The organism is Planococcus sp. ISL-109, assembly GCF_018613655.1.
Taxonomy (GTDB): Bacteria; Bacillota; Bacilli; order Bacillales_A; family Planococcaceae; genus Planococcus.
In genome coordinates this window covers 57,672-115,342 of the sequence record NZ_JAGGPW010000001.1, presented here as the reverse complement: position 1 = coordinate 115,342, position 57,671 = coordinate 57,672, and the positions used below count along the sequence as shown (strand labels likewise).

Genomic DNA, 57,671 nt, shown 5'->3' with positions numbered 1-57,671 from the left:
AAGCGCACGGCGTCGATGCCGGGGAAGGTGAAGGAGATATTGCGGAACTCGCCAAACAAGTGGCGCATCATCATCAAACGATCGTCGCAGTCACTGGAAGAGTCGACGTGGTGACGGACGGTGAGCAGATGGAATGGGTAACAGCGGGTCACCCGTTAATGGCGTCGGTCACTGGGATGGGCTGCTTGCTCAGTGCGGTATTGGCCGCCTATTTGACAGATCCTGAAGCTGCACGAATCGAGACGATCACACAGGGGTTGCGGTTTTACGGAATTGCCGGTGAGCGTGCCGCACAATCTGCGTCAGCGCCGGGCAGTTTTCAGCTGAATTTTTTGGATGAACTTTCAACCAAACAGGAGGCGGTTCTGTATGAACAGTAAGCAGCAAGTATTGACGATTGCCGGATCGGATTCGGGGGGAGGCGCAGGCATTCAAGCGGACTTGAAAACCTTCCAGGAACTCGGCACATTCGGCTGTTCGGTCGTCACGGCGGTAACTGCGCAAAACACAACCGGCGTGCACGGCATTTACCCGATGGACCAGCAAGCAGTCAGGGAACAGATCGATGCGATCGGCAGTGATTTCGACATCCGCGCGGTCAAGACCGGTATGCTGTTTGATGCACGAATCATTGAAGAAGTAACACAGGGCATCAAACGCCACAATTGGAAAAATCTCGTTGTCGATCCGGTCATGATCGCCAAAGGCGGCGCCTCGCTGCTCCAGCAGGAAGCGGTCGAAGCCATCAAAACTTCACTCGTCCCGCTCGCCACGCTCATCACCCCGAACATCCCGGAAGCGGAAGTGTTGAGCGGCATCCGCATCACAGACGAAGAAAGTCGAAGACAAGCGGCCGAAGCGATTCTTTTGCACGGCGCACAGGCGGTTATCATTAAAGGCGGACATAGCACAGACCCTGACGTTGCGGAAGACTTTTATTTAGATCAGGAAGGAACGGTGCTGCTGTTGCGCTCAGAGCGGCTCGCGACGAAACAGACGCACGGAACGGGCTGTACGTTTTCTGCGGCGCTTACGGCGGAACTCGGCAAAGGCAAACCGGTGGAAGAAGCTTTATTCACCGCCAAGGAATTCATTCAAGCAGCGCTCGCCTATCCGCTCGGTATCGGCAGCGGCCACGGCCCGACGCATCACGCCGCTTACCGGGAAGCGATTGACAAGGAGGTGGTTCACCTTGTTCGACAATCCAGCGATTTATTTTCTAATGGGTACGCACAACGCCGGTACTAAAGAGCCGCTTGCACTGCTCAAGGAAGCACTCGAAGGCGGTATTACGCATTTCCAACTGCGGGAAAAAGGCGAAGGGGCTTTAACCGGAGCAGCACTCGAAGATTTTGCGGCAGCGTGCAAAACTTTATGCACGGATTACCAAGTGCCATTTTTCGTCAACGATGACGTCGACCTCGCGTGTACAGTAGCCGCAGACGGCATCCACATCGGCCAGGAAGATATGGATTGCGGGGCGGTGAGAAAGCGCATCGGCTATTCGATGGCGCTCGGCGTGTCGGTCCATTCGGTCAAACAAGCGAACCAAGCGCTGACTTGCGGTGCGACTTATCTCGGCATGGGGCCGGTGTATGGCACGCGTTCCAAAGCGGATGCAAAACCTGCGGCAGGCGTCAACGAAATCCGCAAAGTGAAAGCACAATATCCGCATGTGCCGATTATCGGAATCGGCGGGATCGAACCGCACAATGCGGAAGCTGTCTGGCAAGCCGGAGCATCGGGCATCGCCGTCATTTCATCCATCGCTCAGGCGGAAGACGTCATGGGGCAAATCCAGCGCTTCCAAGGCTCGATTCCGGGGAGGCGAGTCGGATGAATACGAAAAAGCTGGTCTTAATGGCGATGTTCGTCGCACTCGCCGTCGCTGGGTCCGCCTTTATATGGTTTCCTGCTGGCATCGCCCGCGCCTATCCCGTGCAGCACGCGATCAATGTCATCGCAGCAGTCGCGTTCGGCCCGGGACCTGCCGTCGTCATCGCCATGCTGACCGGAGCGGTGCGCGTATTGACCGGCACTGGCTCCTTGCTGGCGTTTCCCGGAGGCATGATCGGAGCGCTGCTCGCCGGCTTGTTTTACCAATACAGTGTTCGGCTCGGGTTCGCCGCAGCGGGTGAAATCATCGGCACCGGCATAGTCGCCTCGCTTGTCGCAGTGCCATACGCGCGCATCTTGATGGGGACGGAAGTCGGCGCCTTGTTCTTCATGCCGCCGTTTCTCGTCTCGAGCATCAGCGGCGCAATCCTGGGTGTCGTGTTGATGTACCGCTTGGAGAAAACGAAAGCCGGAGAGCTATTGACTTGATGGGTTTAAAGACTGGCTATTAGAGCCAGTCTTTTTTTGGGGAGGAAACCATTTCTCGGAACAGGATTTTGCTTGAACTAAGAAAACTATTATAGTATTATTAGTTTTCTAGAGGAGGTTCGAATGTGAAAACCAGAATCATGCAGGCATTTATCGAAGAAACCCGCAATAACGGCATCAAGTTTACGATGGATGATCTGTCGAAACGGCTCGGTATCAGCAAGCGCACCTTATATGAAAACTTTTCCTCCAAACTGGAGATACTCGAATCCATCATCGACCTGACTTTCTTGGAGCATGAAGAACGCTCGCGCGCAATCAGAGAAGATGAAACCTTGAGCCTGGAAGAGAAAATCCATCAAACGATATTGATTATCCCCAACCACAGTGAATTTTACGATTTGCGTGTTTTGGAGCAGTTGAAACGCTATTACCCGGAGCAATGGGAGCGGGTCGACCGGGAGTTGAATCAATGGGATGAGTTAAAGCAATTGCTTGAAGAAGGCATGAAATCCGGCCTTATCAAAGAGCAAAACATCGATTTATTAGTCAAGATGATTTTGAACGTCGTCAATATTTCACTGGATCAACAGTTTTTTTCCGAACAAAGCATTTCTGTTAAAGAGGCTGTCGAATTGATGAGTGACTTATTGATGCACGGTTTCATGAAAAAAGGTTAGAGAGGTGCTGGCTGTCGCAGGCCAGTATTTTTTGGACCGTTAGAAAACTAAAAAAACAAAAAAAGTTTTCGGTAGTTTTGGACCGAGGAGGAGCATCAATCATGAAAGAACAGCACACCGTGCACCGGCTTGACACGGATCCGGTCAGCAAATCGTTTATCCGTTATTTAGTGCCGTCGACCATCGGCATGTTGCTGATGGCAGTCAATATTGTCGCCGACGGGATTATGGTCGGCAATCGGCTCGGGCCGGTCGCGCTGGGCGGTGTCGGCATTGCCGTACCTGTTTACACACTGTTTGTCGCAATGTCGCTGTGGATCGGAGTCGGTGGAGCTACCCGCTTTTCCGCGCTTATGGGAGCCAAGCGGGCGGATGAGGCGCGCATCGTATTCTCGCATGCCATCGTGTCGATTTTCGCGGTCACGCTCCTCATCGGGTTGCTGGCATTTCCGTTCCGGACAGAGCTTGCCTATTTGCTCGGCGCGAATGCCGAGACTTATCCATACGTCGCGGATTATTTGTACTTGATGCTATTGTTCGGTTTTGTCTTTACGCTGGAGAATGCCCTCAGCATTATGGTCCGCAATGACGGCAGCCCGAATTTGGCGATGGTGTCGCTTGTCACGACTTCCTTGCTGAATATCGCGCTGAACTATATTTTTCTATTCATTTTGGACTTCGGCGTCATGGGTGCTGCGGCTGCGACTTTAATCGCAGCGTTTATCGGGATGCTGGTCCTCTGCACGCATTTCTTCAAAAAAAGCAATAATTTGCGGTTCGTGCGTTTTAAGTTGAACCGCAAGCTGATGCTATTGATCTTAGTGATCGGCTTCCCGAGCTTTCTAGCAGAAGTCGGCATGTCGGTGTTCACCATCTCGCATAATAATGTGTTCGAGCGCTTAGCCGGCACATCCGGAGTTTCTGCATTTGCGATTCTCAATTATGTACACAGTGTCATGCTTCTCATGTTTCTCGGCATGGGCTCGGCGATCCAGCCGTTGGTCAGCTATTATAGCGGAGCGCAAGACCACGCGAAAATCAAAAAGACGCTTCAGTTGGCGATTGGAACAGCTGTTACGGCGGGCGCAGTTTTTTTCTTGATCGGCCAGTTTTTCGCGGCTTCCATTGCGGGTGTTTTCGGTGATTTTCCAGACTCCGTGCTGGACTTGGCAGTTCCGGGCATTCAACTGTTCTTTATCGGATACCTGTTCATGGGCACGAACTTCGTCATGATGACGTATTACCAGTCGACCGGAAATATCCGCATGGCGACATGGATCACCGCTGCACGTGAAATCGTGGTGCTGCTGATTTTGCTGACCATTCTCCCGGTGTTCTTTGGTGTCACGGGGGCATGGCTTGCGATTCCGATCTCGGAATTCATCGTCCTGCTGACCATCATCTATTATCAGCGGAAATGGAGTGCTGAATGAGACAGAAAGCCTCCAAAAGAGCGTCCGGAAGCTATAGCCATTCCAAGCGATCTAATAGTTTAATAAATTTCAGTCCAGTTTTTCCACAAGCCGAAATTAAAAACGAGACCCTGTTTGAGCGATTGCGCCAAACGGGGTCTCGTAGATTTGAACCTTATTTCAGTGCTTTAATAATGAAAGTCGTCGGGAATCTCTGCGCTTTGTACAGCGAATAGTAACGATCCAACAGTTCCGCTTCCACATGTTTCAATTCAGCAGGCACATCGGTTTCCACCACTTGCTCAATCACAAATCCCGCTCTGATCGATGCATTCAAATACATGCTGAACTTGCGCTGCGTAATCGGTCATGCCTTCTTCCTGATAGGACCCTTCCAACAACAACTAGCCTTGGACTAAAGAAGGCGGGCAAAGGGTAAGCAATGATAAGCGATCAACTATGAGTGAATATAAGCTGGCGAAAACGAGAAAAGAGGGGGACGCGATGCCGGAGATTCTCCATGAAACTTTCATTGAAGCCCCGATCGAACACTGTTTTGATTTGGCAAGAAGCATTGATGTGCATATGGTGACATTGGCAAAGACCAACGAACTGGCAATTGACGGGACGACGAGCGGTTTGATGGAACTCGGCGATTGGGTGACATGGGAAGCGACGCATCTCGGCGTCCGCCAGAAGCTCACATCGAAAATCACCGAGATGGACCGGCCGCACCGTTTTAGCGATGAAATGGTCAAAGGCGCTTTCCATTCGTTCACTCACACACATGAGTTCACAGCGGATAGAGGCGGGACAATCATGAAAGAGCGCTTTTCCTACCGATCGCCTTATGGAATCATCGGCAAGCTCGCCGACAAACTGTTTCTCGAACGTTATATGACGCGATTCGTTATGAACCGGGCAAGTGAACTGAAGCGGATTGCAGAAGCGCAAAGCAGTGCGAAATAGTTTGTGTAATCCACTCGAATAGCAAAAGGAATACCCGTCAGCTGAGTTATCAGCTGACGGGTATTCCTTGAAAACGTTAAAACTTAAGGATAGCTAAGCACAAGTTAATTCGCATCTTCACTGATTTTTGGATTGTTGATCCTCGTAAAAGAACTGCTTAAGCTGTGAGGCTCTGGTGCTTTTTCCGCTTTTTGGACGGGCAGTGGAGGAGCTTGCTTTTGTATAAGCCCATCGGCAATCGCGCTGAAGCAGTAAATCAATATCATGAAGACAGCCAGCGGCGGAATAATCATCCAATATTGGTTAGTGGCAAAAACTTCCCGTGAAATGGCGATCATGCCGGACAGCTCGTATATTTCGGGAACCAGGCGCGGGGAGTCGGATTGCGAAAGGGCGCCCCCGACAAAAACAGACAAGATCCCTAAGTGAACGAACATCTGCAGCACTTGGACAATATGCTGCACCCACATTAACGCCAGTTTCGGCCACAGAGCGGGCTGGATATGCTTCGCCAAAATCCAGCTCATCGAACCGCCCATCAAAACAGAGCTGATGACGTATTCTTTTTTCAAAGTTTCATTCATTTCGTTGCCAATGGCACTAGTCGTGACGGGCAGCACCACCAGAGACATGATCAGCACTTGGTAAATCAGCCGCTCTGTTAAGGTGGTGTCCCATTCACCACGGCCGATAAGAACAGGAATCAGCAAAATGAACGTAAGCAAGGTCAGCGGCAAGAAATGCATGCCGTCTGCGATGGAATTGACGGCCTGGCGAATTCTGCGTGTAAAAAAGAAAGTGTAAAGAATGCCGAATAGGTAGCCGAAAAAGATTCGCAGCCCAGCGATGAGCAAGCTCAAAATGATGGTGGATTTCATGCCGACCAATAATTGCTGGGCGATCGAATAGCCGTAAGGATCGGTGCCGAAAACCACTTGAGCAGAAGGCGCATGAGGAGCGCTGCTGTCAATGCCGCCATCTTGACCATAAAGATATTGGGTTTGGGCAATATGGTCTCCCGTCACAGCGGCGTACAGGAGGCTCGTCAGGAGAAGCCCCGCAACAAGCAATGCCGGAAGGAGGATTTTAGGTTTTCGGATAAAACGGGAGCGCAGCATCTGCATCTTATTTATCGAAAACAGTGAACGGATGCTGGACCGAATCTCCTGAAAGTCAAAAAGGCGCAGGTTGAATTTCTCGAACACAGCGTTCCGTTCGATTTCAAATTTTCTAAGCAGTACGAGCTCTATAACCGTGTAGATGAGAAAGAAGGGGATGAAAATGCTTAATAGAATAAAAGTGATTCCCTTCGGACTGAAGTCAGAGCGCAAATAATAGAGAATCCCATTCAGGCCGAACAAATATTCCACAATCAACAAAGTGGAAAGTGTCAGCCAGACGATCGATTTTGATTGATAAAATACGCTTTGCAACACATTAGATGTGCAATGCTTCCAAAGGATATCAAATTGGCTCAAGCCTTTTGAGCGCGCCAATTCGATATAAGAACGCTGCTGTTCTTGTTCATACAACAGGATAAAAAGCTTGAAAAACAACAGTGCAGGCAAGACCGCGAGGCACAAAACAGGCGCCAAGTAAATTCGGTCATCCCCCAGGCTGTAAAAGCTAAGCAGCAAAATGCCGGTTTTTTGGAAAAAGAACAAAACCGCAATTTGGATCAGGAATATGTAGGCGAAATCGGGAAACGATTCAATGATTTTCGCAGTCCGCAATAAGAAACCTTTGATGGCACCGTCCGTTAATAACACGATAAATGATAGGATAAAGGCCAGAATAAAGGCTAATGCTAAAGCCATGAATAAAATAGGCATCGAATACAAATAAGGTCCGCTTAAGAACTCCGAAAAACTGACAGGCCAAGTTTCAAAGCTTAAGGGGTTTTGGTAGTGCAGCGTCCATTCTGCAGGCGTGAAAAAAGCGGCGAACACTTGCTGCAAAGCCGTCAGATAAGAGCGGAAATCCAAAAAAGAAGCGCCGCCGAATAAGGCAGGCGTGGCACTGATCAAGACGATGCCGATCACTCCGTATATAAACTTCATGAAAACCTCCAGCAACCGTTTCATTTCTTCCACCTCTATGAAAAGTAATTAAGAACCGATCAATCAATTCAAAAAATAGTCACGATACACAAAGAACGTAATTCCTACCATTAATAATAAGTATAAAACCGCGCCAATCAATACATAGGACCTGTCGGTGACTGGGGTTGTCTGTTCCATCCGGATGCCGGTAGATCCTTGGATCGACATATCCAAATGGCGGCTTGCCATCCCGCCATTCGATTTGAAAAAGTAGACGAGTACTACCGCGAGCCCGGCGAAGGGAATAGCGATATCCAAAAATCCGAGTGGCAGAAAAAAGGCAGCGATCCAATTGCCGAATGCCAACACGAGAATGGTAATCGAGACAACGAGTATATTGTTCATACGTACCTCCAATTAGTATATTTTGAAAAAAATGTTAATATCCCTAACATATCTATACGGTATAATGAAAATATGGTTTCAAAAAAGCGGAATTTTCTCTCAATGAATGGTTGATATTCATGGTTCTAAGCACTTTGATGCAGGTGCTTAATTAGAGTGAAGGAGTAGGAGAGCGCATGAATCAAACCCATTCAAGAAAAAACGACAATAGGAAAATGTTGCCTTATCTAGTGTTATTGGTATTCACGTCTTTTATAATTGCGCACCTGAACATCTTTCCGGGAGCGGTCAGTTTTGAGCAGGTGCGTGAAGGAATTACCATCACACAAGGAAGCATCGAGAAAAGCACAGTGACGGTGAATGTCGAGGACTACGAAACGAGCGACTGGCTGCGTTTAATCGCCATGGAGACCGACATCAATACGCTGCAACAATACTTGGCATTCATCTCCTTGCTCATTCCGGTGAGCTTATACTTCATTATCGAGCACAAGCGCATCAAGCTGTTCCATCTGAGCGCGAAAGTGAAACTCATAAGCTTCGCATCGGTGTTCTTGCTATTGTATCTAGCGCTGGCCTTTGGATATGTCGAGGTGCTGGAACGGATTGATGAAAATCTGGCGGTCATTCTTGGATAACAGTAGAGGAGAACATTATGATTCATCGAAGAATGTTAAACAAAGAATAGGTTAAAGGGGAGAACAAGATTTGCCGCTGTGGGCTTCTGCCGCCTTTACGCTCATTTTGGGGAGCGTGGCGATTCAAAATATATATGTAGCATTCAAGCCGTTAAAAAATGGCGAAAAGCGGGAGTTGGATGAAGGATTTTCATACGGAGACGGTCCCTTCGCTGTGCTCGGCTTGTTCTTCACCTTTGCATTTTGGTGCAGCGAGAAGTTTTTTCCGGACAGATATCAGCTATTGGCTTTTCGCATGGTGTCCTTATTGATGGCTGCTTCGTTGATTGGGTTAATCTTTTTAGTTTGGTATGCAGATGTTGTGATGGAATTTTTGTTGAGTGAATAACAAAGTCCAATCGAACGCTCTTTGAATTTTTACTGGTTTTGCGGAATATCTAGAGCTGAGATTTTTTAGTTCAACTTATCTTGCATTGATTCATAACAATTATAGGACAAAAAACGGCGGAGTTTTCTACCCGCTGTTTTTTGTCTTTGTTGGCTATTGCATTAGTAAAGAGATATCATGAAACTAACTGATACAAGCCACATGATGAAAGTCTACCTTCATGGGAAACAGTCAGCTATCAAGTTTTACAAAATCAGTATTTGCTGAAAGGGGAGCTGAAATATGGCTTATCAATTAAGAAAAAACTTCAAGCTTTTTTCGTTGAATTCAAATCCGGAATTGGCTCAGGAGATTGCAGATAAACTCGGCTGTGAGCTAGGCAAAAATTCCATTACCCACTTTAGCGATGGGGAAATTCGAATTCATATTGAAGAAAGTGTCCGAGGTGCAGAAGTCTACGTGGTCCAGTCGACATCCCAACCGGGGACTGAACATGTCATGGAACTTTTGATCATGATCGATGCACTGAAGCGGGCATCAGCGGATAGCATCACTGTGGTCATGCCTTATTACGGTTACGCGCGCCAAGACCGGAAAGCGAGTTCCCGCGAACCGATCACGGCTAAATTGGTGGCCAATATGCTCGTGAAAGCGGGGGCTACACACATCATCACAATGGATTTTCATGCTCCACAAGTGCAAGGTTTCTTCAACATACCGGTAGACCAGTTGCGGGGCGGAAAGATTTTATCGGAACACTTCTCCAATAAGAAATTGGAGGACGCCATCGTGGTGGCGCCGGACAATGGAGGGCTGGGAAGAGCCCGTAAGCTGGCAGACCATTTGGACGTGCCGATCGGCTTTATCGATAAACGCCGCATGCAGCCGGGCGAGCCCGATTCGATGAATATTGTCGGCGATATCCAAGGCAAGAATGTCATCATCATTGTGGATATCATCGATACCGCAGCTACGGTTTCTTTAGCTGCCAATCTCCTCGTGGAAAATGGTGCGAAAGGTGTTTATGCCTGCTGTACACATGCGGTCCTATCGGGCGATTCAATTCAAAGAATCGAAGAATCCGCCATTACGGAACTGGTAGTCACCAATACCATCCATATACCTGAGAATAAACGCATTCCGAAAATCACCATTCTTTCCGTCGCTCCTTTGTTGGCTGAAGCGATCGAACACGTCCACAACGAAAAATCGGTAAGCCCGTTATTTGAATAAAAGTCGATGGTCAGTGGAAGAAGAGCAGCATTGAAACTGAACGGATCGGCTGAAAGAACCATTCTAATATTGTTGATCACTGTAATTTAGTGAGAACTATTTAATTAGATCTGTGAATGAAATATCTGTTGTATTGAACCCCAAATGGGAACGCTGTTTCAAAGCAGCCTTCATTTGGGGTTCGATTCGTTTATAAAACAAATAGTTTTTTTCTGCGTCATTTGAACCAAATGAATTTGAAGGAAAGGTGAAATTATATATAAAAAATTTACAATATTAGTGATTTTTGTATACATACTCTCTACACGTTATATAATGGACTGAAGTATATTCAAATACATATGATTGGTGGTTAATAATAATGGTAAGAAGGTCCAGCTTAATGAAGAAAGTAATTATGTTCACTGTGTTTTTAATGATGTTCCAATTAGTTTCTGGAATGGTGCCGGTGTTTGCTGAAGGAGATTCGACGCCTCCAGTTGTAAAGAGTGTGAATATCAGTCCTAAGGAAGCGTCTGTAGGAGAAACAATTACATTTAGTGCGGATATTGAGGATGATATATCTGGGGTGAGAAGTGTTTATATGGCTTTTTCTTCGCCATCAAATAGCAGAGATTTAAGTCTTACTCTGAGATATAACGATGAAACTGGATTGTATGAAGCAACGCACAGGGTTGCAGAGGCTGATGAAGGAGGACTATGGAAGTTTATATATATAGGTGCCTTTGACCAAGTCGACAACTATGAGAGTTACCGAGCATATGATTTTGAAAACAATTTAGATTTTCGTATTCATAATGAGAAAGGAGATTCTACACCTCCAGTAGTAAAAAGCGTAGATATCAGTCCTAAGGAAGCGTCTGTAGGAGAAACAATTACATTTAGTGCGGATATTGAGGATGATATATCTGGGGTGAGAAGTGTTTATATGGCTTTTTCTTCGCCATCAAATAGCAGAGACTTAAGTCTTACTCTGAGATATAACGATGAAACTGGATTGTATGAAGCAACGCACAGGGTTGGAGAGGCTGATGAAAGGGGACTATGGAAGTTTACATATATAGGTGCCTTTGACCAAGTCGACAACTATGAGAGTTACCGAGCATATGATTTTGAAAATAATTTAGATTTTATAATTCAATCAGGAGAAAGCGACTTAGAAAATACATCAATCAACGATCCTGCACTTCCGTACGCAGTCGTTACTAAAAACGAAGCATGGATAAACAAAACCATCGATAAGGATCTCTACATCGGTCCGAACTCGACAATCACCATAGCCGATGACGTGACCATCACAGGAAACGTATACGTCTACGGAACACTAATTACACATGGTGGCCTGAGTATTGGCGGCACTTTGAATGCTAAAACTGTAACGTATGGTTCGACTTCTTATGCGGCTCCTGGAGCAGTAAGAATTGTCGGTTGGTCGAACTCGATCCGCTCGACCAAAGTTTCGAACCAAGCGTACCCTGTTCCGTTCAATATCTATAGTGAAGGTTTAACAAACGAAACGGATACTGCAGTGATAGAGGGGAAAACCTTGCCGTTCCTGGATGTGACGATGCAAGGAAATCCAGTTTCGCTCGAAGCGGATGGATCTTTTAAAGCAACAGCAGAACAAGTTACGTCTGACGGTATTCAGTTCAACCTGAGAGATGTTTTTGGGAATAATATGAAAAAAGAGCTTGCGGTGACAGATGTTGTGCCGCCAGCAGCAGTTCAGAATTTCACTGTTTCAAAAACAACTCCTACTGAAATCCAAGTTTCATGGGATGCGAATTCCGAGCAAGATTTAAAAGGCTACGAAGTATATCTGAATGGTGAATTAGCGGACACACTACCTGCTGAGACTCTTGAATATACTTTTAGTAAGCTTCAAGAAGGTACTGCATACGAAGTGGCGATAGCGGCAGCTGATTTCAGCGATAATGTCAGTAAAGTTATTGAAACAACCGGTACTACCTCACTTTCAAAGCCGACCGTAAATCCAGTTAGTGACAAAGCAACTTCTGTCACTGGACAAGCTTTTCCTGGAACAACGGTATCAGTTGAAAAAGGAGACTCAGAAATTGGTTCAAGTTCTGTAAATTCAAATGGTGAATTCAACATCGAAATTCCAGCTCAAAAAGCGGGAACGGAACTGTACGTATTTGCAAAGAATAAATCAGGAATTATCAGCGATAGAACTAAAATTACTGTTGAGGACAAAACGCCACCGGCTACCCCAACAATAAAAGAAGTAACGGATAAATCAACAGCTGTAAAAGGGTCTGCAGAGGCAGAATCATTTGTCTCAGTGAAAGCTCAAGGAACCGAACTGGGCAAGGCTAAAGCAAATAAGGATGGAAATTTCGAAGTAAGTATTGCCAAACAAAAAGCGGGAACCAAGTTAAGCGTCACTGCGACAGACGCAGCTGGAAATATCAGTACAGCTGTAGAAACCACGGTCTCGGACGTGACCGCTCCTGAAATCCCGACAGTTAATCAAGTGACACATAAATCAACTGAAATTACGGGCTCTGCAGAAGCGTTCGGAGAAGTTTCAGTGATGAAGGACTCCGAGATTCTTGCGAGCGGAACAGCAACTGCTAATGGAAGCTACCTGATAGCTATTGATCCTCAAGCAGTCGAAACTAAACTTGAAGTATTTGTAACAGACCAAGCAGGAAATCAGAGTGTTAAAGCAAGTGTTCTAGTTGAAAAAGCACTGCCGGAAGAAACGGTTCGAATCTCGGGTGCCAGCCGTTATGACACGGCCGTTGCAATTTCCAAAAAAGGCTGGAAAACGGCTGATACGGTTGTGCTGGCGACTGCAAGCGACTTTCCGGATGCATTAGCGGGCGGTCCACTGGCGTTCCAAGAAGATGCGCCTATCCTTTTAACACGGACAGCTAGCTTAACCAAGGAAACTAAAGCAGAGATTGAGCGTCTCGGTGCCGAAAAAGTGATTATCCTCGGCAGCAAGGGAGCCGTCTCATTGGAAGTGGAAGCGGAACTTAAGCAAATGAAAGTGGTAATCGAACGGATCGGCGGTAAGAACCGTTTTGATACAGCAGCATTGATCGCGGACCGTTTGGATTCTGCAGAGGCAGTTGTTGCGTACGGATTCAACTTCCCTGATGTGCTTTCTGTTTCGTCCTATGCAGCAAAAAATGGCATTCCGATTTTATTGACTCGTGCCGATCGACTGCCGGCTGAAACGGCTGCTGCGCTCAAGTCGACGTCGAAAACTCATGTAATCGGAAGCATAGGTGCGGTTGGTGAAGCGGTATTTAATGCTCTTCCGAACCCAGTGCGCTATGGCGGCAAGAGCCGTTACGAGACAGGCTTTGAAGTGAACAGTAAACTGCAGATGGGTAATGAAAAAGCCTTTATCGCAACGGGCACAAACTTCCCGGATGCATTAGCCGGATCGGTCTTGGCGGCGAAAAATAATGCGCCAATCCTTTTGGTTAAAGGTGACACTATTCCAGAAGCAACAGCTGAACAATTGGATATGTATGAATCATATGTAATCTTCGGAGGAACTGGGGCAGTCGGTGAGACCGTGCGTGAACAACTGAATAAACAATTGAATAATTAGAAGAAGTACAAAACAGCAGACAACCCTGAGGGAGTCTGCTGTTTTTTCTATGGCTATAATTTGATAGAATTCTCCTTGGCATAGATGAATTGTACTCGAAGATTTCTACTTTTTAAAAGCACATCGTTTTTCAAGAAAAATATGTTAGAGTTAAAATGTGGGAATTAATGGTAGGGCGCGAATATTCAAGTGACAGCGGGTTTTACAAGCCTTTAACTGGGTGTTCATGATTTTTCCGATTGCCATAATCTTAATTTCAGTGTTGGCTTTCGTAGGATTATAAAAATATGAAACGCTTTCCTTATTTTACAAGTATATAGAATAAGCAGCAATATAATCAATCACGTGAAAAGGGTGGAGAGATTATGAAAAGATTTCTATACTATTTCGTCTGGACTTTAGCCATAGCACTCATCGTGTATTTAGGCTTGCAGCTCCAGCAAGTGTTGGACGACAGAACACAGATGACATTCAATCCAATTCCTTTTTGGATTTACGTGACTATTTTTCCGGTTGTCATCGGCTTATTATTGCGTACGCCTAAGTTCATGCTCGAAAGAAAAGAGCGCAAAATCAGCGGGTTCGATTGGAGTATGTTTCTGGCGGTCGGCATACCTGCATTCATCGTGTTAGCCTTATCCATCTTGCCTTTTTTGCCAATCGATACGGCATTTCCTGCATTCTACAGCCAAATTAGCCTGACGCTGTTCAGCAGCACAACGGCGCAAACCATCGCCGGACTCGTTTTCGGCTATATCTTATTGGATAGCTTTAAAAGTGAAGAGGCGGGGTTCCAGAAAACAACGACTGATTTTTTTGATGCCGTGATGAAATTCACTCCAAAAGGGTGATCGCATGAAATACGGAAAAACCGCAATGATATGTGTACACACAGCATTGCGGTCTTTTTCATTTTCAGCTCTTCAGGAAATCCTTGTCCAAAAAGCGCGGGTTCGGGTAATCGTAGAACCCTTTGCCGTTCTGTACGCCGTGGCGCCCTTTGTCGAGAAATTCCGTTTTCAAATATTCCGCGACTTTCGCAGCTTCTGCGTCGCCGGCGTTAGCTCTGGCGACAGACAAATGATACGGCGTGTTGATGCCGATGACATCGAGTATGGCGAAAGGACCCTTCGGCGCGCCAGTTGCGATCATCCACGTTTTGTCGACCGTTTCCGGGTCGGCGATGCCGTTGACGACCAAATACTGTGCGGAGTTCAAAAACGGCACGAGCAGTGAATTTAAAATATAGCCCGGCTGTTCTTTTTGGAGCGGAAGTGCGACCATGCCGATCGCTTCGGCGAATGCGACGACCTTATTGAAGACGGTCTCATTTGTTCCGCCGTGGCCCATGATTTCGGCGGTGTTGCTGCGCCAGATTTCATTGGCGAAATGCAGCGCCAGGAACTTCTCCGGGCGTCCGGTATGTTCAGCGAAAGTGCTCGGCAGCATTGTCGATGTATTCGTCGCAAAGACGGTCGATTCCGGTGCGACTTTCGCCAAGTTTGAGTAAAACTCTTTCTTGATGTCCAATACTTCAGGTACCGCTTCGATCATAAAGTCCGCTTTTTTCACAGCAGCTTCCAAATCCGTATGGAAGGACAGGCGGTCATATGCCGCATCTACTTCGGCATCGGTCGCCTTCAAGTCTTTCTTGAAATTCACTTTTAACACTTCGAAACGTTCTTTCGCACGAATCAATACTTCATCATTGAGGTCGTAGACTGCGACCTCGAATCCGTGAAACGCTGATTGAAACGCAATCTGGCTCCCCAATACGCCGCTTCCTGCAACTGTGATGTTCTTGAAATCCATTTCTTCCAGCTCCTTTTCAACAAATTGCACGAATGTAGTTCAGTTTGTGAAACAGTTGTGGCAATAACTAAGAAGGGAACTAACATCGTTCTACAAGGTCTTATGTAATTCATAATAGGTAACCACTGTAAGTTTCACAAGTAAACGAGCGTTCTCAAAAGCCAACGCTGTATGAAAATCACGAAGAGTTCAAATGAAAAACTGATCAGGTCACTAACTACGCAGCCTGATCAGAATTGAAATGAAAAATATCTATTCACTTATACACATCTTTGCGATGGCCGACATCAATAATCGTAATCAAGATTTCCTCGTCTTCGATAAGAGCCAATATGCGATAATCTCCCACACGATAACGCCATTTACCTTTGTGATCGGCAACCAGCGCTTTTCCATGGATTCGTGGATTTTCACAATCTGACAGGTTCTTCTCAATCCAGCCGATTAATAGGGCTGCTTGATAGCGATCCATCTTTTTCAATTTTTTCAATGCCGTATCCGAGAAACGAACCGTGTACATCGAATTACAATCCCAGTTCTTTCTTCACATCATCCAGTGAGTGGGTCTTTTCCTCAGCGGCAAGAACGCGGTCGAAATTCTCCAAGTCGATGTCATCTTCAATCTTTTCGATGACGGCATTTCTCATCAAATCGGATACAGATGTCTTTTTCAGTTTGGCGTAATCGCGGATCAGCTGGTGGTCCCGGTCGTCCACTCTCAAGGTAATAGTAGCCATAATGAAGATGCCTCCTTTTGTAATACATTGTAATACGAAAAAGGATTGGGTTCAATAAATCAGTTTCAATTAAAGTCCTATTAATCACAGTATATACGCTTTTTGACTATCCCCTTATTAACGGGCGCTCTTACGACACGAGCTTCAATCCGACCGCAGATCCGAGCACCATCGCGATAAAGATTATGCGCCGCCAGTCTTTCGATTCGTTATAAAACAGCATGCCGATAATCGCACCGCCTGAAGCGCCGATGCCGGTCCAAACCGCGTACGCTGTGCCCATCGGCAAAGTTTCCATCGCAATAGCCAAGAATAAGAAGCTCGCGACAAACCCGCCGATGAGCATGGCGAGCGACTGCCATTTGCGGTCGTGATGCCATTTATTGATCATCGCGACGCCGACCATTTCAAAAATCCCTGCAAACATTAACGCTGTCCATGCCATTACGCTTCGCCCCTTTCCGCAATGTTATCCGGTGTCACTAATTTCAAGCCGACCACGCCAGCGAGCAATAAGCCCACGAGCAGCAGTTTCGCGACACTGATAGGTTCGTCGAAAAAGACGATTTCAGACAACACCGTGCCCGCCGTTCCAAGTCCGACAAACACCGCATACACCGTGCCGACCGGCAATTTGCTTCCGGCGTCGATCAGCAGCGTAAAGCTGATCCCGATCGCAACAGCCGTAATCAACCAGTCACCCAGCGAATCTGAATGCTTTAACCCCACAACCCACGCCACCTCAAACAGCGCAGCGATCAATACTTTTCCCCATTGAAGATTCATCAAAATTCCTCCTATAATATTAAATGAAATAATTGTTAATTGTTGGTGCTACACTAGTAAGCTTGGCAATGAATGAAGCAATATTATTAATACTTCACTGAAGATATGGAGCAAAATAGCGGAGACTCCCGCGGGATAGCGAAGTGCCGAAATCCACTCGGGCGGTAAGCCCGAGTTAGTTCGGCGCAAGCCCGCAGGAAAGCGCAGCTATTTTGCGGAATATCTGCCGGTGAAATAAATAATTCGACTGGCTCCCATTCAAAATAAAAAGCCCGGGAGAACTGTAAAAACAGTTTCTCCCAGGCTTTTGTCCCTCCGTGTCACAGCCAAAGCTGTGTGTTTTCTCTCGGACCAGGCCAGCAACGCTGCGGAACCCTAGAAAACCTTTTTTGCAATTCAATTACCTCTAGTTATATAAGAAACGGACGTTCACTTCAAGCAATAAGGGTTCGGAGGCTATGGACGCCTCTTGTCCATGACATCCGCCACTGCGTACGAAGCCGGATGATCCTCAGTTCGCAGCCCGTCAATGACGTTCTGGTAATCCTGCGCCGAGCGGTTTTGGCTCAATTTGTACGCAGCTTGAATCTCGGTGATCTTCAGCTTGAAGCCGACAATGCCTTTGATTTCCTTTTCCAGCATCTCAGCAGGTAAAGTATCCCACAACACCGGCTTGACGCGGTGCTGCTCATACGTCTCGAGCAGCGACACCAAATCCTGCCTCAACTCGTCTTCCGTCTGCAGACGTGCTGTACCGTAAACATGCGCCGCCTGGTAATTCCATGTCGGCACGTTTTCCTGTTCGTACCACGAAGAGGAGATGTAGGCATGCGGCCCTTGGAAAGTCACGAGAATTTCATCCGTTTCCTCCAATGTGCGCCACTGCGGATTGCCGTAAGCGAAATGTCCAGTCAGGAAATAATCATCCTGCTCTTTTTTCAGCTGCAGGGGAAGATGCGTCGCAATCGGCCGGCCTTTTCGCGTCGTGATGAGCGTGCCGAACGCATTCGCTTGAATAAACTCACGGATTTCTTCCGGATCTTTCACTTGATAATATTTCGGAATATACATGCTGCACCGCCTTAATAAAATAATATAATTTATAAATTATAGAAGAAAGAGTTAGTACTATTTTACAATCCATTTATTAGATGTGGAGCAAAACTGCGGAGACGCCTGCGGGAAAGCGAGACAGCTGAGACCCTGGACTGAGCGTAGCGAAGGAAGCGGCTCAGCGCTCGCCCGCGGCAAGCGCAGCAGTTTTGCGGAACATCATAGTAGGAAATAAACTCTAGCTATTCTAAAGAGTTTTCGTCAAAATCAAATCGGTTTGTTCGTCGTCGCCCATAAAGAACGAATGGCTGCCGGTTTTGACGAATCCTTTTTTCTCATAAAACGCTCTGGCATTGTCGTTATGCTCCCACACGCCGAGCCAGATTTTTTCTTTCCCTAACTCTTCCGCCATCTCGAACGCTTTGGCCATCAACACCTTGCCGACGCCGTTTTTCTGGAAGCGCTTCTGAATATAAATGCGCTCCAACTCCAGCGACTTGTCGTCCACCGGCTCAGTTTGCGCAGCGTCCGTGTTCAGTTTCAAATAGCCCGCCACTTCACCATCGACGAGTGCGAAATAGAAGTAGGAGTTCGGGTTCGCCAGTTCTTTTGCCAGCTTCGGTGCGTTATAGGCGGCATCTAGATATGCAGCCATGTTCTCAGGGCTGTTATGCTCATCGAAGGTTTCTTTGTAGGTGAGAATGCTGATGTCTTGCAGTTGTTGGACGTCGCTGGCAGTGCATTGTTTGATTGTTACCATATAGATTTGCTCCTTTAATGATTAATAATCGCGCTTATTGCCTTTTTTGACGGACTCCCAATCAGTTTCGATATTCTTGCGGATGCGGTGCAGATAGTCCAGGACAATCGCCGCTTCTTCGTCGGAAAATCCGTCGAGCGCCACATTGTTGGAATAGTCATTTTCCCGGATGATGATAGGGTAGACCCTTTCCGCTTTTTCGGTCGGATAAATCCGTTTGATTTTCTTGTTGTCGGGGTCACTATGCTTTTCGATAAAGCCGTTGTGCTCGAGCTTTTGGATCGCCCGGGTGGCAGTGGAACGGTCGACTTTGATGAGGTCGAGCAATTGCTCCTGAATGATGCCGGGGTTTTCGCAAATGCGGACAACATACAAATACTGCCCCTTCGTCAGCTCGAGCTCCTTGAATTCGATATTGCTGATGGAATCGAGGGCACGGGCAATCATGCCGATTTCTCGAAGAATTTCTGTCATGGGATGACTCCTTTTTATGTTGTAAATGCAACAAAAATCATTTATATTGAGTGTACAGAATCTTATCGGAACTTGCAATAAGGGGAGTGAAAAAATGAAATATCTTTTCTACGTGTTGGGGCTAGTGCTGTTATCACTCGGAATTGCCTTAACGATTCTCTCCAATCTCGGCACCTCGCCGTTTGATGCCTTATTGGTCGGGCTTGCATTCAATGTCGGGCTGACGGTTGGCAGCTGGGAAGTCATCGTTGCCGCCATCCTGATCGGCTTCAACGCACTCCTCAAGAGACAAAGGCCTGAAATACTGGGCATCATGACGGCCGTCATCTTAGGCATCAGCATCGACTTTTGGCTCTATTTCTTAAGCAGCAGCGTCACACCTATCGAATATTACAGCCAAATGCTGTTCTTCGGCGCCGGGCTTCTCACGATGGGCATCGGCACCGCGGTTTACCTGCACACCAATTTCGCGCCGATTCCGGTCGACCGCTTGACGCTGATTATAAAGGAACTGACCAAAACCAATTTGTTCGTCTCGAGAACGATTATTTATCTGGTGTTTTTGATGCTAGCGATATTGTTCAGCGGCCCGATCGGTATCGGAACAGTGTTGACGGTTTGTCTCGGTGGGCTCATTTTGAATGCATGTATGCCGGTGACTGCGAGAACATTGGACCGTGTGTTGCTTCCGAAAAGTACAGTTATGCACTGATATGTATCATGGGTGAATGTGGAAAAAGCAGCGTATTGCGAGACTACCATTAGAAGACTGGAAATTTGTAATGCTCCTTTATTTTTATCTTTAACATCAATTAAACTGGAGACGATCGGGGATGGGCAGCAGATGAAGGAATACCTGAAAGAAAATAAAGCGTACCATCTATCATTCTTAGCCGGAGCCGTTATCGCTTTAATAGCGGCAGGGATTTTTGCGGACGGTGCAGGATACAGCTTGGTCCCTTGGGTGCTCGGCGCATTTTTTGTCGGTGAAATTGTGAGGTTCATCGCTTGGCGGGTGGAACAAAAAGAGGATTGATAAATGTTCAGGGGGAGAAGCCGAATGAAAAAGCTCAACTTATTGTTTATAATGCTCGTGGTGTTAAGCGGTTGTATAGGTGAAGAAAAGCATCAGTATTCAGGAAACAGCGAAAGCTGGAGCATGACGTACGAAGTGGTCGCAGCAAAAAGCGGCAGCCAGCAAGTAGAGGGCGCGATCAATTACACTGGAGCGGGTTCGGCACCGGAAATGATCAATTATTCGATCGGCACAATATTAAAAAGCCAATCCGCTACAGGTATGCCGGCGAAAGATGGTGTTGTGACACTCGACAGTGGTAGATGTTTGGACTGCGGGATAATTCAAGAGCACTCGCCTATACAAGTCGAAATCACATGGGACGGGCAAACCGAGACATTCAGTTTAATGGAAGAATAATCATAAGTAGAAATTAGGCGCCACTATAGACTTTGAGGCTTGCTGAAGAAATACTTTCGGTCAAGCAAAAGAACGAATCCTCCGGCCAACGAAAACAGCCCCAGTATCCACAAATAACCAGTAGTGGTATATAAGACCGGGAAAATCCAGAAAAACAAGTTCATCTGGGCATGCAATAAGAGGACCCCTAAAATACTGCCATTGGTATGTTTGAACACCCAGGTATAGACAAAATTCGCTGTCATGATAGTTAAAATAAACGACCAGATCGGCGTTACATAAAACATGCCGGTTTTTTCATAAGGGACAAGAAATTGAGGAAGATGCCAGATGGCCCAAACAAACCCTAAGATCAAGGTAGACACAAAGGGGGAATATTTGGCTAGTAAGCGCGGCAAGGCATAACCCCGCCAGCCAAATTCTTCTTGTAAAGGACCACTAGTTAACAAAACGGCGAAGAAGATAAAAGGTAAAAACCAATACAAACCTTGTGCTTCAGAAGACGGAATAACTTGATCGATGAAAATGCTAATCAGGTATGCAATAAATATTAGCAATGGAAAAAGTAAAAGGATGATGGCCCACCATTTCTTCCCGAAGGTGTAATCCAGTCCTTTCTTTAACAAAGTTTTAATCCCCTGTTTCCCATTCTCTTTATAGACCAGAAACAGAGCGGCAACCAAAGGGCCCCAAGCCCCCAAAAAGCCGAGATTGGTCCAGATGACATCAGGAAGCACTCCCCTTTTACCGAGACCATCTGGAATCCAAAATAGCCATGTAAAACCCAATGTGATTAAAAAGAATTGTACAAGTTTCGAATGAGCAGAATCGATTGCTCTTTTCATCAGGTTCACCTCTCCTTTTTTTCTACGGAATAAAGCCGGAAAGTGAGGAAGAAATAAGAAATCTAAACGCCATATGAAATCGGAAGTTTCTTTTTTTTTTTTGAGCATTGCATCTCGTGGAAACTATGTAAATTTTCTATATCGTACCATTTTCGTCACTAGTGCTCTACTTTTCTATTATAAGTTGAACTAATAAATTTCCACTGTAGATATGGAGCAAAACCACTCCGAGAAAAGCTTTGCTCAACTCTCACTGCGTTCGAGCATCGCAAATAAATGCGCTCAGCTAAGCTTCGCTCATTCATTCCCTGCGGGGTCTCGGCTGACTGTCGCTGAAAAGAGCGCTGCTCGATTCTCGCTAGCTCAAACCTCGCAAGAAAACCGTTGCTCCCTTGGGAGTCTCCGTAGTTTTGCTCCATATCTGTTTGTTCGCAAATTGTTAGTGTTCAAGTAGTAGTGGTAATTCACTGATATTTCTTTGGTTCAACATATATAATAACGAGCGGTAAAAAAACAAGGCAGCTAGCGAAAATCCGCTAGCTGCCTTGTTCATGTCTAATACACTTCAACTTGCCCCATCATGCCGTTGTCTTCATGTTCGAGAATATGGCAATGGAAAACGAAGATGCCTTCTTCAGGGAACGTCACGAGCAATTTCACCCGTTCATCGGGTTCGACCAGCACGCTGTCTTTCAAGCCTTGCTCGTTCGGCTCCGTCTCTTTGCCGTCACGCGAAATGATTTTGAATTGGGTGCCGTGAATATGGAAGGGGTGGATCATGCCGCCCATCATATCCGGCCTATTATACACTTCCCATACTTCCGTGACGCCTCGTTCCTGGCGCAGATCGATGCGGTCCATATCGAATTTCTTGCCGTTGATCGTCACCATGTCCGCCATGCCGAATAGCTCGATTTCCTTGGTGACAGGCATCGCTTTTTCCTGTTCGCTCAGGAACGGCTCATCAACTGTCCGCATCTCAGTCGAACCGGCAGGGGAATCATCGAGAACTACATCAAACGGCAGCAATTCCGCGCCTTCGTCATTGAGGATGGCTAAAGACTCCTCATCAGTCATCGTTGAAAAATCGATAACAATTTCCGCGCGCTCCGAAGCGGCTAATGTCAGCGTATCGGTTTCAACAGCCTCATCCAATAAGCTGCCGTCCGAAGCGATTTGTGTGAAGGAGGCGCCGTTGCTCAAGCGGAATGTATAGTTTCTGGCATTGGCGCCGTTCAACAGCCGGAAGCGCATGACAGATTTGGTGACGGTCAGTTTCGGATTGATGGTTCCGTTGACCATGGAAATATCGCCCAGCGTTCCGTCAAAATTCATCAGCCGGTTATAGTTCAATTGCTGGTCTTCATCAAACAGCCGGTCCTGGAAAATGAGCGGGATATCATCGACACCGTAGTCATCAGGAAGCTCCGAATCAGAGCCAGCTGCCTCATCAATGAGCAGCATGCCGGAAAGGCCTTTGAATACTTGCTCAGCCGTCGTGCCGTGGACATGCGGATGATACCACAGTGTAGCGGCAGGCTGGTCGGCTTCTAAAGTGATGATCTGGCTGTCGCCAGGTTGGATTTCTCCGTGCGGGCCGCCATCTATTTCGCCTGGCACTTCAAGACCGTGCCAATGGAATGTAGTCGGCTCATCCAAATCATTGGTGATTTTGACGTCGACGCTTTCGCCTTCTTGCAATCTAACGGTAGGGCCCAACAAATTGCCGTTATAGCCATAAGTGTCAGTCGGAATCCCTGCGAAAAACTGGGTGCTGCCTTCCTGGGCGGTCACTTCATAATCGAAATCTTCGCCTTGCTGCTTTTCCAATACAGGGGGGATCATCAGCTCATTTATGCCTGAAGAGGATTCTAGGGCGGGGATATTCCCCTGATTCATCATGCCGCCCATCCCTCTGTTGTTCATGCCGCCCATGCCCCGGTTATCATTGTCTTCGCCGCGCATGTGATTGTTATTCATCGGTGAATCCTGTGATTGTCGATCGCTTTCCGTGTCGCTGCAGCCTATTAACACCAAGCTTAGAGTGAATGAGGTCAACATGATTTTTTTCATTTTCCATCGCTTCCTTCAAGTACGGTATTTTCGTAAATTCGTGGCCAGGCAGGCTCACCGTTATCTTTTTCGTTAGCACAAGAAGAATTATTCCTCATCCTCCAAGTCTTCAATAAGCCTTTCCATTTCTGCGATTTCTTCGCGTTGCGCTTGGATGATTTTGTCAGCCAGTTCCCGCACGCGCGGATCGGTAATGTTCGCGCGTTCGCTCGTCAAAATGGCGATCGAATGGTGGGGGATCATCGCTTTCATCCAGCCTTCATCTTCAATCAAAATCTGGCTGCGCACGAGCCATAACGACAGTGCGAAAATCAGCGCACTGCTCGCCAGTATGACGACATTCACTTTCTTGTTCTTATACATCGGCCACATGAACAGCAGCATGACAATCGCCATGACCGAACCCATGATCAGTGCCATGTAGAGTCTCGTTTCGCTGAACGTGACGTGGTCAAACTGAAAAACGTTCAAATACATCAGCCAGTACATCAAGAATGTCGACGTACCGATCATGATCCCAAACTTAAGATAATTATTCATCTTCTTCTCTCCTTTGGCAGTTTGTCATTTTAGAGCAATTGCTTGCGTTATGTTACTCGACCGGCGACAACTCATCTTCTGTCACCCATTTGTGGTTCATGACGCGGTCTCCGCCGCCCATCATGTCGAAATCGACCATATAAACGGTCGTCTGTTGTGCGGAATCGACAGTCGCCGTGGCGCCGTCCATGCCTTGCATATGATCAGCGTCAAGCACCACTTCATCTCCGGCTGCGAACGGCTGACCTCCCGCGTCTTCCAGTTCTTCGTGGATGACCCATTTATGGTTGCGTATCGGATCTCCGCCGTCCTCAGGCGTATAGCTGACCGCGTAAACAGTCGTGTCATAAGCACCGGCAATGGTCGCCTCCGCACCCATCATGCCTTGCATATGGTCCGTCTCGATAATGGCTTGGCTTCCGACTTCATAAGTTGGGTTTTGTGCTTCTTGCAAATTATCCGGAACTTCCCCGGAACCGGAGTGGTCCATTCCCATATGGCCATCTTCATCATCCATGAACTCATCCATTTGATCATACATGTCATCTGCATCCTGGCCCATATTGTCTTCCATTTGCTCGTTCATATCATTCGCTGTATCGTTTGCATTACAAGCACCCAACGCAACGGCCGCAACCACCGACAAAGCCGACATCATCAATTTATTCTTCGCCATCTTGAACCCCTCTTTTCTCTGAATTATCTTTAGAACCTTTGAGTGAATAAATTCTATTGCTAATCGCTTTATTAGCTCAATGGAAACTACTGAGCGGCTCAGCGCTCGCCCGCGGCAAGCATAGCTATTTTGCGGAATACCTAGACAAACACTCAAAAAGTCCAGCTTACTTATTAACCTACCCCCAACTAATGCAAATTCTGTGCAGGAAGCGTGACAGTTTTAAAGTAATGCGTTCAAATGAGGTCTTTAATCTGAATTTCAGCGGAAGTGCACAGAAAATCGAAACTTTTCCGATAAACTAGTAAGAAAGCTATCTTTCGTTAAAAAAGCAGGACATGACGAACATCAGCAAGAAGATACAACAGACGAAGTGCAGGCTATACCAATTTGGCCGACGCATTGAAAGAGGGAGCCTATGTTCAACAAACTGGCATTGAAAATCGGATTATTGTTTTTTGTCTTCATCGTCAGCATCGAAGTGTTCTTGTTTGCGACACTGTACGTCACCTACGTCAACGAACGCGTGGACGAAGTGGTGTCGAACTTATTGGCGCGCGGCAATACCCATAGCGAAGTACTCGAAGACAGCTTTGACGCATCGACTTTGTCCCACGTCGCGATGATGGAATCTGCCTCCGACTTTGTCGTCATCATCACCGATGCGGCCGGCAACGAACTGACCCATTCCGATACGATCGAACCGGAAATGCTGGATGTGCTCCAGCACACCGATTACGATGACATCCCGCGCAGCGGCGAGATTCTCGAAGAGCGCTGGAACGAAAAACGCTTTATCGCCACCGACAGCCCGATTACCATTGGAGAAGAGCATATGGGACACGTCTTCATGTTCGCCGAATCCAATCAAATCAAGCAGATGGTCGACCGGCTAAGAAACCAATTCCTCATCAGCGGGCTCATCACACTCGTATTGACCATCATCACCATTTTCTTCCTGACGCGCTTTATCACCTTGCCGCTCATCCACATGAAACGAGCGACCGAGCAAATGAGCACAGGAACGAGCGAAGTGTCACTCAATATCGAACGCAAAGATGAACTTGGCGGGCTGGCGAATGCCATCAACCGGCTGTCCACAGACCTCGACCGATTAAAGCACGAGCGCAACGATTTTCTGGCGAGCATCTCCCACGAGCTGCGCACACCGCTGACGTATATTAAAGGCTACGCCGACATTGCAAGCCGCCCAGGCATTTCAGAGCAACAACAAAAAGAATATTTGGCGATCATCCAGGAAGAAACCATCCATCTGACGAAACTGATCGGGCAATTATTCGAACTCGCACAGCTCGACCATAACCAGTTTTCCATCCGAAAAGAACAGGTGCCGCTCGATTCCTTGTTCCAGTCGGTCATCGGGCTCGTACGTCCGGCGTTCAATGACAAACAAATTGCCATTTCCGTCCGGTGCGAGCCGAACATCACCGCATACATCGATCCGGAACGGTTCCAGCAAGTGCTGCTGAACATACTCGATAATGCCCGCAAGCATTCAAAACAACATACGGCAGTCATCTTGCAAGGCCAACAAGACGAAGAGACGATCACCATCCGCATCACCGACCAAGGCGAAGGCATACCACAAGAAGATCTGCCGTTTGTCTTCGAGCGCTTGTACCGCGTCGACAAATCGCGCTCCCGTCAATCTGGTGGGAGCGGATTGGGCCTGGCGATCGCTAAAGAGATTGTCGAATCGCACGGCGGCCGTATTGCGATTGAAAGTGCGCCGGGTGCGGGGACCACTGTGACGATTACACTGAAAAGGAGGGAAGCTCGTGCACAAAATCCTGTTAGTTGACGACGAACAACGCATGCTCGATCTGCTCGCTTTGTATTTAACGCCGCACAACTACCACTGCGCAAAAGCACAAGGCGCGAAAGAAGCGCTCTATCAGCTCAACCAGAACCCATTTGACCTCGTGCTGCTCGATATTATGATGCCGGACGTCAGCGGCTGGGAACTGTGCACGAAAATCCGCAGCTTTTCCGACGTTCCGATCATTATGTTGACGGCGCGTGAGCAGCAAGAAGACATCGTCAAAGGCTTGAAACTGGGCGCCGACGATTACATCACCAAGCCGTTCAATGAAGCAGAACTGCTCGCACGCATCGAAGCGCTGCTCAGGAGGACGTCGAAAAACCTCATCGAAGTTGACGGGCTGAAGTGGGACGAAGAACGCTTTGAACTGAGCTATCGCAACATCCCGATCAAGCTGACGCCGAAAGAATTCTTCATGGTCGGCCAGCTGTTGAAGCATCCGAAAAAAGTATTCACACGCGAACAATTGATCGAGCTCATTTGGGGATACAACTCGGAAACCGAAGGCCGCACAATCGATTCGCACGTGCGCAATGTTAGAGAAAAAATCCGCCAATCCGGCTTTCCCGTAGACAAACACTTCCTGACGGTGTGGGGGCTCGGCTATAAATGGATAAACGAAGCCGACTAAAAAAAAGAACCCGCCGTCCGTAAGAAATCTGGATGGCGGGTTCTTTGATTTAATAAATCGAAAAGAATTTGAGTTGGTTATAAGAGATATGTAGAAAAACTACGGAGACGCCTGCGGGAAAGCGAGACAGCCGAGACCCCGCAAGTCGCATAGCGACTGAGGAGGCTTGGCGCTCGCCCGCGGCAAGCGCAGTAGTTTTTCGGAATATCGACAGGTGAAAATATATGGATTTCTCGACAATTTCTCGATAATTTTTTTCTATACTGGAAAAAAGTAACACAAAGAATTTGTTAAGAGGTGAGACGCAATGGCAAAGCATGACGAAACGAAAGCCGATCAGCATCATGAGCACGACCATCACGGGGAGTCGCATGCACATGACTCAAGCGCGCAAAAACCAGACGGCCACGACAGCCACCAGCATCACGGCCACGGCCACCACGAAGAGATGGTCCAGGATTTCAAGAAGCGCTTTTTCATCTCCCTGGTCCTGACCATCCCGATCTTGGCGCTGTCGCCGATGATCCAGCATTTCCTGGGAGTTGACTGGCGTTTCGCGAACGACATGTATATTTTGTTCGCGCTGTCGACGATCGTCTTTTTCTACGGCGGTTGGCCGTTTCTCGTAGGCGGCATCAAAGAGTTGAAAGACAAGACGCCGGGCATGATGACCTTGATCGCCTTGGCGATTTCCATCGCGTACGGCTACAGTACCGTCGTCGTGTTCGGCTGGGACGGCAATCAACTGTACTGGGAATTGGCGACCTTGGTCGTCATCATGCTGCTTGGGCATTGGATCGAAATGCGCTCGATCATGGGCGCCTCGAACGCACTCGAGCAACTCGTCAAATTGATGCCGAGCGAAGCGCATAAACTCGCCGAAGACAATCAAGTCTACGACGTGCCGCTATCCGAGATCCGCAACAAAGACTGGGTATTGGTCAAGCCGGGTGAGAAGATTCCAGTAGACGGTGTCATTGTCGAAGGCAGGTCGGCTATTGATGAGTCGATGCTGACGGGTGAATCGATCCCGATTGAAAAAGAAGATGGCGACGCGGTCATCGGCGGGTCGGTCAACAAAGAAGGCTCGCTCGTCGTGGAAGTCGAGAAAACCGGGGAAGATTCGTATTTGTCCCAAGTCATCACGATGGTCAAAGAAGCCCAGGAGTCGAGATCCAAAACGCAGGATTTGACGAACCGCGCGGCGAAATGGCTGTTTTACCTGGCGCTCGTCGCCGGATTCAGCACCTTGATCGTCTGGCTCGCGCTCGGTTATGCGTTCGATATCGCCATCGAGCGCATGGTGACGGTCATGGTCATCACCTGTCCGCATGCGCTCGGGCTTGCGGCACCGCTCGTCGTTGCAGTGTCCACGTCGATTTCGGCGAAGCAAGGCCTATTGATCCGCAACCGCACGAACTTTGAAGGCGCACGCAATCTCAATGCGGTCGTCTTCGACAAGACCGGAACGCTGACCAAGGGTGAGTTCGGTGTCACGGACATCGTCGCAAGCCCCGGCTTCACAGATAATGAAGTGTTGCAGATGGCGGCCGCGATCGAACAAAACTCCGAGCATCCGATTGCGACAGGTATCGTGAAGTCGGCAAAAGAGCAAAACTTGCCGATCGACAAAGTGGAGGATTTCCAGTCGATCACCGGCAAAGGCATCGAGGGGCAAGTGAACGGCCGGAAAATCAATGCCGTCAGCCCAGGCTATGTCAAAGGCGAAAACTTGCCTTTTGACGAAGACATGTTCAACGAGCTTTCCGAACAAGGCAAAACAGTGGTCTTTGTACTGGTCGACGATAAACTGGCCGGCATGATCGCGCTCGCCGATATGGTGCGGGACACGGCGAAACAGGCGGTCGCCGCACTAAAGGCAAAAGGCATCCATTCGATCATGCTGACGGGCGACAACGAGAAAGTCGCCAACTGGGTCGCCGCACAGCTCGGCATCGAGGAAGTGTACGCGGAAGTTCTGCCCGATGATAAGGCCAAACAAATCAACAAAATCAAAGAAAAGGGATGGCGCGTCGCCATGACCGGTGACGGCGTAAACGACGCACCGGCACTTGCAACGGCGGACCTTGGCATCGCGATCGGAGCCGGCACCGACGTTGCGATGGAAACGGCGGATATTGTCCTAGTCAAGAGCAATCCGAATGACGTCGTCGCGCTCATCGATTTGTCGAAAAAGACTTACCGCAAAATGGTCCAAAACTTATGGTGGGCGACCGGCTATAATATTTTCGCGATTCCGTTAGCTGCCGGCGTCTTGGCACCGTGGGGCATCATCATCAGCCCGGCGGTCGGCGCAGTGTTCATGAGCTTGAGCACGATCATCGTTGCAATCAACGCGAAATTGCTGAAAGGGTGAAGCATATAATAGAAGAGAGTTAGTAAGAGCGGCAACTCCATCACGAGTTGCCGCTCTTTTTTTGTGCAAATAAGTGAATAATAATATGAAATATCCGGGGAACAATATATAGTTAGAACTAATGAAGTTATCGTGCATCGATTAATGGCGCTTAACAAGAAAGAGAGGATGAAAAGTGAACAGTTTGCCTAAAAGATTGCTGAGCGTATTAATCGCTGTGCCCATCACGATCGTATTTTTCTTATTTTTGGACACGCTCGGTCCTGTCCTGACAGAAGAATCCGGAGCGGTCGACCTGTCCTCAGAGATCTTCGAATCGACCATGTTGCTCGTCATGTTTGCGACACTAGTATTTGTCTTGATTGGCATACCCGTTTCCTACGGCGTGGATTATGTCGCGAAGAAAATGCACAACCATTCCCATGTCCAATCCTATTTGGTGAAGCTCGTTTTATATACCATGATCGCGGTGTTCATGATTATGCTGACATTCGAACGCGGCAGCGCACTGGATCTTGTGCCAATCAGCGGAATCATCGGCCCGGTATTGATCGGTTATCATGTACTGTTTTTGATCAGGAAAGAGTATCGCGCCAAACAACCTGCGATAAAGAAAGCTATGAGTTGAAAACTTGAACACAACGAACAGAGGACAAAGCGCAAAACGCTTTGTCCTCTGTTTTCCGTTCGATGGCACGCCTGATCCGTCTATTCACGCCATCTGGGCATGAGCCAGTTAGGCGGCTTCCTCAATCACCGGCTCCGTCACTTCATACTGCGGCTTGTCGTTGTCATTGCAACCGACAAGCAAAAATACCGCCGCCACGAGCACCACAATGAGCTTGCTGACCATCAGAACCCCTCCTCATAAATGTATGTACGACAACAAGTCGGAGAAGCTAAGTTTGGGATGTAATCCAACAAGCTAATTCAAGTAAAGCGGCTATTAAGATAAATAAAAACGCTATATAACTTGAGCTAAAGAGATATCAGTGAATTACCACTAATACCTGACCGATGATGATGTGCAGACTAAGAACCAGGGTATGGAGCAAAACTGCGGAGACTCCCGCGGGAAAGCGAGACAGCCGAGACCCCGCAAGGCGCGAAGCGACTGAGGAGGCTTGGCGCTCGCCCGCAGGAAAGCGCAGCGGTTTTGCGGAATATCTAAAGATGAAGCTTATTAGTTTAACTTGTATATAAAATGATAATTAATTGACTTCATTATAACATATTTGACTAACAAAAAACTGCCATTTTCTACTGATTATTTCGGTAAACTAAGCTAAACTAGTAATAACCACATTTTTCAATATTATCTAATAACTTTAAAACACTTATTAAAGCTCTTTGCAACTAGAAACGAAACGATCAGTCATTTCATTTCAGGGAGAGGAGAAAAACTTATGAAGAAACTGGCATCATTGCTACTGGTGCTTGTGTTAAGCGGCTGCGTTCAAGGGGACCGCTATCAGTTTGCGGGGAGCGGTGATAATTGGGATGTGTTGTATATCGTCGATGTGGCGGGGCAAGACAACCAGCAAGCGACCGGCACAATTGTCTATACAGGAGAAGACGCGGCGCCGGAAACGATCATTTATTCAATCGAATCGGCATCAGGCGGAACGAGCGGGGCGAATGTCTCGACAGATGAGGGCAGCGTGAACATCGGCGGAGGGACATGCAACGGCTGTGCGGTTGTTCAGGGAAATGAAGAACTCGACGTGGAAATCAAATGGGATGGACAAATCGAGACATTCGGATTGACGACAGCAAAATAAAGCTCATCATACTTAGAAAATGCACCCGCACAAAAAGAAAGAACCGCTCGCTCTAGCGGTTCTTTTTCGCATAAGGATTGGTTGTTGCTAGTCACGCCATCTCCCGCACCGCAAAATAATTGTCTTCCGGATCGGCAAAATTAAAGGTCCGGCCGCTCGGCATTTCCGCGATGTCGCCGGCGGTTACGCCTTTGTCCACCAAATCATTCCACGGCGACAAGGAAAACCCTTTATCATCCGATCAGTTGCAGCTTTGATCCACTAGGTATATAAGCATTCACCAGAGGAGGGGGAGCATGAACAGAAAACCAAAATTGGCCCTATATTTTGTTCTCAGTATAGTCACCTACTTTGTCATTTCGTATCTTATTAGGTAATAGCTGAGTATGAAGTAGGGGAATCTAAAAGAACACAAATAAAGCCCTCCAATATAAGCAGTTGTTTAATCACTTCTGCTTATATGCTGGGGGCTTTTTCTGTTTTGGCTGATGGGAATGGAAGTGGCGACTCCAGCGGGAGAGCGTGGCCAGGTGAGACCCCGCAGGCAGCACATGAACGAAGTGGCGCTGAGTTCATGTGTTTGCGACGCATCTGTTTGCAGATGTGGGAGCAGCGGTTTTCTCAACTTGTGCTTTGCACAAGTTGAGTGAGGGTTTGGCGACGAGGAGGCTCACGGACCGCCCGCGGAAAGCGTCCACTGCAATGGACATCAGTTTTCCCCGTGTTAAATCCACAAAAAAAAAGAGCACCCGATTTTTCGGATACTCCATGAATCATCTATTATTTGAAGCGTTTGAAGCTGTGGAATTTCTTGCCCCAGTATGGATCGTTCAAGCTTTTCACTTCAGCACGTGCGCCGCCAGAGTGTACGAACTGGTTGTTCCCGATGTAGATACCGTTGTGGGAAATCCCAGGGCGGTAAGTGTTCGCGAAGAAGACCAAGTCTCCTGGGCGTGGGTTTGTAACTGTTGTGGATTGTGCAAACTGGGAAAGCGTTGTGCGTGAAACGTTTTTGCCTGCTTTTTTGAATGCGTACTGGACGAATCCTGAGCAGTCAAAGCCGGCTGTCGTCGTGCCGCCGAAACGGTACGGAATGCCTTTAAGGGAAAGAGCTTTAGAAACAACTGCTGAAGAAGACACGCTTGATGATGCTTGAACGACTCCAGAACCGCCAGATGATTTAGTCAATAGTGAGCCGTGTACCCAACCGTGTGTACCGGAAGTGCGGACTTTATGCCAAGTGCCGCTGCCGATTTTAGCCGTTCTAGTGACAGTTGCTGCTGCGCCTTTAGGAGCGACTTTGATGACGCCGTGGCTCGTGCCAGCATCTCTGCGGACGTTTGATGCATATTTGAGTTTATAAGCGCTGTTCGAAACCTGGACGATCGCTGGTTCTGAAGCTTCCTGGGCTACTTGCGTATGTGGTTGTGCTTGCACTGCGTTTTGAGCGTCTGTAGCTGAGTTGGCGAATACGAGTGATCCTGCTGCGAATAACGTGAAGAAAACTTTTTTCATTTTGTCAGTACCTCCGATTGGTTTTTAAAAGATTTTATGTTATCCAGATATAAAGAATATCGTTTTTTTGATCTGTCACTTACTATATAGACTGCCAGTAGCAAAAACAATGTCTATCCAATTTCATTTATGTTACAAGAATATTACGAATGAATAACGATTCACCAGGCTAGTCGTAGCAAGGGATTGAGAGATGGTAAAAATTTGTAAATGATGTTTATTTCTTTGAAAAACGGGAACTCGCGCGCATTTATACTAGACAGAATCGTCCAATTATTACAAAGTGAATCAGGATTCACTAAAAAAATAGAACCTTTTTTTACCAATTCGGGACGATCGGTCCTTTAACAGCGCGATTTTAGCTAAAATAATCATATGGTTATTAGAAAAATCAAAAACTATACCGGTAAAGTGTTGATACACAATTGTAACAATCCATTCATTGCTTTATTTTGGCTGCTTGAGGGTATACGGGAATTAATGAGGTTTTACTGGTAATAATGGGTTGTTTTTCTTTGAGGTTTATATAGAAGAAGAGAATGGTTGAGATTGCGCTGCAAGGGGCACGCTTGCCGGGGGGCGGGCGTCGAGCTAATGTGCCGCAAAGTAGGCGCCACATTTGTCTCGCCAGTCCCGCGCGGTCCCCCAGGCGTCGGCCCCTTTCCGCTCCATCTCTAGGTTTCGTGTGGAAAGTAAAAAGCATGGTTCACAAAAACTGTAAACGCTTGGATGTCACATCTTGTTGTTGGTTGTGGAGAAGGGGAGATATAATTGAGATTTCGCTGCAAGGGGACGCTTTCCGGAGGGCTCGCATTGAGCCGCTTCGATCGCTGCGCGCTCTCCAGGGTCTCAATTGTCTCGCTGATCCTCCCGGAGTCGCCCCTTTACGCTTCATCTCTAGTTTTCGTATGAATAATAAAAAGCATGGTTCACAAAAACTGTAAACGCTTGGGTGTCACTTTTTGTTGTTGGTGTTGGAAAGGGGAGACATAATTGAGATTTCGCTGCAAGGGGACGCTTTCCGGAGGGCGGGCGTCGAGCCAATGTGCCGCAAAGTACGCGCCACATTTGTCTCGCCAGTCCCGCGCGGTTCCCCAGGCGTTGGCCCCTTCCGCTCCATCTCTAATTGGTAGAAGAATGAATAAAGAGCGTGTTACATAATCCAAGATGAAGCAATTTATGATGTCCAATTCTAATAATCTAATAAGTTGTTTCAGCTTTCAAAAATCCAAGCTGAGTTTTATATGACTGTTAGCTTTCACAAGTTCGTCTAGCTCACTGCTTGTCTTAATGGAATCAATTTCTCAAAGAAATCAATTGAACTCACTCATTTCACAATGAACAATACTAGCGTCGGCGCGTCCAGGGGCTAGGCTCATCGCGAAAGCCATGCCCAAAGCGCCCAAGCGGTACGACACTAGATAAAATTCATCTGTGCTAAAAAACAACTTTCTCAAATAAATTTCTGTTCTCATCCAAGTGAAATTCAAATCGGCCGAAGCGGAGCAATGCATAGATTTTTTGCTTTACACGGAAGGGGAGATTCAAATGAAGAAAATCCTATCAATCGATGGTGGGGGCATACGGGGGATTTTGCCGGCGATGATGTTGTGTGAATTGGAGCGGCGAACGGGTAAGCCGGTCGCTGAGCAATTCGATATCTTTGTCGGGACGTCGACGGGTGCGATTTTGGCGCTCGGGCTGCTCGTTCCGGACGGCAAACAGCCGCGCTATTCGGCGAACGATATACTCAGGCTCTATGAACGGGAAGCGGAGAGCATGTTCCGCAAATCATTCCTTCATCGTGCGTTCGGACTTGCTGGTCGATTTCTCCATACGCAATACAATCACCGGGAGTTTGAACACGTATTAAAGGTTTATTTCGAAGAGCTCAAGCTGTCCGACCTATTAAAGCCGGCTGTCATACCGAGCTACGACATCCATGGGCGCCATGCGCATTTTTTCAAAAGCACCTGTTCCAAACTCGACGAACGGCCGCCGGACAGTGAGATCCGCCACATCATCCGCGCGGCCACCGCGGCACCTAGCTATTTCGCACCAGCCGCAATGCCGGGTTATCCGAAAGCTGCCTTTATCGACGGCGGTGTATTCGCCAATGACCCGGGCATGTGCGCTTATACCGAAGCACTCGATCTATATGGCGGGGAAACCGAGGACTTCCTGCTCGTGTCGCTCGGCACCGGAGAGGCGCAGCGGGAAATCGATGTCACCGGCCTCCAGGCGTGGTTCCATTACGGCTGGGCGCGCTCACTCCTGAAAGTCATGATGGACGGCAGTTCCGATTCGGTCGACCATCAGCTGAGCCATGCGTTGGCGAGCGAAGGAGAACAGCAGCGCTATTACCGCTTCCAGGAAAAGCTCCCCGCAGACGACTCCGGCATCGAGCAGCTCGACCGCGTCACAGCGGACAATCTCGCACGGCTCCGACAGCTCGGCAAAAAAATGATCGACAGACAAAGCGATGAACTCGACCGGCTATGCCGTTTGTTGTAATTTGATATCAAAGTGTAATGGGATTGTCGTGGTAACGCAGGCAATCGTCGGGTAAGATTAGTGGAGAATCAATAATGGAAAAGAGGTCAACCCAATGGCGCGAAGATACGGCTATATGGACTGGATGCGCGTCTTCGCGATTTTTACGGTCGTCGGCGTCCACGTCGTTTCGAAAATCATCAACAACACGACCACGGGCGATTGGGAATGGCAATATGCAAACGCGATCGACAGCGCACTGCGCTGGTGCGTGCCGATTTTCTTCATGCTGAGCGGTGCGCTTTTACTTACGCGCGACAGCAATGAGCGCATCGGCGAGTTTCTCAGAAAGCGCCTCGGCAAAGTCCTGTTGCCGCTGCTGTTTTGGAGCGCAGTGTATATGGCTTATAATATTTTTCAGCTCGGTGAGGAATACACGATCGGTCAGATGGCCGGATTGTTCCTGTCCGACGATATTTATTTTCATCTTTGGTTTCTCTATATCATCACGGGGCTTTACTTGATGGCGCCGTTTTTACGGCTACTTGTGAAGCATATGGACAAGACAATGTTCCATTATTTCTTAGGGTTCTGGTTTTTGTTCTCGGCCGCAGCACCGATTTTTACGCGGGCTACGGATTATGAAATCGCCTTTGCTGGCCAGATGTTCGCGCCATATATCGGGTATTTCGTGCTCGGTGCGTATTTGGTCATGTTCCCGATTCCGAAGCGCTGGTTGCCGACACTGGGGATTCTGGCAATTATCGGTTATGCGGTAACGGTGTGGGGGACGATCGTGGCGAATACGGGGCTTGAAGCGGGCGATTTTGATGCCTTCTACTACGAGCATTATTACCCGCATGCGATTTTCATTTCGCTGTTTGTGTTCGTGGCGTTCCAGCAGCTCGGCAAGAATTTGAAGTCGACACCGATGATTACGCGCATCAGTACGGCGACGTTTGGGATCTATATTATCCATCCGCTGGTCCAGACCTATTTGAACCGTTTGTTTGATTTTAATGAAACGACGATCAATGTGTGGGTTGGTGTGCCGCTATCGTGGATTGTCATTTTTATCGTGTCGTATGCGGTTATTCGGGTGATGCAGAAGACGCCGTTTGTTCGTCGGTTGGTGCCTTAGGAATAAAGTTTTTTGTGGTGGAGATTGCGCTTCAGGGGGACGCTTGCCGGGGAATCAACCTGAAAACAGCTGCTCAACTGTCTCTGCGTTCGAGCTTCGCAAATGAATAAGCTCAGCTATACTTCGCTTATTCATTCGTCGCCCCCTTCCGCTCTATCTCTAGTTTTATAGCAGGAAGAAAGATGTCATCACCTCTACTGGATAACAAGTAGAAGTGGTGATTTAATTTTTATCTTGCATAGGCATGACCGGTGACGGTGTTATAGAAGAAACTGCTTTTACAGTAATGTTGCTTGTGTAATGAAATAGCATGGGGGTATATATTGTGCCCGTCGGCAATTGAGTAGTAGTCTTCAATGTGTGCTGGGAAAGTTGAATTGTCTGGCAATAGGGGTCGAAGTTGGTTTGAATTCATGATAAAATGGATTTATGTGGAATAATAGGTAGGTTTTTGGGGATAGGAGGGGTAGCATCAAGAAATCGGTTTGGCTTGTGTTTGTTGCAGTTATGGCTGCGGTGCTCTCGGCTTGTTCGACCAATGAAGTGTTACGGGTAGGTGTTCCGTTTGCGGATGGTTTGACGGAGGGGATTCATTTCGAGAAGGATGTGACGGATGTCTCTTCGATCAAACGGCTGCGGGTGATTTTGCATAACGAAAAGGAAATGGAGACGCTCGATAGCTTGACGGTCGAACCGCAAGCGTTTTTTACGCTGGATCACCCGGATGGTGAGGAGGCGGATGTTCACCGCTATGTCTGGTACAGTGAAAGCGGCAGTGCGATTCTGTCCAATGAACGGGGCGTTATGTCATTAGAAGAGCATCAGGAGTTTTTCAGGCTGACAACGAAACAGACGAATGATTTAAAGAGAATTTTGGAATAGCTCTTTTATATAGTAGATAATGAAGATCGTAAAGCTCCGCCATGTGCGGGGCTTTTTTATGTGTGTGGAAATTAAGTAGTGTGAAGATTGCGCTGCAGGGGGATGCTTGCCGGGGGGCGGACGCCGAGACCTTGTGGCTTCGCCACATAGGTCTCGACTGTCACGCGCAGTCCCCCAGGCGTCACCCCCTTCCGCTCCATCTCTAATTTTATAGCGGAAATGAATAGCATCGCATTAATAAATAAAAGTGTAGAAAGTGAACAATCATTTCTAAATATCTTCATTTAATGACAGCTACTCTCCATTATAGAAACTAGATGAATACACCGTTCACTACCTCCAACGAAATAAAAAAGCAGATCCGCGCTCGCGGGTGAAGCCTAGCAGTGAGACAGCGGGGCCCAAAGCGGGGCTACGATTCATACCTGTTAAAAGTTTAGAAGCACTGACATTTAAGCAAATAACCACCTAATTGAAAATTCATAAACATACTTTTCTAACTCGCGTCTACAGCTCTATAAAATAATAAAAATAGGATTTTAGATTGTGTTATTGTCAGATAACTATTAAAATGTGAATAAGACATATTACTCAATGAAAAAGTATTATAAATTTGTGTGTTGGTTTACTATTATAGGTTCAAATAGTCGCTTGTATTGCCATTCATGTCATGGAAACCATTCTGAAAAGGAGGAAATGTGATGGGTAATTTATTCTTTTGGTTGTTTTTTCTATCTTTGTTAGCGTTGATCGTAGGATTAATTAAGCCTGGTCTTGTATTAAAATGGCTTCCTGAATCCAAGCGCAACAGGAAGAAAGTCGCCATGTATTTTGTCCCGGCACTTTTTGTTTTCTTTGTTTTGTTTGGGATAGCTTCAGATGCGGTCGAAGAGGATGTTGCAGCCGTCGAGGAAGTGGAAGCAGAAGAGCAACCGGAAGAGGAAGTAGTCGATGAAGATGCCGAGCGTGAAGCAGAAGAGATAGCTGCTCGTGAAGCCGAAGAACAGGCAGCAGAACGTGAAGCCGAAGAAGCAGCAGAACGTGAAGCAGAAGAAGAAGAAGCTCGTGAAGCAGAGGAAGCAGCAGCCCTTGAGGCCGAAGAAGCAGCAGCCCGTGAAGCTGAGGAAAAAGCAGAACGTGAGGCCGAAGAAGCGGCAGCTCGTGAGGCCGAGGAAAAAGCAGCCCGTGAAGCCGAAGAAAAAGCTGCCCGTGAAGCAGAAGAAGCGGCCGCACGTGAGGCTGAAGAAAAGGCAGCGCGTGAAGCTGAAGAAGCCGCAAAAAAAGCTGCCGCTGAAGCAGGAACAGTATCCCAGCAACAAGCTGTGAAACAGGCGAAAAATTATATCAGCTACACCGCCTTCTCGAAGAGTGGTTTGGTGGAGCAACTAGAATTTGAAGGCTATAGCAATGCGGATGCGTCGTATGCTGTAGAAAATATTGATGTGGATTGGAGAGCGCAGGCTGTCAAAAAGGCACAAGCCTACCTGGACTTTTCCGCATTCTCAAAATCGGGACTGATCGAACAGCTAGTATTTGAAGGCTACAGTAATGCGGATGCGGCGTATGCTGTAGAAAATATTACTGTGGATTGGAAAGAGCAGGCTGTCAAGAAGGCACAGGCCTATATGGACTATTCTGCGTTCTCAAGATCCGGGCTGATCGAACAGTTAGTATTTGAGGGCTTCAGTAATGCGCAAGCAGTATATGCCGTGGACATGGTTGGCCTTTAATCCGAAGTGGACTACAACAGAGATGTGAATCAACGAAACATGATTAGAGCGGCCCTCGTGGCTGCTCTTTTTTTTGAAATGAGAAACTTATATGACCTGTGATTATCACACGTTCGAAATCTAAATCTGAAAAAACTGTTCACCAATCAACTTTCTAGCTCTGCTTTTTCATAAAGATAGACGAAAAAAGCCGAGGCGGCAGCCCCGACGTGAGTTCGTCCTATCGTTCACAAGCCCAGTCATCTGATCGGCCTTCTGTTTCGCCGATTTTTCTTCAGCCTGTCGTTCAATAATAGCGAGTTTTCATTATTAAAGGGGGGGGAGAGCAGAGTTTCGAGGTGTCCAGAGCCTACTTGAATAGTTTGCCTAGGCCTCTGCCGGTAATCCTGCCTGCGCCTCGACGCAATATGCGTTTGCCGATTTTTCCTTTACGGACAGCTTGCACATCGCCTAGGATTTTTGCGATGGCGTATAACATGCTGCGGAATTTGTTGATGCTTTGCATAATGATGTCTCCTCTCTTATTAAAACGCACTTCTGTCGATGAAGAATTTTCGCGGGTACACAAGCGGATACCTTTTCACTCGCTTGAAGCAGTGAAATATCACAGCAGCCACGCGCTTACGGGTGAGCCGGAGCAGTGAGACAAGTGGTTTTCTTGGCTCACTGCGGGAGGCCAACCCAAAGCGGGGCTGCGTTTAACTGAGCGATGATCTAAACAACCAACTATCAATTTATCATACCAAGAATAAATCAAGTTAACCCAACCTAAATCTCTGCAGCCGGATCAGCTTTCAACTTCCGATACGCTGCGATTGTGAAGAACAGGTAAACGACGAGCGCCGTCGCGCCGAGTGACAGGGAAAGGCCAAGTAGGATGTAAAGCTGATAGACGACACTAAAAAAAGCGGCCACGCCGAAGAAGATGGCCGTGCGCTTATTCTTGCGGAACAGGTTGATGAAAATGATGGCGGTCAATGCGCCCATAATGAGCGGCATGACCAACAGCATTATGTACATGACCATTGGAATATCGATATGGCTCGCGGCTCCTTTCATATCATTGACCATACCATATCCATTTTCAACTCTCTTCTATAGAAGAAACTCTTTCGCCACCTGGCCCTTTCCATCTACTTTCCGCTACAAACAAAATTGCAATAACATTCCGAGGAGGGAAACCGGGAATTTATCAGGCGAATTAATCATAACCACTACATATATGGATAATATCTTACAATAATTAAAACTAAAGTCACTTTTATTTAAGAAAAAGTATTTCTTATTACCCAGTATTTCTGTATACTGAAACCACTATTTGAAATACAAGTTTTAACTTAGTTTTAACTTCTTGCCGATACACTAGAGAAAACGGCAGAAGGAGTGGGGGCATCATGAGAACTGTTACAGGGTTCGAGACGACGGGCAAAGAGGAGCGTTCGGACATGAGAACCATATTAGTAACGGGAGGCCATGGCTTTTTGGGTTCACGTTTTATCCATGAATTGTTGGACAAGTATCCAGCGTACCAGGTCGTGTCGATCGACCAGCAAGCTGAAAATGTGCCGGAATTGATTCGGCCGCTATATGCGTGTGATCGCTATGTGTTTCATCCGGTCGATATCCGCAACGGCGATGTGGTCGATGATCTTTTTGAGCAATACGCCATTACGGATGTTGTGCATTTTGCAGCGGAAACGCATGTCGGGGAATCGGTGAGAAATCCGGGGGTTTTTGCGGAGACCAATGTGCTCGGCACGTTTCATGTATTGGATGCTGCACGCAAGCAGTGGATGGACGGGCCGTTCGAAACAAAACCGCAATACGCGGGTTCGCGCTTTTTGCATATTTCCACAGACCAAGTGTACGGGCCAAGAGACGAAGGATTCGCGGACGAAGAAACAAAGGTCGGGCCGATCAGCCCTTATGCCGCGAGCAAAGCGAGCTCTGATTTGATGGTGAAGAGTTTCCATGAAAGCTACGGCATGGATACATTCGTACTGCAAGCATCGAATGTTTTCGGGCCGCACCAACAAGCGGACAAGCTGATTCCGATCATTTTGCAAAAAGCCCTATCCGGCGGGGTGATTCCGGTTTTCGGAACCGGGCAGGACGTCCACGACTGGCTCTATATAGAGGATTTCTGGCACGCGGCGGATACGGTATTTCATTTAGGTGATATAGGCGAGACGTATCTTGCGGGAGGCGATCAGCCACTCCAAACGCTCGACATTGTCGAATCGATCTGCACGGTGCTTGACCACCATTTCCCGGGAAATGACAGCTATAAACAACAAATCCGCTTTGTCGAACCGGCATGCGGGGCTAGAGCGCCGCACCGGTTTGCGGTGTCTTGTGAAAAACTGAAACGTGAACTGGACTATCGAGCAGAAACACATTTCGACAAAGGACTGACCCAGACGATTGCTTGGACGCTTTCCAAAAATCAGCTATGGGAAGTCGTGTAGCGTAACCCAAATGACAAGTCCCACGAGGTGTTCTATGATTCCATTTGAGACGATTAACCGACCTGAAAACCAACAGCCGGGGCACATACGCAAGATCGCCCTCGTCCATAAGCATATGAAAGCAGGCGGCATTGAAGCGCTGATCGTGCGCATGGCGCGCTGGCTCTCGAGCAACGGCTATAGCGTCAGTGTGTACTTATACAGCAGCGGGGGACCGTTGTTACGCCATTTGCAGCAAATCGACGGCCTGGAAATCATCGTCCGCGACAACGGCAAAGAGCCGCCGATCGATTTATCGGTGTTGAAACGGCTCGTGCGCGCGGAGAAATACGATCTCGTCTATTCTTTCAGTCCATCGGGGCTGTTGTTGTCTTACGCCATCCCTGCGCATGTGCGCTTGTCGGGTGTGTATCAGCCGGAGACGTACAAACTCGAGCGCAACCGCAAAGTGATACGCGCGATCCGTGCGTTCGACAAGAACTTCCATCAGAAGCTGGTGTTTATGAATCCGACGGTGCGGCGTTATTCGGCCCGCGCGTTAGCTGCGGAAATGCCGGAGCAGTTCATGCCGCTGCCGGTCGAACAAGGCGCCGAAGATCAGCAACTTGGCAGTCCGCATTCCCGGCGCATCGTTTCGGTCGGTGCTATCCAGCAGTTCTCGACGCATTACGCACAAGTGATCGAGCTGATGGAAGAGCTGATCCAGATCGACCCTGAATTCAACTATCATATTTTCGGGGAAGGGCCGGATGAAGCGCGTTTGCAAAAAAGCATCGCCGAATCCGATGCCAGAGACCATATTTTCCTCCATCCGATGCCTAGAAACGGCATGGTGAAATGCGTGTTGGAGGATAGCTTCTGTTTTATCGGGTCCGGCGCCGTCATGATCCAAGCGTGCGGCAGCGGCATTCCGGGCATCACGTCCCGGACCAACGATGCGGACGCTTTGTCGGAAGGCTATTTTCATAATTTGCCGCCGTATGAAATTGGTGAATCGTTCTGGGAAGCGCCAGAGACCTATGAAATCGGCGAACTGGTGAAAAACTTGCTCGTTTCTGAAAATGTTTACCGGAAAGTGGCAGAACGCTGCAAGCAGAAAGCCCGGAGGTTTGAGATCGATGCGGTGATGGGAGACTTTTTGCAGTTGGCAGAAGGCAAGCTTGCCGCCAACTAACTGAATTACTTGAAAATACGCCTAAATCTTCTTAAATCTAAGGTAAAACCGTGAAAAAAAGGTATTATTGCAAATTACTTATATCTTATGGTCTAGATATTGAAACGACTTTCCTGTATACTGAAGATAATAAAAAACAGGGAGAAACCCAGTCATTCCCATAATAAGCAGAAAGCAGGTGGAGCAGGATGGATTATACTGACTACCAACGCCGCTTAGAGCAAGAACACGGAGCGCCGATTGAACAAATCATCCGGACGGTTTACATCGACAAAGATCTCGGTCCTGCCACGGGGGCTCAAGCACTCGGAATCCCCAGGCAAGTCTTTATACACTTTGTCCAGGAGTGCAATTTGAAAACCGATAAACTAGAGCTCCTATAAGCTTACAAAACCACCAGTCAGTTGATTGGTGGTTTTTTTACGGCAAATTTTTTAATGAAAAGAGCAATTTTCAAAGTAAAAAACCTAATCAGTAGGAATAAATAGACCTGTCAGCTGTGTATTTTGTAATATACAAGAATAAACTAGGTAAAAATATTCAAAAAGGTCTAGTCAAAAGGACACAAGAGGGATATAATTGGGATATCTTATGAAAACGAAACGGTATAGATTGAATTTGCGGGAGGAGTGTCCGGGCATGACAGACTACGAGCTGGTGAAGAAGCAGTTAGAGAAAGAGCATAAGCAATCAATCGAGAGCATCATGTATGATTATTATATTGAGCAGGATCTGGGGCCGGCTGTGGGTGCGAAGAAGTTGGGGATTACGCGTCGGGCGTTTGTCCACTTTGTGCAGCAGTTCGGGTTTCAGGTTGAGAAGTTCGACCTTATTAAAAAAAAGTGCTGAATTCCGGTGAATTGATGGCTGCCCTTTGAGGGTGGTTATTTTTTTTGTGTCAAATGAGGTCTTGGGTTCAAGAGCGGGTAGAGAAAAGTGGTTTGTGTATATGGTTGTGGTGGAGATTGCGCTTCAGGTGGATGCTTGCCGTGGGGCGGGAATCGAGCCTCCTCGTTCGCTTCGAAACCCGTGTGCTCCCACATCTGCAAAGCAGATGCGTCGCAAATGAATGCGCTTAGCGAAGCTTCGCTCATTCATTCCCTGCGGGGTCTCTCAAACCCGCTATACCCACAGGCGTCAGCAGCTTCCGCTTCATCTTTAGTTTTATAGTATTTGTGTGGTGGAGATTACGCTGCAAGCCGACGCTTTCCGAGGGGGCCGGCCTCAGCCGCTTCCAACTCGCTCAATAGTCATTTTAAGAATCTCCACTGCTCTCACATCTGCAAGCAGATGCGTCGCAAATGAACAAGCTCAAGTACCTTTCGCTTATTCATTAGTCGCGGCTTTCCGCTACATCTCTAGTTTTAGATTGGTAGTCCAATTCATCATCTTCTCGAATTTTGATATGTGGACACAATGTATTTCATCGAAATCTGATGGGAGAACAAAATTGCATCCTCCACTCAAGCAGCCAGCTTATACCCAAGCTTAAGAAGTGAATAGAACATGTCGCATTTCACTTTCTTTTCCCAATGAAATGTATAAGCAGTCCCGCGCCGATGGGTGAGGCGCAGCAGTGAGACAGCGGGTTTCTGGCTCACTGCGAAAGCCCAACCCTCAGCGGCGGCTGCGAATCTACGGGTAGTTGAAAACAGGAGAATAAATCACTCAATGTGAAAAAACAACCACATCAGCCTATTAGGTTGGTGTAGCTGTCTCTATTTAAGTCCTGTAATTTCAGCAACTAGCTCAGCTAACTTTCCAAGCTGACGGTATAAATAGAACTTGTCACATCTCACTATCTGGTTCCAACGAAATGTAAAAGCAGTTCCGCGCCACGGGTGAAGCGAAGCAATAAGACAGGTGGTTTTCCTGGCTTATTGCGAAAGCTCAACCCTAAGCGGCGGCTGCGGCTATACAAACAACTAGCTCCCGGCAGAATAACTACCGGCTAGCTCTCAATCTCTAAATATCACCATCATAATAATATCGTTGTATGGTGTATCCATTCTGTATGGGTAGATAGCTGCTCTGATAAGTCAGCCGACTAAATAAGCATGGATACAGTCATGCGAAAACTATAGAACCCAACACATCTCACTATCTGGTTCCAACGAAATATAAAAGCAGTTCCGCGCCACGGGTGAAGCGAAGCAATAAGACAGGTGGTTTTCCTGGCTTATTGCGAAAGCTCAACCCTAAGCGGCGACTGCGGCTACACCAACAGCTAGCTCTCGAAAGAATAACTACCGGCTAGCTCTCAATCTCTAAATATCACCATCATAATAATATCGTTGTATGGTGTATCCATTCTGTATGGGTAGATAGCTGCTTTGACGAGTCAGCCGACTAAATAAGCATGGATACAGCCATGCGAAAACTATAGAACCCATCACATCTCACCATCTTTTTCCAATGAAATATAAAAGCAGTTCCGTGCCACGGGTGAAGCGAAGCCATGAGACAAGTGTTCTTCTTGGCTCATGGTGAGAACTCAACCCTAAGCGGCCGCTGCAGATCTTTGAGTAGTCGATCAAGATAATGCAATATTCATCACACAAAAAAACAGCTGCACCAGCCTTTAAGAGGCTTTGGTGCAGCTGTTTTGTTATTGCTGTGTTTCTTCTAGCTCTAGATGTTCTTTCAATGTTGAAGTGATTTCAGCGAGTTCGGCGTCGTTCATCATATAGTACCAGATGCCATTGATGGTTTCGCCGGTACCGTCTTCGACGATCATTTGCTCGACGTTGGTGACGGCGTCTTGGTAGTTGCGCTGCACTTCGACCATTTCGTCGAAGGTCATGTTCGTGCGGACGTTTTGGCCGAGTGCGTCAAAGATGTCTTTGTAGTTCCATAGGCTGTTGATGGAAGCGCCTTTTTTCATGACGCCTTGGATGACTTGTTTTTGGCGGTCTTGGCGGCCGAAGTCACCGCGCGGATCTTCGTAACGCATGCGGACAAAGTCGAGTGCTTCCTCACCGTTCAATTGGATATCGCCAGCCGCGAATCCGTCGAACGCCATCGAGTTATTGACTTCGACGCCGTCTACTGCGTCGACGATGTCTTCAAAGCCTTCCATATTCACTTGAACGACATAGTCGATCGGAATGTCGAGCAAGTTTTCTGTCGTGTCCATGGACATTTCAATGCCGCCGAATGCATAGGCGTGGTTGATTTTGTCCATCTTGCCGCGGCCGACGATTTCGGTATACGTATCACGTGGGATGGATACCATTTTGGATGAGTTGAGTTCCGGGTTGACGGTCATGACGACCATCGTGTCCGAGCGGCCGCGGTCGTCTTCGCGCTCATCGACGCCGAGCAGCAAGACCGAGAACGGATCTTGGTCTTCGAATTTCACGACTTCAGTCCGTTCTACGGAAGGGCTTTCGCGTTCCACCGGTGAGTGCATCGTATCGATGGCTTCGGTAAAGTCCGAGTAGACGCTATAAATATAGACACCTCCCGCGATGACTAGCAGCAGAAATGCGATCAATAAGTACTTGGGCCATTTACGTTTCTTTTTCATATTGTCCCTCCATTAGTTCGCGATAAAGTAATTGATAAGTTCGGATGCCCATGCTTTTGCGCCCGCGTTATTAGGGACGGCGTCTTTGGTCAAATGTTCCTTCAGTGCCAGATCGTCAGTTGCGGGCCATGCGCTCCAGTGATTGATGTACGGGAAACTGTAAAGCTTGGCAAATTCACCGAGTGCTTGTACTTGTGCCAGGTAATGGCCGGCGCCGTAGATCGGCTGCGGCGGATGAAGAACGACTAGACTATCTGCGTTCACTTCTTGAAGTCGAGCAAGGAAGTCGCGGACGTCTTCGCGTTCGTCTTCAATGGAGATATGGTCGTTGTTCATCAGTGTCATCGGCTCGAGCAGCACCAAATCGTAACCGGCGCTCAAGTCGATCCTTTGAAGCGAGTCGGATGTGCCGGTGGCGGATTCGATGGTGACTTCAATCGAGTCGCCGTATGCTTCTTCAAGCGCCTCAGTTAAAAGCTTGGCGTAGCCGGGTTCACCGGACTCGAGCGCCTCTGACCCCGCAATGAGCAGTTGCAGCGTTTCGCCTTCCGTGTTTGTGCTTAGAAACAAATCCCGCACACGCTCATCCATGTTTTCGAACAGTTCGGGATTGTTCACGAGCTCGTCACTATCCGGCTCTGTTTGTGTGGTTTCGGTTTCACTTTCAGTGCTTTCGGTTGCGCCACTTGCCTCGGCGTTTGTTCCGGCAGCTTGTTGCAGTTTGTCCTGCCAGGATAAGTAAGAAAAGACAAGAGTTACAAGGCAGACGAGGACAGCGATAGCGCCTCCAAATTTATACAAGTTCATTTTTTACTCCTTTCAAATAAAGCCATTTATATAAATTAAAGATAGCATAAATCCTTCCTTGTTCCTATATAACTTTTTAAAATTGGAAGTCCAAATGGTACATTCCTGTGATATACTTTCTTATGTTGTTTAAATTTGTCACTTAATAATATGAAATAAAAGGAGCCATTTACTACATGGAAGAGACTATCAGCTTACAGGATTTATTCAAAACCTTAAAGAAAAACATTGCAATCATTGCACTGACGACCATCCTGGCCATCACCGTTGCCGGAGCGGTATCGTTCATGTTTTTGACGCCGATCTATGAAAACTCAACGCAAATTCTTGTGAACCAAGAGCAAAGTGAAGCAGCGCAGATGACCAACCAAAACATCCAGACCGACTTGCAGCTCATCAATACGTACTCGGTCATCATCAAAAGCCCGGCTATCCTCGACCAAGTTATTGAACAATTAAATCTAGGGATCAGCTCTGATGCATTAAACTCGAAAGTTACCGTCAACACAGCAGAAAACTCCCAAGTCGTCAACGTCACTGTGCGCGATGAAGACCCAGCGCAAGCAGTCGCCATCGCCAATATGACGGCAGAAGTATTTGAAAGCGATATTCAAGAATTGATGAACGTCGACAACGTCTCGATCTTGTCGCCAGCCGTATTAAAAGAAAACCCAAGCCCAGTAGAACCAAACCCGGTTCTCAATATGGCCATCGCAGCAGTTGTCGGCTTGATGATCGGTGTCGGAATCGCATTTTTGCGTGAATACCTCGATACGTCGATGAAAACAGAGCAAGATATCGAAGACATTCTCGGCGTGCCGCTACTCGGCGTCATTTCACCGATCAAAGAAGAAGCGAAACTCGAAGCAACGACAAGCAATAGAAGAAAGGCGGGGGATTTGAATGGCCAAGAAGAAGCAGCAACTGCAAACAACCGCGCGTAAAGTCATCGCCCATACGACCCCGCGTTCTTTTGTGTCAGAACAATTCCGGACATTGCGGACGAATGTCAACTTTGCATCTCCGGATGTCGACTTGCGTTCGATCGTCGTCACGTCTGCAGCACCTGGTGAAGGCAAGTCGACAACGTCTGCCAACTTGGCGACCGTTTTTGCACAAGAAGGAAAAAACGTGTTACTTGTAGACGGTGATATGCGCAAGCCGACAACCCATTATACATTCCATATGCCGAACACGATCGGTCTTTCCAATGTGTTGACGCGTCAAGCATCTGTAGAAGACGCGATTCGCTCGACAACCATCGAGCGACTTGATTTGATGACGTGCGGCCCGATTCCGCCGAATCCGGCAGAACTGCTCGCATCCAACGCAATGACCATGCTTATTGCTGACTTGAAAAAGCGTTATGATGTCATTATTTTTGATGCTCCACCTGTGCTTTCAGTGACAGACGGTCAAGTGTTGGCCAATAAATGCGACGGCGCGATTTTGGTCGTCAACTCCGGCAGCACCGAAAAAGAAATGGCCGCTAAAGCGAAAGAAGCGATCGAAGCGTCCAATAGCAAGCTGATCGGCGCCGTCTTGAATAATTTTGAATTGCCGAAAGACAGCTATTATTACCAATACTACGGCAATGCCGCTGAGTAAAAGGGCGCAATGCCCTTTTGCTTTTTCTTTTAAACGCTATACCCAATATTTTCAATAAACAGATTTTAAACTAACCATATTTGGCAATAGGACGGACGCAAAAGTCCGCTACATAGAGAACTCCTAATAAGAGAATTTAAGGCTGGAAATTGAGAAGCACTCGCTGAGCAACAGGAGGGAAACGACTATGATCGACACGCATTCACATATTTTGCCCGGGCTGGATGACGGCGCAGAAACAATGGAACACACCAAGCGTTTGCTGGATATGGCAGTAAACGAACAATTGACAGGCATCATCGCAACACCGCACGGACATCATCCGAATTTCCGGACGGACGTTGCGGCTCTTCGCATGCAATTGAAAATGGTAAAAGACTATATACAAGAAACACAGCTGCCTTTAGAAATCTATAGCGGGCAGGAATGCCGCTTGTCGGATAAACTGCCGGAGCGCCTTGCAACTGGTGAAGCCTTGACCTTAGCGGAATCGCGCTATGTGTTACTGGAATTGCCTTCTTCTGGGATTCCAGCTTATACGGTGCCAGTCATCCAGCAAATGATTACAGCGGGATATATCCCAATCATCGCACACGCCGAGCGCAATCAAGGCATTATCCAAAAGCCGGAGCGCCTGAAGAAACTGTTGATCCATGGTGCGATGGCGCAAGTGACGGCTGGGTCGGTTGCCGGCAGCTTCGGCAAAAGCATCCAGAAGACGGCGCTTCAGCTGATTGATGCGAATATGATCCACGTATACGGTTCGGATGTGCACAGCGCGGACGTGCGGCCATTCCATTTTAATGCGGGACTTGACGTGCTAGAGAAGAAGAACCGCCACCGGATGATTGACATTTTACTGGAGAACAATGACCGGATTATCCTGGACCAAGACTTGTATGTTCTTGAGCCACAAGACATAGAGAAAAGTAAGTGGTGGAATATATTTGCTTGAATACTAATAGTTTAGTATTAATTTTACATTTTACCCTATCTTTACTGGAAAAAAAATGTTAGAATTAGCAACAGATTTCCAACACTTGTGTGAATAGTAATGCCTCGTGAAAGGGTGGAAGTGTATGTCACTGAAAAACCGAATGTCTTTACTTATAGTGGTCGACTCACTGATCGTATTTTTCTCGATCTTCGTCGGCTACTTCCTCCTCTACCCATATGTAGATATCTTCCAAAATCAATTCCTCCTCGCGAGCGCCTTGACGATTTTTATCGCTCACCACGCGTTCGCCATGTATTACGGCTTGTACCGCAAAGTATGGGAATACGCCTCGATCGGCGAATTGTCTTCTATCGTTAAAGCCGTATCACTCTCCATATTGGCTATTGGGTTAGTTCAATACTTTTACCGGGGCGACATACTTCTTCGTGCGCTTGCCATTACGTGGATGCTTCATGTCCTGCTGATCGGTGGTTCTAGACTTTCCTGGCGTATGATGCGCGATAAACGCTTCAAGCATAATGGGAAAGAGCTAGAGCGCACGATGATTGTCGGAGCTGGTAAAGCCGGTACGCTTGTGGCAAGGCAGCTGCTCAATAATCCGGAAAACGACTTGCTCCCTGTCCTCTTTGTCGACGATGACAAAAACAAGCAAGGCCTCGACATCTACAATGTCCGTGTAGTAGATGGCGGAACAAAAGACATCGCTGCAATCGCAGAAGACAATCATATCGAACGAATCATCATCGCAATTCCATCACTCAACAAACAAGATTCTGCGGAACTAATCAAGAACTGCATGGATACCGGCATCAAGACTCAAACGATTCCACTCATTGAAGACATCATGACCGGGAAAGTTTCGGTGACAGACATTCAAGACGTGAAAATTGAAGACTTACTTGGCCGCGAAGAAGTAAAGCTTGATATGAACAAGATAGCCGATCAATTGACAGATAAGACAATTCTTGTGACTGGTGCAGGTGGCTCTATCGGATCTGAAATCTGTCGTCAAATTGCGCGTTTTGGTCCGAAGCAACTGCTTTTGCTAGGGCATGGTGAGAACTCCATTTATTTAATTGATATGGAAATTCGAAAAGCAATCGGAAGCGATACGGAAGTTATTCCGTTAATCGCCGACATACAAGACCGCAATCGAATTATGGCGATTATGAATGAGTACCAACCAGATGTTGTTTATCATGCAGCAGCCCATAAACATGTTCCACTAATGGAAGGAAATCCTATGGAAGCGGTCAAGAATAATATATATGGTACAAAAAACGTGGCAGAAGCAGCTCATATGAGCGGGATTAAAAACTTTGTCATGGTTTCGACGGATAAAGCGGTTAACCCACCTAATGTGATGGGGGCATCAAAACGCTTTGCCGAAATGATTGTACAGAATCTTGCGAAACGCAGTGAAACGACGTTTGTTGCAGTAAGGTTCGGAAATGTACTTGGCTCGCGCGGTTCAGTAATTCCATTATTTAAAAAGCAAATCGCAGTAGGCGGTCCAATAACAGTGACACATCCGGATATGTCACGCTATTTCATGACTATTCCAGAAGCATCACGTTTAGTAGTTCAAGCTGGTACACTCGCACGTGGTGGTGAAGTGTTTGTTCTTGATATGGGTGAACCGGTAAAAATTGTGGATCTTGCAAAAAATCTAATCCGTTTATCCGGCTATTCTGAAGAAGATATTCAAATCAATTTTTCAGGTATTCGACCAGGAGAGAAAATGTACGAAGAACTTTTAAACACAGATGAAATTCAAAGTAAACAAATTTTCCCTAAAATATTTGTGGGCAAAGCAGCCCCAATTAGTTCAGGTGAAATAAGTATGTTATTAAATCTCTTACCAAGTCTGAATGAGAAAGAGTTGAAAGAAACACTACTAAGTGTAGCGAATAGAAAAAGCGTCTCTACTGATAGTAAAGAAAAAATAAATATATAATCAAAAATTCTCATTAAATAAAAGGAGTTTGTTGTGCGAAAAAAATTCAGTATATATTTACTTGGGAATTTGATGTTTGGTCTCTCGCAATGGTTAACAATAATTATATTAACCAAAACAATTACCATGAGTGAAGTTGGTTATTATTCACTTGCTATAGCTTATGCTGGACCTATTCTAATGCTACTTAGTTTTGGTTTGAAAACAATATATATAACAAATGAAAATTCTGAGAAAAAAATATTTCTTATAAATAGATTAATTACATTTATTTTATTCATCAATTTATTTATTATAATTCTGATACCAAGAGAGATAAGTCATTTTGAGTTTCAATTAATGGTGTTAGTTGCACTAATTAAAGGATTCGAATTTATTCAAGAGATTTTGTTTGCTTTCAGACAGAAAGAAATGCGATTCGAAGCAATTGGTAAACTTAAGCTTGCTCAATCGATTGGTTCAATAGTTATCACTTCATATCTCTTTATTGATTCTTCGAAAATATTAACTGTTTTTTTGTTCATATTAATTTTCAATAGTTTACTTATAATTTTTGAACTGAGAAATCAAAAACTTTTTTGTATTAAAGAAATTGCGAAAAAATTTAAAAAGGAAGAGTATTATGAAACATTAAAGTTATGTTACATAGGTTTACCACTCGGATTAACTCTAGCGATTTCCTCTTTAAATACTAATATACCTAGAATAATTTTAGAATTCTTTTCAGGAATTGAAGAGTTAGGATATTTCTCATCTTTAATGTTTTTTTATTCAGCCGGTACCACTATTATGTTCTCTATTAGTGGCTTTCTTTTACCTATCATGGTCAATAAAATAAATAATTTAAGCTGGATTCGAGATATCTTCAAAAAAATAAGTATAGTATATATATTTTTTTCATTACTCTTATTAATAATTATTTATTATTTTGGAGATATTATACTTTTAGTTATTTATAATGAGGAGTTTAGTAAGTATCATTTTGATTTTTTTATAATTATTATTGGGGCTGTCTTTACTTATTATATTATTCTAATGGATATAATTTTTAATGTTAAAAAACTTTTTAATTTTCTTCTCATAGTACAGATACTTACAATAATTGTGATTTCTATTATTGGTATTTTTATAGTCGCTGAATACAGCTTAAGTGGAGCAGCTATTGCATTTTCTTGTGGAATTATTTTTCAATTCTTAATAAAGTTCATATACTTTATGAAAATAATTACTAAAAATTAGATGAGGTGATTTTTTGTATAAGAAATATAAAACTGGGCTTTTGATATTTAGTAAAATAATAGGAATATTACCTAAGAAATTGCTATTGTTTTTTTGGGATATTTCTAGTGTTTTTAGTGGATCTATCAATATAGCGTTACGGTATTGTTTAATTAAATCGCTGGCAAATAGCTGCGGAGAAAATGTATATATAGGAAAGTTTGTAACTATAAAAAACTTTGAGCACTTAAATTTAGGAGATAATATAAGTATTCATGACTTTTCTTATATTGAAGCTAAGGGTGGATTAACAATTAATAACAATGTATCTATTGCACATAACGCAAGTATTCTAACCTCATCACATAATTGGAATGATATAACTTTACCCATAAAGTATAATGAAGTCACCTTTAATCCAGTATTGATTAATGAAGATGTATGGATTGGCTGTGGAGTTAGAGTTCTTAATGGAACAACAATTGGTAGTAGGTCGATTATAGCTGCTGGCTCAATCGTTAATAAAGATGTCGATGCAAATACAATTGTTGCAGGAGTACCTATTAAGAAAATAAAAGAAATAGATTAATTTATTCTTAAAAATGAAAATAACTAGCGTTTAGAAAATTTAAGAGGAGTCTCGTAAATGTATATTATAGCCGCAGTTATTTTTCTCCAAGCACTAATTACTTTTATTCTTAAAGGATTTGTAAATAATTCTATCTATTATAGTTTAAGCCTTCTAGGAATATTTATTATCATAATGTCAATTTACATATTAATAAAATTTAATGGTAAGTTATTTCTTATAATTTATTTTGGTTTTTTAATAAGAGTGATTATACTATTAATTGATATATTTATCCCGTCAATTAGCATATTTGGTAGTGGAACAGATACTGAATATTTTCATAACACCTCACTTGAGATTTCTAAAGGAAATATGCCATTATCTGAAGGTAGAACCTTTTACGTTTCCTTTTTATCAGCTTTCTATTATTTTTTTGGGAACGAGAGAATTTTGGCTCAATTCATTAATGTTATTTTATGGGTTTTCTCTTCTTACTATCTGATGAAAACATTGCAGCTATTTTCCGTTTCTAGTAAGCATATGGCCTTAGCACTTTCATTATTTACATTTTTCCCTAATTTAATATTTATGACAAGTGTTTTGTTAAGAGAATCATGGATTATATTCTCGTTGACTCTATCTCTTTACTATTTTATTTTATGGTACAAAGAAGAAAAAAATAAGTCTCTCTTATTAGCAGTAATGTTTTCTTTGTTAGCAATGCTTTTTCATGCTGGAATGATAGGGATATTAATTTCATACTTATTGATTGTTGTATTAAACCAAAAGAAAATCGACTTGAAAAAACTATTCTTTTATTTGCTTCTCATACTTAGTTTAACAACCATACTTCTTACAAATGAAAATATGTTTTTATCGAAGTTTTTAACAATTCAAGAAAGTGGTATTGATAGCGTGAATTTAGCTAACGAAGGAAATTCAGCTTATTTACAAAGTTTTAACTACTTGAACAGCTGGTTAGTTTTTTTACTCACACCACTTAAGATAATATATTTCCTTCTTTCTCCTCTGCCAATGGATTGGCGAGGAATAGGAGATATAATCAGTTTTGGTGTTGATTCACTAATTTATTTTTTGTTGATTATCCTTATTATCAATGGGTTTTTAAAAAGCTCCCTAAGTAAAAAATATAAAATAATGTTTTTCATATTATTGATTACAAGCGTTTTTATCTTTGCTTATGGTACAGGAAATGCAGGTACTGCTATTAGACATAGAACAAAGCTATTACCTTTGTTTATCGTTAGCTGGGTTGTTCTTTCAAATCATGTAAGTACAACAACCAAAAACAAATTAAATTCAAAAAAAATGTAAAGTGTGCGATTTTAGGAGGAAAATATGAAGATTTTAATTACAGGAACTGCAGGATTTATTGGATCGACATTAGCAAGGAAATTATTGAAACTAGACCATTCTATAGTGGGAATTGATAACTTGAATGATTATTATTCAGTTTCTTTGAAAGAATCTCGACTAGATTTAGTTGAGGGAGATAACTTTAAATTCTACAAAGTAGATTTAGAGAACACTAATGAAATTGAAAAGATTTTTAACGAAGAAGCGCCAGAAGTAGTCGTGAATTTAGCTGCTCAAGCAGGAGTACGGTATAGCTTAGAAAATCCTAGAGCATATATCGATTCTAATATTGTTGGGTTTACGAACATTCTCGAGTCATGCAGACATAATGATGTAAAGCATTTAATTTATGCTTCTTCAAGCTCAGTTTACGGTGCCAACACATCTTTACCGTTTTCAGTCCATGACAATATTGATCATCCATTAAGCCTGTATGCAGCTACAAAAAAAGCAAATGAATTGATGGCACATACATATAGCAGCCTTTATAATATTCCAACGACAGGACTCAGGTTCTTTACGGTTTATGGCCCATGGGGACGCCCTGATATGGCATTATTTATGTTCACTAAAAACATCCTTGAAGGCAAGCCAATCGATGTATTCAATAATGGAGAAATGATGCGCGACTTTACGTATGTAGATGATATTGTTGAAGCCATTTCACGGTTGATCGATAAACCAGCACAGCCAAACCCAGAATGGACCGGCGAGACTCCAGATCCAGGAACTAGCTATGCTCCATACAAAATCTATAATATTGGCAATAACAGCCCTGTGAAATTGATGGACTTTATTGAAGCAATTGAAGAAAAAACAGGTAAAGAAGCAATTAAAAATTATATGCCGTTGCAAGCAGGGGATGTCCCAGCAACATATGCAAACGTTGAAGATTTGTTTAGAGATATCGACTTTCAACCACAAACAAACATTAAAGATGGTGTCGGTAAATTCGTCGACTGGTATGTCGACTATTATGGAGTGAAATTATAATGGATAGAAAAATTGGTTTAGTAGGTTTAGGTTATGTAGGACTACCAGTAGCAGTGGCTTTTGGAAAAGAACATCATATTATTGGCTTTGATATAAACGAAAACCGAATTGCGTCGTTAATATCCGGCACAGACTATACAAATGAAGTGACGGATGAAGAATTGCAATCGTCGAATATCGACTTTACCGCTGATGGCAGCAAGCTCTCAGAAGCAGACTTTTTGATCGTCGCTGTGCCAACCCCGATAAATGAACACAATCAACCGGACTTGACACCGCTTGTAAAAGCATCTGAAACCGTAGGTAAGCACTTATCAAAAGGAACGATTGTCGTTTATGAATCGACTGTCTATCCTGGCGCCACTGAGGAAGTGTGTGTCCCAGTTCTAGAGAAATTCTCTGGACTCACATACGGCGAAGATTTCTTTGTCGGCTACTCGCCAGAACGAATCAACCCAGGTGATAAAGAACATACTTTCACTACGATTACGAAAGTGGTTGCTGGTCAGACTCCAGAAATTCTAGAGATTGTTGCTGATACGTATGCGAGTGTAGTAAAAGCAGGTGTTCATAAAGCAAGTTCGATTAAGGTGGCTGAAGCAGCAAAAGTCATCGAAAACACACAGCGTGATGTAAACATTGCTTTAATGAATGAATTAGCGTTGATTTTTGATCGTTTAGATATTGATACTACAGAAGTATTGGCTGCAGCAGGTACAAAATGGAACTTCCTGAAGTTCTCTCCTGGTCTTGTTGGAGGTCATTGTATCGGTGTAGATCCTTACTACTTAACTCATAAAGCACAAGCAGTTGGTTATCAGCCGGAAGTGATTTTGTCAGGGCGTCGCGTGAACGACAATTTAGGCAACTTCATCGCAAGTACTTTAGTGAAGAAACTCATTAAAAAAGGGGCTGGCGTGCAAGGCTCTAAAGTAACTGTGCTTGGTCTTACTTTTAAAGAAAACGTGCCAGATCTTCGAAACTCGAAAGTAATTGACGTTATCCGCGAGTTGCAAGAATATGATATAGACATTCAAGTAACTGATGCAGAAGCAAGCTCGATAGATGCTGTTCGTGAATACGGAATTGACTTAATTCCGTTTAACGAGTTGGAAAAAGCAGATGCAGTGATTTTTGCAGTCCCTCATAGAGAATATGTGGCTAAAGGCTGGGATGGCATGCAGTCGCTTTTGAAAGATAAAGGCGGAATTGTGGTTGATATTAAGAGTGTTCTTTCAAAAGAAGAAAAACCAGCAGAGTTGGAATTATGGAGACTGTAAACAACCAACCCGTTAAAATACTTCAAGTCTGTGCAATCGACTTTTCTGTAGATCGTTTGCTGAAGCCGCTCATTAAGGAGAGTATGGCGCAAGGGTATGAAGTTCATAACGCATGCGCCGATACAGGACTCTTCACGCAGCTTAGAGAAGAAGGCCTCCACATGATTAATATGCCAATTGAACGGAAAATATCACCATTTTCTAACCTGAAAACAATAGGTGCATTTGTTTCGCTGTTGAAAAAAGAACAATACGATATTGTGCACGTCCATACGCCGGTTGCTGCTTTACTGGCACGAGTTGCTGCTAAACTGGCTGGGCAAAAGAATGTGATTTACACAGCTCATGGATTTTACTTCCACGACGATATGTCACCAAAAGTTTATAAGGTATTTTATGGAATTGAAAAATATGCAGCAAAATGGATGACAGATTGGTTACTATTGCAAAGTATTGAAGATTATCA

General features: G+C 45.8%; 58 protein-coding genes, 1 pseudogene and 1 riboswitch (2 of these 60 cut by a window edge). Of the genes and pseudogenes, 38 read left to right on the top strand and 21 right to left on the bottom strand.

Going from position 1 to position 57,671, the window contains the following annotated elements; translation table 11 throughout:
• From thiM to J7E21_RS00505, 6 genes are all read left to right on the top strand, one after another.
• Positions 1–380, top strand: partial view of a hydroxyethylthiazole kinase gene (gene thiM, locus J7E21_RS00530; RefSeq protein WP_215103739.1) — the 3' end only. 382 nt of this gene lie to the left of the window's left edge; 380 of the gene's 762 nt are visible here — the last part of the coding sequence; its start codon lies off the left edge, out of view; it ends in the stop codon at positions 378–380.
• On the top strand, positions 370–1,248 hold the full coding sequence (gene thiD, locus J7E21_RS00525) for a bifunctional hydroxymethylpyrimidine kinase/phosphomethylpyrimidine kinase (RefSeq protein ID WP_215103737.1): 879 nt from the start codon (positions 370–372) through the stop codon (positions 1,246–1,248). Before thiM ends, thiD begins: the two co-directional genes overlap by 11 nt.
• Positions 1,193–1,840 carry a thiamine phosphate synthase gene (gene thiE, locus J7E21_RS00520; protein WP_251047729.1) on the top strand — a complete coding sequence of 216 codons (648 nt, stop codon included), beginning with the start codon at positions 1,193–1,195 and terminating at the stop codon, positions 1,838–1,840. Before thiD ends, thiE begins: the two co-directional genes overlap by 56 nt.
• On the top strand, positions 1,837–2,325 hold the full coding sequence (thiW, locus tag J7E21_RS00515) for an energy coupling factor transporter S component ThiW (protein WP_215103735.1): 489 nt from the start codon (positions 1,837–1,839) through the stop codon (positions 2,323–2,325). The genes thiE and thiW overlap by 4 nt, the downstream gene beginning before the upstream one ends.
• Positions 2,326–2,450: 125 nt before the next feature.
• Positions 2,451–3,005: a TetR/AcrR family transcriptional regulator gene (locus J7E21_RS00510; protein ID WP_215103733.1), complete on the top strand. Its 555-nt coding sequence runs from the start codon at positions 2,451–2,453 to the stop codon at positions 3,003–3,005.
• Between the two features lie 101 nt (positions 3,006–3,106).
• The gene (locus J7E21_RS00505; protein ID WP_215103731.1) at positions 3,107–4,438 is read left to right on the top strand and encodes an MATE family efflux transporter; all 1,332 of its coding nucleotides are present in this window, start codon (positions 3,107–3,109) and stop codon (positions 4,436–4,438) included.
• A 154-nt stretch (positions 4,439–4,592) separates the two neighbouring features.
• On the opposite strand, the gene J7E21_RS00500 is transcribed toward J7E21_RS00505, so the two are convergent.
• Positions 4,593–4,760: a hypothetical protein gene (locus J7E21_RS00500; RefSeq protein ID WP_215103729.1), complete on the bottom strand. Its 168-nt coding sequence runs from the start codon at positions 4,758–4,760 to the stop codon at positions 4,593–4,595.
• Between the two features lie 161 nt (positions 4,761–4,921).
• Here J7E21_RS00500 and J7E21_RS00495 point away from each other — a divergent pair, with 161 nt between their 5' ends.
• Positions 4,922–5,386 (top strand): SRPBCC family protein, encoded by a 465-nt coding sequence (locus J7E21_RS00495; protein ID WP_215103727.1) that lies wholly within the window; start codon positions 4,922–4,924, stop codon positions 5,384–5,386.
• 104 nt (positions 5,387–5,490) lie between these two features.
• Here J7E21_RS00495 and J7E21_RS00490 read toward each other — a convergent pair whose 3' ends face one another.
• Positions 5,491–7,446 (bottom strand): hypothetical protein, encoded by a 1,956-nt coding sequence (locus J7E21_RS00490; RefSeq protein ID WP_215103725.1) that lies wholly within the window; start codon positions 7,444–7,446, stop codon positions 5,491–5,493.
• A gap of 63 nt (positions 7,447–7,509) precedes the next feature.
• Entirely contained in the window at positions 7,510–7,833 is a 324-nt protein-coding gene (locus tag J7E21_RS00485) for a hypothetical protein (protein ID WP_215103723.1), read from the bottom strand.
• 176 nt (positions 7,834–8,009) lie between these two features.
• Between J7E21_RS00485 and J7E21_RS00480 the strand changes: the two genes are divergently transcribed.
• From J7E21_RS00480 to J7E21_RS00460, 5 genes are all read left to right on the top strand, one after another.
• The gene (locus tag J7E21_RS00480) at positions 8,010–8,471 is read left to right on the top strand and encodes a hypothetical protein (protein ID WP_215103721.1); all 462 of its coding nucleotides are present in this window, start codon (positions 8,010–8,012) and stop codon (positions 8,469–8,471) included.
• Positions 8,472–8,541: 70 nt separating this feature from the next.
• The gene (locus J7E21_RS00475) at positions 8,542–8,859 is read left to right on the top strand and encodes a hypothetical protein (RefSeq protein WP_215103719.1); all 318 of its coding nucleotides are present in this window, start codon (positions 8,542–8,544) and stop codon (positions 8,857–8,859) included.
• Between the two features lie 282 nt (positions 8,860–9,141).
• Positions 9,142–10,092: a ribose-phosphate diphosphokinase gene (locus tag J7E21_RS00470; protein ID WP_215103717.1), complete on the top strand. Its 951-nt coding sequence runs from the start codon at positions 9,142–9,144 to the stop codon at positions 10,090–10,092.
• Between the two features lie 382 nt (positions 10,093–10,474).
• Positions 10,475–13,681 (top strand): cell wall-binding repeat-containing protein, encoded by a 3,207-nt coding sequence (locus tag J7E21_RS00465; RefSeq protein ID WP_215103715.1) that lies wholly within the window; start codon positions 10,475–10,477, stop codon positions 13,679–13,681.
• A 365-nt stretch (positions 13,682–14,046) separates the two neighbouring features.
• Positions 14,047–14,532, top strand: coding sequence for a hypothetical protein (locus tag J7E21_RS00460; protein ID WP_215103713.1), 486 nt, complete (start codon positions 14,047–14,049; stop codon positions 14,530–14,532).
• Between the two features lie 64 nt (positions 14,533–14,596).
• Here the strand turns inward: J7E21_RS00460 and J7E21_RS00455 are convergent, their stop codons facing one another.
• The 8 genes from J7E21_RS00455 to J7E21_RS00420 form a co-directional block, all read right to left on the bottom strand.
• Entirely contained in the window at positions 14,597–15,493 is an 897-nt protein-coding gene (locus tag J7E21_RS00455) for a 3-hydroxyacyl-CoA dehydrogenase (protein ID WP_215103711.1), read from the bottom strand.
• Between the two features lie 256 nt (positions 15,494–15,749).
• Positions 15,750–16,013 carry a type II toxin-antitoxin system RelE family toxin gene (locus J7E21_RS00450; RefSeq protein WP_215103709.1) on the bottom strand — a complete coding sequence of 88 codons (264 nt, stop codon included), beginning with the start codon at positions 16,011–16,013 and terminating at the stop codon, positions 15,750–15,752.
• Positions 16,014–16,017: 4 nt separating this feature from the next.
• On the bottom strand, positions 16,018–16,230 hold the full coding sequence (gene relB, locus J7E21_RS00445) for a type II toxin-antitoxin system RelB family antitoxin (protein WP_215103707.1): 213 nt from the start codon (positions 16,228–16,230) through the stop codon (positions 16,018–16,020).
• 130 nt (positions 16,231–16,360) lie between these two features.
• Positions 16,361–16,675, bottom strand: a complete 315-nt coding sequence (locus J7E21_RS00440; RefSeq protein ID WP_215103705.1) for a DMT family transporter — start codon at positions 16,673–16,675, stop codon at positions 16,361–16,363.
• Positions 16,675–17,016 (bottom strand): DMT family transporter, encoded by a 342-nt coding sequence (locus tag J7E21_RS00435; RefSeq protein ID WP_215103703.1) that lies wholly within the window; start codon positions 17,014–17,016, stop codon positions 16,675–16,677. Before J7E21_RS00435 ends, J7E21_RS00440 begins: the two co-directional genes overlap by 1 nt.
• 294 nt (positions 17,017–17,310) lie before the next feature.
• Positions 17,311–17,406: riboswitch (guanidine-I (ykkC/yxkD leader) on the bottom strand.
• A 66-nt stretch (positions 17,407–17,472) separates the two neighbouring features.
• Positions 17,473–18,087: an FMN-binding negative transcriptional regulator gene (locus J7E21_RS00430; RefSeq protein WP_215103701.1), complete on the bottom strand. Its 615-nt coding sequence runs from the start codon at positions 18,085–18,087 to the stop codon at positions 17,473–17,475.
• Positions 18,088–18,316: 229 nt separating this feature from the next.
• A complete protein-coding gene (paiA, locus tag J7E21_RS00425) occupies positions 18,317–18,829 on the bottom strand; it encodes a spermidine/spermine N(1)-acetyltransferase (RefSeq protein WP_215103699.1) in 513 nt (170 codons plus the stop codon).
• 21 nt (positions 18,830–18,850) lie between these two features.
• Complete coding sequence (locus J7E21_RS00420) at positions 18,851–19,303, bottom strand: MarR family winged helix-turn-helix transcriptional regulator (protein WP_215103697.1); 453 nt, start codon at positions 19,301–19,303, stop codon at positions 18,851–18,853.
• Positions 19,304–19,397: 94 nt separating this feature from the next.
• Here J7E21_RS00420 and J7E21_RS00415 point away from each other — a divergent pair, with 94 nt between their 5' ends.
• The 3 genes from J7E21_RS00415 to J7E21_RS00405 all read left to right on the top strand — a co-directional run bounded on the left by J7E21_RS00415 (position 19,398) and on the right by J7E21_RS00405 (position 20,738).
• Positions 19,398–20,015 carry a YczE/YyaS/YitT family protein gene (locus tag J7E21_RS00415; protein WP_215103696.1) on the top strand — a complete coding sequence of 206 codons (618 nt, stop codon included), beginning with the start codon at positions 19,398–19,400 and terminating at the stop codon, positions 20,013–20,015.
• Positions 20,016–20,147: 132 nt separating this feature from the next.
• Entirely contained in the window at positions 20,148–20,339 is a 192-nt protein-coding gene (locus J7E21_RS00410) for a hypothetical protein (RefSeq protein ID WP_215103695.1), read from the top strand.
• Between the two features lie 24 nt (positions 20,340–20,363).
• Complete coding sequence (locus tag J7E21_RS00405; protein ID WP_215103694.1) at positions 20,364–20,738, top strand: hypothetical protein; 375 nt, start codon at positions 20,364–20,366, stop codon at positions 20,736–20,738.
• 23 nt (positions 20,739–20,761) lie between these two features.
• Here J7E21_RS00405 and J7E21_RS00400 read toward each other — a convergent pair whose 3' ends face one another.
• The 4 genes from J7E21_RS00400 to J7E21_RS00385 all read right to left on the bottom strand — a co-directional run bounded on the left by J7E21_RS00400 (position 20,762) and on the right by J7E21_RS00385 (position 24,872).
• On the bottom strand, positions 20,762–21,583 hold the full coding sequence (locus tag J7E21_RS00400; protein ID WP_215103693.1) for a CPBP family intramembrane glutamic endopeptidase: 822 nt from the start codon (positions 21,581–21,583) through the stop codon (positions 20,762–20,764).
• Between the two features lie 555 nt (positions 21,584–22,138).
• Positions 22,139–23,656 (bottom strand): multicopper oxidase domain-containing protein, encoded by a 1,518-nt coding sequence (locus tag J7E21_RS00395; protein WP_215103692.1) that lies wholly within the window; start codon positions 23,654–23,656, stop codon positions 22,139–22,141.
• 87 nt (positions 23,657–23,743) lie between these two features.
• On the bottom strand, positions 23,744–24,196 hold the full coding sequence (locus J7E21_RS00390) for a DUF305 domain-containing protein (RefSeq protein WP_215103691.1): 453 nt from the start codon (positions 24,194–24,196) through the stop codon (positions 23,744–23,746).
• Positions 24,197–24,248: 52 nt separating this feature from the next.
• Positions 24,249–24,872 (bottom strand): YdhK family protein, encoded by a 624-nt coding sequence (locus tag J7E21_RS00385; RefSeq protein ID WP_215103689.1) that lies wholly within the window; start codon positions 24,870–24,872, stop codon positions 24,249–24,251.
• 418 nt (positions 24,873–25,290) lie between these two features.
• On the opposite strand from J7E21_RS00385, the gene J7E21_RS00380 reads away from it, so the two are divergent.
• The 5 genes from J7E21_RS00380 to J7E21_RS00360 all read left to right on the top strand — a co-directional run bounded on the left by J7E21_RS00380 (position 25,291) and on the right by J7E21_RS00360 (position 31,504).
• The gene (locus J7E21_RS00380) at positions 25,291–26,694 is read left to right on the top strand and encodes a sensor histidine kinase (protein WP_215103688.1); all 1,404 of its coding nucleotides are present in this window, start codon (positions 25,291–25,293) and stop codon (positions 26,692–26,694) included.
• Positions 26,672–27,346 carry a response regulator transcription factor gene (locus J7E21_RS00375; RefSeq protein WP_215103687.1) on the top strand — a complete coding sequence of 225 codons (675 nt, stop codon included), beginning with the start codon at positions 26,672–26,674 and terminating at the stop codon, positions 27,344–27,346. Before J7E21_RS00380 ends, J7E21_RS00375 begins: the two co-directional genes overlap by 23 nt.
• 307 nt (positions 27,347–27,653) lie before the next feature.
• On the top strand, positions 27,654–29,723 hold the full coding sequence (locus J7E21_RS00370; RefSeq protein WP_215103686.1) for a heavy metal translocating P-type ATPase: 2,070 nt from the start codon (positions 27,654–27,656) through the stop codon (positions 29,721–29,723).
• 175 nt (positions 29,724–29,898) lie between these two features.
• The gene (locus J7E21_RS00365; protein ID WP_215103685.1) at positions 29,899–30,351 is read left to right on the top strand and encodes a hypothetical protein; all 453 of its coding nucleotides are present in this window, start codon (positions 29,899–29,901) and stop codon (positions 30,349–30,351) included.
• A gap of 778 nt (positions 30,352–31,129) precedes the next feature.
• Positions 31,130–31,504, top strand: coding sequence for a hypothetical protein (locus tag J7E21_RS00360; protein ID WP_215103684.1), 375 nt, complete (start codon positions 31,130–31,132; stop codon positions 31,502–31,504).
• Positions 31,505–31,595: 91 nt separating this feature from the next.
• On the opposite strand, the pseudogene J7E21_RS16135 reads toward J7E21_RS00360, so the two are convergent.
• Together J7E21_RS16135 and J7E21_RS00355 are read right to left on the bottom strand one after the other, a co-directional pair.
• A pseudogene (locus tag J7E21_RS16135) lies at positions 31,596–31,721 on the bottom strand (VOC family protein); the annotation flags it as partial.
• A gap of 563 nt (positions 31,722–32,284) precedes the next feature.
• On the bottom strand, positions 32,285–33,019 hold the full coding sequence (locus tag J7E21_RS00355; RefSeq protein ID WP_215103683.1) for a C40 family peptidase: 735 nt from the start codon (positions 33,017–33,019) through the stop codon (positions 32,285–32,287).
• Positions 33,020–34,567: 1,548 nt separating this feature from the next.
• Between J7E21_RS00355 and J7E21_RS00350 the strand changes: the two genes are divergently transcribed.
• The 4 genes from J7E21_RS00350 (at position 34,568) to J7E21_RS00335 (ending at position 39,265) form a co-directional block, all read left to right on the top strand.
• Complete coding sequence (locus J7E21_RS00350; RefSeq protein ID WP_215103681.1) at positions 34,568–35,533, top strand: patatin-like phospholipase family protein; 966 nt, start codon at positions 34,568–34,570, stop codon at positions 35,531–35,533.
• Positions 35,534–35,627: 94 nt separating this feature from the next.
• Positions 35,628–36,653 carry an acyltransferase gene (locus J7E21_RS00345; protein WP_215103679.1) on the top strand — a complete coding sequence of 342 codons (1,026 nt, stop codon included), beginning with the start codon at positions 35,628–35,630 and terminating at the stop codon, positions 36,651–36,653.
• Positions 36,654–37,145: 492 nt separating this feature from the next.
• Positions 37,146–37,535, top strand: coding sequence for a hypothetical protein (locus J7E21_RS00340; protein ID WP_215103677.1), 390 nt, complete (start codon positions 37,146–37,148; stop codon positions 37,533–37,535).
• Between the two features lie 701 nt (positions 37,536–38,236).
• Positions 38,237–39,265, top strand: a complete 1,029-nt coding sequence (locus J7E21_RS00335) for an Ltp family lipoprotein (RefSeq protein ID WP_215103675.1) — start codon at positions 38,237–38,239, stop codon at positions 39,263–39,265.
• 349 nt (positions 39,266–39,614) lie between these two features.
• Here J7E21_RS00335 and J7E21_RS00330 read toward each other — a convergent pair whose 3' ends face one another.
• Together J7E21_RS00330 and J7E21_RS00325 are read right to left on the bottom strand one after the other, a co-directional pair.
• A complete protein-coding gene (locus tag J7E21_RS00330) occupies positions 39,615–39,770 on the bottom strand; it encodes a hypothetical protein (RefSeq protein WP_215103673.1) in 156 nt (51 codons plus the stop codon).
• A gap of 263 nt (positions 39,771–40,033) precedes the next feature.
• Positions 40,034–40,336 carry a hypothetical protein gene (locus J7E21_RS00325; RefSeq protein WP_215103671.1) on the bottom strand — a complete coding sequence of 101 codons (303 nt, stop codon included), beginning with the start codon at positions 40,334–40,336 and terminating at the stop codon, positions 40,034–40,036.
• Positions 40,337–40,659: 323 nt separating this feature from the next.
• On the opposite strand from J7E21_RS00325, the gene J7E21_RS00320 reads away from it, so the two are divergent.
• From J7E21_RS00320 to J7E21_RS00305, 4 genes are all read left to right on the top strand, one after another.
• Positions 40,660–41,733 carry a dTDP-glucose 4,6-dehydratase gene (locus J7E21_RS00320; protein ID WP_215103669.1) on the top strand — a complete coding sequence of 358 codons (1,074 nt, stop codon included), beginning with the start codon at positions 40,660–40,662 and terminating at the stop codon, positions 41,731–41,733.
• Positions 41,734–41,767: 34 nt separating this feature from the next.
• Positions 41,768–42,907: a glycosyltransferase gene (locus J7E21_RS00315; protein ID WP_215103667.1), complete on the top strand. Its 1,140-nt coding sequence runs from the start codon at positions 41,768–41,770 to the stop codon at positions 42,905–42,907.
• A gap of 188 nt (positions 42,908–43,095) precedes the next feature.
• Positions 43,096–43,290 carry a hypothetical protein gene (locus J7E21_RS00310; RefSeq protein ID WP_215103665.1) on the top strand — a complete coding sequence of 65 codons (195 nt, stop codon included), beginning with the start codon at positions 43,096–43,098 and terminating at the stop codon, positions 43,288–43,290.
• 256 nt (positions 43,291–43,546) lie between these two features.
• Entirely contained in the window at positions 43,547–43,756 is a 210-nt protein-coding gene (locus J7E21_RS00305; protein ID WP_215103663.1) for a hypothetical protein, read from the top strand.
• 1,759 nt (positions 43,757–45,515) lie between these two features.
• Here the strand turns inward: J7E21_RS00305 and J7E21_RS00300 are convergent.
• Positions 45,516–46,436: an LCP family glycopolymer transferase gene (locus tag J7E21_RS00300; RefSeq protein WP_215103662.1), complete on the bottom strand. Its 921-nt coding sequence runs from the start codon at positions 46,434–46,436 to the stop codon at positions 45,516–45,518.
• 12 nt (positions 46,437–46,448) lie between these two features.
• Positions 46,449–47,243 (bottom strand): SGNH/GDSL hydrolase family protein, encoded by a 795-nt coding sequence (locus J7E21_RS00295; RefSeq protein ID WP_215103661.1) that lies wholly within the window; start codon positions 47,241–47,243, stop codon positions 46,449–46,451.
• A gap of 176 nt (positions 47,244–47,419) precedes the next feature.
• Here J7E21_RS00295 and J7E21_RS00290 point away from each other — a divergent pair, with 176 nt between their 5' ends.
• From J7E21_RS00290 to J7E21_RS00245, 10 genes are all read left to right on the top strand, one after another.
• Complete coding sequence (locus tag J7E21_RS00290) at positions 47,420–48,187, top strand: YveK family protein (protein ID WP_215103660.1); 768 nt, start codon at positions 47,420–47,422, stop codon at positions 48,185–48,187.
• Positions 48,147–48,851, top strand: coding sequence for a CpsD/CapB family tyrosine-protein kinase (locus tag J7E21_RS00285; protein ID WP_215103659.1), 705 nt, complete (start codon positions 48,147–48,149; stop codon positions 48,849–48,851). The genes J7E21_RS00290 and J7E21_RS00285 overlap by 41 nt, the downstream gene beginning before the upstream one ends.
• 187 nt (positions 48,852–49,038) lie before the next feature.
• Positions 49,039–49,806 carry a tyrosine-protein phosphatase gene (locus tag J7E21_RS00280; RefSeq protein ID WP_215103658.1) on the top strand — a complete coding sequence of 256 codons (768 nt, stop codon included), beginning with the start codon at positions 49,039–49,041 and terminating at the stop codon, positions 49,804–49,806.
• Positions 49,807–49,930: 124 nt separating this feature from the next.
• A complete protein-coding gene (locus tag J7E21_RS00275) occupies positions 49,931–51,766 on the top strand; it encodes a polysaccharide biosynthesis protein (protein WP_215103655.1) in 1,836 nt (611 codons plus the stop codon).
• 33 nt (positions 51,767–51,799) lie between these two features.
• A complete protein-coding gene (locus J7E21_RS00270; protein WP_215103653.1) occupies positions 51,800–53,005 on the top strand; it encodes a lipopolysaccharide biosynthesis protein in 1,206 nt (401 codons plus the stop codon).
• 13 nt (positions 53,006–53,018) lie between these two features.
• Complete coding sequence (locus J7E21_RS00265; protein WP_215103651.1) at positions 53,019–53,573, top strand: acyltransferase; 555 nt, start codon at positions 53,019–53,021, stop codon at positions 53,571–53,573.
• Between the two features lie 57 nt (positions 53,574–53,630).
• Positions 53,631–54,890 carry a hypothetical protein gene (locus tag J7E21_RS00260; protein ID WP_215103648.1) on the top strand — a complete coding sequence of 420 codons (1,260 nt, stop codon included), beginning with the start codon at positions 53,631–53,633 and terminating at the stop codon, positions 54,888–54,890.
• A gap of 24 nt (positions 54,891–54,914) precedes the next feature.
• Positions 54,915–55,925 carry an NAD-dependent epimerase gene (locus J7E21_RS00255; protein WP_215103646.1) on the top strand — a complete coding sequence of 337 codons (1,011 nt, stop codon included), beginning with the start codon at positions 54,915–54,917 and terminating at the stop codon, positions 55,923–55,925.
• On the top strand, positions 55,925–57,205 hold the full coding sequence (locus J7E21_RS00250; RefSeq protein WP_215103645.1) for a nucleotide sugar dehydrogenase: 1,281 nt from the start codon (positions 55,925–55,927) through the stop codon (positions 57,203–57,205). Before J7E21_RS00255 ends, J7E21_RS00250 begins: the two co-directional genes overlap by 1 nt.
• On the top strand, positions 57,193–57,671 hold the beginning of the coding sequence (locus J7E21_RS00245; RefSeq protein ID WP_215103643.1) for a glycosyltransferase family 4 protein. It continues 709 nt past the right edge of the window; 479 of the gene's 1,188 nt are visible here — the first part of the coding sequence; its start codon is at positions 57,193–57,195; the stop codon falls past the right edge of the window. Before J7E21_RS00250 ends, J7E21_RS00245 begins: the two co-directional genes overlap by 13 nt.

Excerpts from the sequence above, each read along its gene's own strand:
- thiW (WP_215103735.1), top strand. The coding sequence starts at position 1,837 with ATGAATACGAAAAAGCTGGTCTTAATGGCGATGTTCGTCGCACTCGCC.
- J7E21_RS00380 (WP_215103688.1), top strand. The coding sequence starts at position 25,291 with ATGTTCAACAAACTGGCATTGAAAATCGGATTATTGTTTTTTGTCTTC.
- J7E21_RS00415 (WP_215103696.1), top strand. The coding sequence starts at position 19,398 with ATGAAATATCTTTTCTACGTGTTGGGGCTAGTGCTGTTATCACTCGGA.
- J7E21_RS00390 (WP_215103691.1), bottom strand. The coding sequence starts at position 24,196 with ATGAATAATTATCTTAAGTTTGGGATCATGATCGGTACGTCGACATTC.
- relB (WP_215103707.1), bottom strand. The coding sequence starts at position 16,230 with ATGGCTACTATTACCTTGAGAGTGGACGACCGGGACCACCAGCTGATC.
- J7E21_RS00505 (WP_215103731.1), top strand. The coding sequence starts at position 3,107 with ATGAAAGAACAGCACACCGTGCACCGGCTTGACACGGATCCGGTCAGC.
- J7E21_RS00325 (WP_215103671.1), bottom strand. The coding sequence starts at position 40,336 with ATGGTCAATGATATGAAAGGAGCCGCGAGCCATATCGATATTCCAATG.
- J7E21_RS00385 (WP_215103689.1), bottom strand. The coding sequence starts at position 24,872 with ATGGCGAAGAATAAATTGATGATGTCGGCTTTGTCGGTGGTTGCGGCC.
- J7E21_RS00330 (WP_215103673.1), bottom strand. The coding sequence starts at position 39,770 with ATGCAAAGCATCAACAAATTCCGCAGCATGTTATACGCCATCGCAAAA.
- J7E21_RS00350 (WP_215103681.1), top strand. The coding sequence starts at position 34,568 with ATGAAGAAAATCCTATCAATCGATGGTGGGGGCATACGGGGGATTTTG.
- J7E21_RS00405 (WP_215103694.1), top strand. The coding sequence starts at position 20,364 with ATGAAAAAGCTCAACTTATTGTTTATAATGCTCGTGGTGTTAAGCGGT.
- J7E21_RS00300 (WP_215103662.1), bottom strand. The coding sequence starts at position 46,436 with ATGAAAAAGAAACGTAAATGGCCCAAGTACTTATTGATCGCATTTCTG.
- J7E21_RS00315 (WP_215103667.1), top strand. The coding sequence starts at position 41,768 with ATGATTCCATTTGAGACGATTAACCGACCTGAAAACCAACAGCCGGGG.
- J7E21_RS00430 (WP_215103701.1), bottom strand. The coding sequence starts at position 18,087 with ATGTATATTCCGAAATATTATCAAGTGAAAGATCCGGAAGAAATCCGT.
- J7E21_RS00285 (WP_215103659.1), top strand. The coding sequence starts at position 48,147 with ATGGCCAAGAAGAAGCAGCAACTGCAAACAACCGCGCGTAAAGTCATC.
- J7E21_RS00370 (WP_215103686.1), top strand. The coding sequence starts at position 27,654 with ATGGCAAAGCATGACGAAACGAAAGCCGATCAGCATCATGAGCACGAC.
- J7E21_RS00465 (WP_215103715.1), top strand. The coding sequence starts at position 10,475 with ATGAAGAAAGTAATTATGTTCACTGTGTTTTTAATGATGTTCCAATTA.
- J7E21_RS00440 (WP_215103705.1), bottom strand. The coding sequence starts at position 16,675 with ATGGCATGGACAGCGTTAATGTTTGCAGGGATTTTTGAAATGGTCGGC.
- J7E21_RS00500 (WP_215103729.1), bottom strand. The coding sequence starts at position 4,760 with ATGTATTTGAATGCATCGATCAGAGCGGGATTTGTGATTGAGCAAGTG.
- J7E21_RS00360 (WP_215103684.1), top strand. The coding sequence starts at position 31,130 with ATGAAGAAACTGGCATCATTGCTACTGGTGCTTGTGTTAAGCGGCTGC.
- thiD (WP_215103737.1), top strand. The coding sequence starts at position 370 with ATGAACAGTAAGCAGCAAGTATTGACGATTGCCGGATCGGATTCGGGG.
- J7E21_RS00485 (WP_215103723.1), bottom strand. The coding sequence starts at position 7,833 with ATGAACAATATACTCGTTGTCTCGATTACCATTCTCGTGTTGGCATTC.
- J7E21_RS00435 (WP_215103703.1), bottom strand. The coding sequence starts at position 17,016 with ATGAATCTTCAATGGGGAAAAGTATTGATCGCTGCGCTGTTTGAGGTG.
- J7E21_RS00255 (WP_215103646.1), top strand. The coding sequence starts at position 54,915 with ATGAAGATTTTAATTACAGGAACTGCAGGATTTATTGGATCGACATTA.
- J7E21_RS00420 (WP_215103697.1), bottom strand. The coding sequence starts at position 19,303 with ATGACAGAAATTCTTCGAGAAATCGGCATGATTGCCCGTGCCCTCGAT.
- J7E21_RS00395 (WP_215103692.1), bottom strand. The coding sequence starts at position 23,656 with ATGAAAAAAATCATGTTGACCTCATTCACTCTAAGCTTGGTGTTAATA.
- J7E21_RS00305 (WP_215103663.1), top strand. The coding sequence starts at position 43,547 with ATGACAGACTACGAGCTGGTGAAGAAGCAGTTAGAGAAAGAGCATAAG.
- J7E21_RS00455 (WP_215103711.1), bottom strand. The coding sequence starts at position 15,493 with ATGGATTTCAAGAACATCACAGTTGCAGGAAGCGGCGTATTGGGGAGC.
- J7E21_RS00490 (WP_215103725.1), bottom strand. The coding sequence starts at position 7,446 with ATGAAGTTTATATACGGAGTGATCGGCATCGTCTTGATCAGTGCCACG.
- J7E21_RS00460 (WP_215103713.1), top strand. The coding sequence starts at position 14,047 with ATGAAAAGATTTCTATACTATTTCGTCTGGACTTTAGCCATAGCACTC.
- J7E21_RS00335 (WP_215103675.1), top strand. The coding sequence starts at position 38,237 with ATGGGTAATTTATTCTTTTGGTTGTTTTTTCTATCTTTGTTAGCGTTG.
- J7E21_RS00495 (WP_215103727.1), top strand. The coding sequence starts at position 4,922 with ATGCCGGAGATTCTCCATGAAACTTTCATTGAAGCCCCGATCGAACAC.
- J7E21_RS00480 (WP_215103721.1), top strand. The coding sequence starts at position 8,010 with ATGAATCAAACCCATTCAAGAAAAAACGACAATAGGAAAATGTTGCCT.
- J7E21_RS00345 (WP_215103679.1), top strand. The coding sequence starts at position 35,628 with ATGGCGCGAAGATACGGCTATATGGACTGGATGCGCGTCTTCGCGATT.
- paiA (WP_215103699.1), bottom strand. The coding sequence starts at position 18,829 with ATGGTAACAATCAAACAATGCACTGCCAGCGACGTCCAACAACTGCAA.
- J7E21_RS00280 (WP_215103658.1), top strand. The coding sequence starts at position 49,039 with ATGATCGACACGCATTCACATATTTTGCCCGGGCTGGATGACGGCGCA.
- J7E21_RS00275 (WP_215103655.1), top strand. The coding sequence starts at position 49,931 with ATGTCACTGAAAAACCGAATGTCTTTACTTATAGTGGTCGACTCACTG.
- J7E21_RS00320 (WP_215103669.1), top strand. The coding sequence starts at position 40,660 with ATGAGAACTGTTACAGGGTTCGAGACGACGGGCAAAGAGGAGCGTTCG.
- J7E21_RS00290 (WP_215103660.1), top strand. The coding sequence starts at position 47,420 with ATGGAAGAGACTATCAGCTTACAGGATTTATTCAAAACCTTAAAGAAA.
- J7E21_RS00295 (WP_215103661.1), bottom strand. The coding sequence starts at position 47,243 with ATGAACTTGTATAAATTTGGAGGCGCTATCGCTGTCCTCGTCTGCCTT.
- J7E21_RS00410 (WP_215103695.1), top strand. The coding sequence starts at position 20,148 with ATGAAGGAATACCTGAAAGAAAATAAAGCGTACCATCTATCATTCTTA.
- J7E21_RS00310 (WP_215103665.1), top strand. The coding sequence starts at position 43,096 with ATGGATTATACTGACTACCAACGCCGCTTAGAGCAAGAACACGGAGCG.
- J7E21_RS00450 (WP_215103709.1), bottom strand. The coding sequence starts at position 16,013 with ATGTACACGGTTCGTTTCTCGGATACGGCATTGAAAAAATTGAAAAAG.
- J7E21_RS00260 (WP_215103648.1), top strand. The coding sequence starts at position 53,631 with ATGTATATTATAGCCGCAGTTATTTTTCTCCAAGCACTAATTACTTTT.
- J7E21_RS00400 (WP_215103693.1), bottom strand. The coding sequence starts at position 21,583 with ATGAAAAGAGCAATCGATTCTGCTCATTCGAAACTTGTACAATTCTTT.
- J7E21_RS00250 (WP_215103645.1), top strand. The coding sequence starts at position 55,925 with ATGGATAGAAAAATTGGTTTAGTAGGTTTAGGTTATGTAGGACTACCA.
- J7E21_RS00470 (WP_215103717.1), top strand. The coding sequence starts at position 9,142 with ATGGCTTATCAATTAAGAAAAAACTTCAAGCTTTTTTCGTTGAATTCA.
- J7E21_RS00355 (WP_215103683.1), bottom strand. The coding sequence starts at position 33,019 with ATGAAAAAAGTTTTCTTCACGTTATTCGCAGCAGGATCACTCGTATTC.